Here is a 53,646-nt window from a genome sequence, read left to right as displayed (position 1 = left end):
ATCGAACGCTTTTTCGGACGCATGAAGCAGTATCGCCGCTTGGCCACCCGCTACGAGAAGACCATCGTTTCCTTCCTCGCGTTCTGGCATATCGGAGCAGCACTTGATTGGCTTAGATGAATAACTCATTTCTTAATGTCCTCACGCCCTAGCCCCCTCTCCAAAAAAGAGGGGGAACTAGTTTCTAGTCTTTTCCTCTAGCAATTGGCTTTTTAGAACTAGTGCTAGTCCCCCCTCTTTTTTGGAGAGGGGGTTAGGGGGTTAGGTACCGCAGCCAGGCACGAATCCATAAATAATAACCTGACTACTAATAATTTATTCATCCGTAAGGCAGCCGGTGCTGGCGCTGCCCACGGTGCGGATGTACTTGCGCAGCACCCCACGCGGGGCGTTGGGCGCGGGCGGCTGCCACCGGGCGCGGCGGGCTTGCAGCACGGCGGCTTCCACTCGCAGCTCGATGGTGTTGGCGCGGGCATCGAGCGCAATCCAGTCGCCGTTTTCAACCAGGGCAATGGGGCCGCCGTCGTACGCCTCGGGGCACACGTGCCCGACCACGAAGCCGTGGGTGCCGCCCGAAAACCGGCCGTCGGTAATCAGGGCTACTTTATCGCCCAGGCCCGCGCCCATGATGGCGGAGGTGGGCTTGAGCATTTCGGGCATGCCCGGCCCGCCCTTGGGCCCCACGTAGCGGATGACGACGACGTGACCGGCCGCCACCAGGCCCCGCGCCAGGCCGTCGTTCACTGCCTCCTCCGAATCGAACACGATGGCCGGGCCGGCAAACTGCTCGCCTTCCTTGCCCGAAATCTTAGCCACCGCGCCCTCCGGGGCCAGGTTGCCGTAAAGAATCTGGATGTGGCCGTCGGCTTTCAGCGGCTGGGAAAAGGGGCGCAGCAAGTCCTGCCCGGCGCCCAGAGGCCGGATTTGGGCTAGGTTTTGGGCCAGCGTCTGGCCGGTCACGGTGAGCGTGTCGCCGGTAATTAGTCCTTCTTCGAGCAGGGTTTTGAGCATGGCGGGCACGCCGCCCAGAGCCGAGAGGTCTTCCATGAGGTAGCGGCCGCTGGGCTTCAAATCAGCCAGCACCGGCACCCGGTTGCTCACGGCTTGGAAATCGGCCAGCGTGAGCGCCACACCAGCGGCGTTGGCAATGGCGATGAGGTGAATGACGGCGTTGGTGGAGCCGCCGAGTACGGTGGTTACCACGAGGGCATTCTCGAAGGCTTCGCGGGTGAGAATGTCGCGGGGCTTGATGTCGCGCTCCAGCAGCAGGCGCAGGTAGTGGCCGGTGTCGAGGCACTCCTGGGTTTTGGCCGCGCTCACGGCCGTGGCCGAGGCCGAAAACGGCACCGACATGCCCAGCGTCTCAATGGCCGCCGCCATCGTGTTGGCCGTGTACATGCCCCCGCAGGCCCCCGGCCCCGGACAGGCGTTGCGGATAATGCCCCGGTAGTCCTCGTCCGAAAGCTGCCCTTGCAGTTTCTGCCCGTACGCCTCAAAACACGACACAATATTGAGCGACTGCCCTTTGTAACTGCCGCCCTTGATAGTGCCGCCGTACACCAGCAGGCCCGGGCGGTTGAGGCGGGCCAGGGCCATGAGGGCGCCGGGCATGTTCTTGTCGCAGCCCACCACGCAGGCCAGGGCGTCGTAGTTGTGGGCCCCGGCCATCGCCTCAATGGAGTCGGCAATGATTTCGCGCGACACCAGCGAGTAGCGCATCCCCGGCGTGCCGTTAGTGATGCCGTCGCTCACGCCGATGGTGTTGAAGCGCAGGCCCACCAGCCCCTGGGCGGCCAGGCCGCGCTTCACCTCCTGGGCCAGGCCGTCGAGGTGCATGTTGCAGGTGTTGCCCTCAAACCCCGTGGAGCACACGCCCACGAACGGCTTACGCAAGTCGTCCTCCGCCAGCCCCGCCCCGATGAGCATGGCTTGCGCGGCCGGCAAGCTGTCGTCCTGGGTGTAAATGCGGCTGAATTTGTTGAGAATCATGAGGGTTTGTTGGCAACCGTTTTGGATAGCACTTATGCACATTTGTTTCTCGCAGAGGTTCGCAGAGGTGAAACGCGGAGGTCCGCAGAGGTCCGGCAGCAAAATCTGCGAACCTCCGCGTTTTACCTCTGCGGACCTCTGCGAGAAAATTCGTTAGGAATTCAGTTGCCTAAGTCCTTTTTAAAGAGATTATTTACAGCAAATTCTAAGACGCCTCCGCCGCCGCTGTTTCGCCCAGCACCAGCGCCGTGTAGCGCGCGGCCAGCTGCGCGCCCAGCGTGTGCTCGAACGGCGTAGCGAATACCACGTCGTCGACCGAGGCCACGCCCACGACTTCAGCGGCGGTGCCAGTCATGAAGGCGCCGGTGGCACCACGCAGCTCGTCGGGCCGGAAAAACCGCTCGGTGACGGTGATTCCCGCGCTCCGGGCCAGGTCGATGACCGTGTTGCGGGTAATGCCGCGCAGGATGCTGCCGCCGGGCGCGGTGAAAAGCGCCCCGTCTTTCTCCACGAAAAAATTGGCGCCGGGCCCTTCGGCCACGTAGCCGTTCATATCCAGCAGCAGGGCTTCGTCGAAACCGCGGCCTTTGGCTTCGGAGCTGGCAATGATGGAGTTGGCGTAGTGACCCGATACTTTGGCTTCGATAGGCACGGCCTTGGGGTTGGGCCGCTCGTAGGGCGAAACCGTGAGGCGCAGGCTCTGGCTGCCCAGGTATTTGCCCCAGTGCCAGGCGGCCAGCATCAGGTTGCTGGCCGGGGGCGCAGTCAGGGTCATGTGCGGGGTGGCGGCAAACACCAGCGGCCGCAGGTAGGCATCGGTCAGGTTGTTTTTGGCCAGCAACTGGTAGCTGATTTCGGTCAGCTCCTCCACCGAATAAGTGAGCGGCAGGCCAATGGACTGGCAGGAGTAATGCAGCCGCTCGTAGTGCTCGCGGGCCTTGAAAATGCGGGTACCCTGCGCCGTATTGTAGGCCCGAATGCCTTCAAAAACGGCGTAGCCGTAGTGCAGCGACTGGGCGTAGACGCCGCAGGTGGCCTGCGCGGCGGGCACGAATTCGCCATCGAGATAAACAAGGGTATTGTCGTCGAAATACATGAAAGCAGGAAGGATGTGACGAAGGTTCGGTCAACAAAAAGCCTTTCCGAGCGCGGGGCTGAGAAAGGCTTTTTGCTTGCAGGCAAGAAGGAGCTTTCAGCCCGACGGCTGGTTAATGACGAGGACGACGGGCTGAAAGAAGAAGCTCATGAGCATAAAAAATGGGCGCTAACCGGAACGAGGCGCGGGGTTCGTGCTTAGCTTGCGCCGCGCGGGCCGCCACCGCCGCCACTCCAAAAAGGAAATTTGTAACCTGGGCCGTAAGCATTTGCCGCCGGCTACTGAATGCAATTTTAGCGGACGTATTTGCTCACGAAGAATTTATTTCCAGAGGGCTTACTATTTCCAAGCAAGATTTTTTTGCTCGTAACAAACTCATTATAAGTGGTTAGTGTAATTACATATTACGATGCCCAACGAAAGCAGTGACCCGGTTTTTCAATTGATTAAGTCGCTCACGCGCTCTGAAAAGCGCCACTTCCGGCTGTTTGCCAACCGGCAGGGCTCCACCGATGGCCTGAAGTTTCTGCAGCTCTTCGATGCCCTCGACGCGGCTCCGCACTACGACGACGAACGGGTACTGGCCCAGGCACCGGCCCTCAAAAAGGTGCAGCTCGCCAACCTCAAGGCCAACCTCTACCGGCAGCTGCTGGCCAGCCTGCGCATGTACCACGCCGGCCAGAACCTCGACATTCAGCTCCGCGAACAGCTCGACTATGCCCGCGTGCTCTACAACCGCGGCCTCTACCAGCAGAGCCTGCGCATGCTCGAACGCCTGAAAATATCCGCCCAGCAGGCCGGTATGGCCCACATTGCCCTGCAAGCCCTCGATTTTGAGAAGCTCATCGAAGCCCAGTATATCACGCGCAGCCTACAGGGCCGGGCCGAACAGCTGGCGGCCGAGGCCCTGGCGCTGGTGGACCACGTGGGCCAGCAGCACCGCCTATCAAGCCTGGCGCTGCGCATGTACGGCTTCTACCTGCAAATCGGGCACGCCCGCCACCAGCAGGATTACGAGCAGCTCACCACGTTTTTCCGCGGTGCCCTGCAGGGCGTGGACATGACGAACCCGGACTTTTTTGAGGAGCTGTACTACTACCAGGCCCACGTGTGGTACCACACCATCACGCAGAATTTTGCGGCCTGCTACCGCTACGCCCACAAGTGGGTGACGTTGTTTGCCCGCTACCCGGCCATGCGCGAGCAGCAAACCATGCTCTACCTCAAGGGCCTGCACAACCTACTGGTATCGGCTTACAACATGCTGTACTACAGCAAATTCAACGAAGTCCTGGCCACGCTCGAAGCCTTCGCGGCCGACCCGGAGCGGCGCTCCAGCCCCAACATTGAGGTGCTGCTGTTCCTCTACATCTACACCAACCGCATCAACGCTTACTTCATGCGGGGCGAGTTCAGCGCGGGCCTGGGCATTGTGCCGCCGCTGCTGGCCCGCCTCGCCGAGTTTCAGCCCCAGCTCGACCCGCACCGCCTCATGGTGTTCTACTATAAGATTGCCAGCCTGTACTTCGGCAGCGGCGATTTTGGCAAGGCCATCGAATACCTCACCAAAATTATTCAGTTCCGCGACAGCGCCTTGCGCGAGGACATCCAGTGCTTTGCCCGCATTCTGAACCTGATTGCGCACTACGAAGCCGGCCGCGACGAGAGCCTGGACTACCAAATCAAATCCGTGTACCGGTTTTTGGGCAAGATGAACGACCAGCAGCAAATGCAGGTGGCCATTTTCCGGTTCCTGCGCACCGTGGGCGACCTGAATCCGCAGGAGCTGAAAAACGCCTTTGCGGCGCTCAAAAACCAGCTCACCGCCATCGCGACCAATCCGTTCGAGCGGCGCCCATTCATGTATCTGGACATTATTTCCTGGCTGGAAAGCAAGATTGAAAACCGGCCGGTGCAGGAAATCATGCAACGCAAGTTTACGCTGCTGAAGTAACTGCTGTTACGCACCTCAGACGCTAACCTTACCCCCTAGCCCCCTCTCCCGTGGAGAGGAGGAACTAGCTCTAGGCATAAAAGAATAGTCTACTAGATTTTAAATCTAAAAACTAGTTCCCCCTCCCCTGGGGCTTCGCGCATAAAGCGAACCGGGGGTTAGGGGGTGAGGTTGGCGTCTGAGCTGCGTAACAGCAGCGAAGTAAAGGGCTGGAGTCGTCTTCATAGCCCGTTAGGTCATGCTCCGCTGCGCGCTGCGCGACCTAATGGGGCGCGTCACTGGTTTTGAATTCGTACATTATTTCTATACAAATTACTATCTATCAATATTTTACAAATCTATAAAATGAACTAGAAATAGTAAAGCAGCGGATAATACTATGCAGCTAAGCCGCACCGGGACGGTACTTGTAATAAATGTGCGCAACGGGCTGATTTCACCCTGCTGCTCCCTGACGGTCCCTCTGCTATGACTTTCAACGCCCCGAAACCCTTTCCCGACAATGCCCAGGACCTGTACCGGCCCGAATTTGAGCACGATGCCTGCGGGACTGGTTTCATCACCTACCTCAACGGCCGCAAGTCGCACCAGATAATTGCGGATGCGCTGACCATGCTCGAAAACATGGAGCACCGCGGCGCCTGCGGCTGCGACGCCGAGTCCGGCGACGGCGCCGGCCTGCTGCTGCAAGTGCCGCACTGGTTTCTGCTGGAGCAGTGTACGGCCCTCAACATCCGCCTGCCCGAACCCGGCTGCTACGGCGTGGGCATGGTGCAGATGCCCCGCGACGAGACGGCCCGCGCCGCCTGTCACGCCGCCATCAGCGCCGCCGCCACCCGCCTCGGGATGCCGGTGCTGGGCTACCGGCCGGTGCCGGTGAACCCGGCCGGGATTGGGCCAACGGCCCTGGCAGCAGCGCCGGTGATGGAGCAGGTGTTTGTGGCCCGGCCGGCCGGCATCAGCAACGCCGACGACTTTGAGCGGAAGCTGTTCGTGCTGCGGCGGCTCATTCAGAAGATGATGACGGAGTCGGCCGGCGAGGAATCAGAAGCTTTTTACTTTTCGTCTCTCTCCTGCAAAGTCATTGTTTATAAAGGGATGCTGACCACCTATCAGGTGCGCAGCTACTACCCTGATTTGAGTGACGAGCGGATGACGTCGGCGTTTGGCATGGTGCATTCGCGCTTTTCGACCAATACGTTTCCGAGCTGGAAGCTAGCCCAGCCGTTTCGGCTGCTGGCCCACAACGGCGAAATCAACACGCTGCGCGGCAACCTGAACTGGTTCTACGCCGGCCTGCGCAACTACGTATCGCCGTACTTCTCGTCAGAGGAAATGGATATGCTGCTGCCCGTGATTGACGCCGGGCAGTCGGATTCGGCCTGCCTCGACAACATTGTCGAAATCCTGCTGCATTCGGGCCGCTCGCTGCCGCACGTGATGATGATGCTGGTGCCCGAAGCCTGGGACGGCAACACTCAAATGGACCCGCTCAAAAAGGCGTTCTACGAGTTCCACGCCACCTTTATGGAGCCTTGGGACGGCCCGGCCGCGCTCATCTTCACCGATGGCCGGCAGATTGGCGCCATGCTCGACCGCAACGGCCTGCGCCCGCTGCGCTACGTCGAAACCACCGACGGCCGCGTGCTGGTTGCCTCCGAAGCCGGCGTACTTGAAATCGACCAGGCCACGGTGGTGCAGAAGGGCCGCCTGCAGCCCGGCAAAATGCTGCTGGTCGATACCGTAGCCGGCCGCATTATTACTGATGATGAGCTGAAGGCCGAGGCCGCCGGCCGGCAGCCCTACGGCGCGTGGCTGAACGAATACCAGATTCGGCTGGAAGAGCTGCCGGAGCCGCGCCTGGCCTTCACCGATTTGGCCGCCGACTCGGTGTTCAAGTACCACCAGGTATTCGGCTACACCCGCGAAGACATCGACGCCATCCTCACGCCGATGGCGCTGGAGGGCAAGGAGCCTATCGGCTCGATGGGCGTGGACGTGCCGCTGGCCGTGCTTTCGGACCAGCCGCAGCACCTGAGCAGCTACTTCAAGCAGTTTTTCGCGCAGGTCACCAACCCGCCCATCGACCCCATTCGGGAGCGGCTGGTGATGAGCCTGGCCACGTTTATCGGCAACAACGGCAACATCCTCGACGAGGATAAGATGCACTGCCACTGCGTGGCGCTGCGCCAGCCCATCCTCACCAACCACGAGCTGGAAAAGCTGCGCAGCATCGACACGGGCATGTTCAATGCCAAGACGCTGCAAACGTATTTCAAGGCCGACGGCAAGCCCGGCTCCCTGGGCAATGGCCTCGCCCGCCTCTGCCGCTACGCCGAGGACGCGGTGAACGACGGCTTTGAAGTCCTGATTTTGTCGGACCGGGGCGTCGACTCCGAGCACACGCCGATACCGTCGCTGCTGGCCGTGTCGGCCGTGCATCACCACCTGATTAAGCTGGGTTTCCGGGGCTCGGTGGGCCTCGTGGTAGAAGCCGGCGACGTGTGGGAAGTCCACCATTTTGCCTGTTTGCTGGCCTTTGGCGCCACGGCAATCAACCCGTACCTGGCGCTTTCGACCATCAGCACCATGCACGCGGCGGGGCAGTTTGCCACGGCCCATGATGCCGCCCGGCTGGCCTACAACTACATCAAAGCAGTGTGCGACGGCCTGCTGAAGATTTTCTCGAAGATGGGAATTTCGACCCTGCAGAGCTACCACGGCGCCCAGGTGTTTGAGATTGTCGGTATCAATCAGGAAGTGGTGGATGCGTATTTCTGCGGCGCCGTGACCCGCATCGGCGGGTTGGGCCTCGATGAAATTGCCCGTGAGACGCTTTACAAGCACTTGCAGGGCTTCAAAACCAGTACGCCCGAAGAGCAGAACCTGCTGCCCGAAGGCGGCGTGTATGCCTGGCGCCGGCGCGGAGAGGTGCATACATTCAACCCCGAAACGGTTCATCTGCTGCAACTCGCGACGCGCACCAACAACTACGCGACCTACCAGCGCTACGCGGCGCTGATTAACGAGCAGCCGGAGCGGCACTTCACCCTGCGCGGCCTGCTGGACTTTGCCCACCACCGCGAGGCCATTGCCCTGGATGAGGTGGAGCCCGCCGAAAACATTATGAAGCGCTTCGCCACCGGCGCCATGTCGTTCGGCTCGATTTCGCACGAGGCGCACAGCACGCTGGCCATTGCCATGAACCGCATCGGCGGCAAAAGCAACACCGGCGAGGGCGGTGAAGACCCGATGCGCTACGAGCGGATGGCCAACGGCGACTCCATGCGCTCAGCCATCAAGCAGGTGGCGTCGGCCCGCTTCGGCGTGACCGCGCATTATCTGACCAATGCCGACGAGCTGCAAATCAAGATGGCCCAGGGTGCCAAACCCGGCGAGGGTGGCCAGCTGCCCGGTCACAAAGTGGACGAGTGGATTGCCAGGGTGCGCAACGCCACGCCCGGCGTGGGTCTGATTTCGCCGCCGCCGCACCACGACATCTACTCCATCGAAGATTTAGCGCAGCTGATTTTCGACCTGAAAAACGCCAACCGCGCCGCCCGCATCAACGTGAAGCTGGTGAGCAAGGCGGGGGTGGGCACCATCGCGGCGGGCGTCGCCAAGGCCCACGCCGACGTGATTCTGATTGCCGGCTACGACGGCGGCACGGGCGCTTCGCCCATCTCGTCTATCAAGCACGCCGGTTTGCCCTGGGAGCTGGGCCTGGCCGAAGCCCACCAGACGCTGGTGCGCAACCAGCTCCGCAGCCGCGTGGTGCTGCAAGCCGACGGGCAGCTCAAAACCGGGCGCGACCTGGCCGTGGCCGCCCTGCTGGGGGCCGAGGAATGGGGCGTGGCCACGGCCGCGCTGGTGGCCGGCGGCTGCATCATGATGCGCAAGTGCCACCTCAACACCTGCCCCGTGGGCGTAGCCACGCAGGACCCGGACCTGCGCAAGCTCTTCACCGGACAGCCGGAGCACATCGTCAACCTGTTCCGCTTTCTGGCCGAGGAGCTGCGCGAAATCATGGCCGAGCTGGGCTTCCGCACCATCCGGGAGATGGTGGGCCGCGTCGAGTTCCTGAAAGTAAAGGAGGGCCTCACGCACTGGAAGGCGCGGCATCTGGACCTGTCGGGCATCCTGCACCCGGCCGCCAACAGCTCCGGCGGCACCCTGTATCAGAGCGAGGCGCAGGACCACGGCCTGGACAAGATTCTGGACTGGCAGCTGCTGGAGCACGCGCAGCCGGCCATCAACGAGCGGATTCCGGTCTTTGCCTCCTTCGACGTTCATAACACCGACCGGACCATCGGCACGCTGCTCTCGAATGAGATTGCCAAGCGCTACCACGCCGCCGGCCTGCCCGAAAACACGATTAACTACCGTTTCAAGGGCTCGGCGGGGCAGAGCTTCGGGGCATTCAGCGTCAAAGGGCTGTCCTTCACGCTAGAAGGCGAGGCCAACGACTACGTGGGCAAAGGGCTGTCGGGGGCGCAGCTGGCCATCTTCCCGGCGGCAAACGCCAGCTTTGTCCCGGAGCAGAACATCATCATCGGCAACGTGGCGCTGTACGGGGCCACCTCCGGCGAGCTGTTCGTGCGCGGACAGGCCGGCGAGCGGTTTGCGGTGCGCAACTCCGGCGCCACAGCGGTAGTCGAAGGCGTGGGCGACCACGGCTGCGAGTACATGACCGGCGGCCGCGCCCTGATTCTGGGCAAAACCGGCCGCAACTTCGCGGCCGGCATGAGCGGCGGCATCGCCTGGGTCTACGACCCCGATGGCACCTTCCCCGACAACTGCAACCCCGAAATGGTGGAGCTCGACCCGCTCGACGCGGGGGACGAGGACCACATTCAGGTGCTGCTGCGCAAGCACGTGCAGCTCACCGGCAGTCAGGTAGCCCGGTTCCTGCTCAGCAACTGGGCCGAGGAAGCCAGCCGCTTTGTCAAGGTGTTCCCGAGTGAGTATAAGAAGGTGCTCCAAGCCGCGCAGTATGAGGTGGCGCGGTAGTAACTGCTTAGTCAAACAGTCAAAAAGGCGGTCATGCTGAGCGAAGTCGAAGCATCTCTACCGCAGCAGTAATTCAATCGTTGATTTCCGTTGATTACTTACGTGGTAGAGATGCTTCAACTTCGCTCAGCATGACGACCTGAGATTATCATATCTAAATAAAATGGGCAAAGTCACGGGTTTCAAGGAATTTGCGCGGGAGCTGCCCGCCAAGGTAGCGCCGCAGGAGCGGCTGACGCACAGCCGCGAGTTTGTGGGCGCGTACAGCGAGCCGCAGCTCCATCAGCAGGCGGCTCGCTGCATGAATTGCGGGATTCCGTTCTGCCATTCGGGCTGCCCGCTGGGCAACATTATCCCCGAATTTAACGACGCGGTGTATGAGCGCGACTGGGAGGAAGCCTACCGCATCCTGTCCTCCACCAACAATTTCCCGGAGTTTACGGGCCGCATCTGCCCGGCGCCCTGCGAGTCAGCCTGCGTGCTGGGCATCAACAGCTCGGCGGTGGCCATTGAGGAAATCGAGAAGCACATCATCGAAACCGCCTTTGCCAAGGGCCTGGTGAAGCCCGGCGCCCCGCTCCTGAAATCGGGCAAGACGGTGGCCGTGGTGGGCTCCGGCCCGGCCGGCCTGGCTGCCGCCGCGCAGCTGGCCAGGGCGGGCCACTCGGTCACGGTGTTTGAGCGGCACGACCGCCCCGGCGGCCTGCTGCGCTACGGCATCCCCGATTTCAAGCTCGACAAATGGGTAATTGACCGCCGCATTCAGGTGATGGAAGCCGACGGCATCGTATTTCGCTGCGGCATCGAAATTGGCCGCGACGTGTCGGGCGAAGAGCTGACCAGCACCTTCGATGCCGTGGTGCTGGCCGGCGGCGCCAGCATCCCGCGCAACCTCGCCATTCCGGGCCGCGACCTGCCGGGCATTCACTTCGCCATGGACTTCCTGACCCAGCAAAACCGCCGGGTGAGCGAGCTGGAGTTCGCCGACGAGCCGATTGTGGTCGCTGGTCAGGAAGTAGTCGTCATCGGCGGGGGCGACACGGGCTCCGACTGCGTGGGCACCTCCAACCGGCAAGGCGCGGCCTCGGTCACGCAGTTTGAGCTGCTGGCCCAGCCGCCTAAGGAGCGCACCGAGCACATGCCGTGGCCGAATTATCCGATGGTGCTCAAAGTCACGTCTTCGCACGAGGAAGGCTGCCAGCGCTACTGGGGCGTGAACACGAAGGCGTTTCTGGCCGACGAAAACGGTCAGCTCCGCGCCCTGCTCATCCACGATGTGACCTGGGAAACCGACGTGCTGGGCCGCCCCATGCGCTTCGAGGCCGTGCCCGATTCGGAGCGCGAAATCCCCTGCCAGCGGGTGCTGCTGGCAATGGGCTTCACCGGCCCCCGCACCACCGGCCTGCTCACGGAGCTGGGCGTGGAGCTGGACGAACGCGGCAACGTGCGGGCCACCGAAAAAGCCTACCGCACCAGCCGCCCCAACGTGTTCGTGGCCGGCGACATGCGCCGGGGCCAGTCGCTGGTGGTGTGGGCCATCTCGGAGGGCCGCGAAGCGGCCCGGCAGGTCGATATTTTTCTGACTGGCAAAACGTCGCTGCCAAGCAAGAATGCGGTGGGAATGTTTGGGTGAAAGCTGAATGCTGCGCGTAGCACGCGACCAGCCAATCTTCAGCAGCTGATTTTACTAGCCCCTGCACTACCCAGTGTCGGGGCTTTTTTTTGCCTGTTTCCGTTTGAAATCGCCTTTCCGATTTGCCCAAGCCCTGCTCCTGCCTCCGCGCTTCGGCAGCCACTCGTCCAGCCCAACCATCCACCCGATGAATCACCCCAACCTACTGCCAAAGCCGCGGCTACCAGCAAGTCCCTTTTGGTAGCGAGCAGTCCTACGACGTGCCGACTTCTGTAGCCTATTGCCTTGGCTTGCCAGGCATTTATGCTATATTAGAAAAGCGGTTCGATTCGGAAAAATTCAATTCGCTTAAAGCCCTTACGCTTACCACACACGCATAGTAAACACCAATAATATCTTTCTATACGTTTTAAAAGCATTTTTTCCAGCAAACGATTGCGGCAATTCCAGCACAACATTATACGCTACACACGCAACAAAACGGAATAGTTATAAAAATTAATATTCGTCGTTTGTTCTGGTTCGCAAGCGACTGGCGTAACGAAGTCAGCTTTTTTTAAGTCGTCAGTTCACTTTTTTCTTCGACGGCAAAGTCTTTTCTCTTCCACCTTTCCCACCCCTCGCTACGCATGATTTTAAACCCTTACTATTCGAATAGTTGCCGCAAGGCCGGCCGGTGGCTACTGCTGCTTTTGCTAGCCAGCCTCGGCAGCCGCGCGGCTTCGGCCCAGCAATCCCTGGTTTGGGAAGAGAACTTCAACGCCCCCACCATTAACCCCGATGCCTGGACGTTCGACTTTGGCGATGGCTGCGAGCGCGCGCTGTGTGGCTGGGGCAACCAGGAGCTCGAATATTATACTAGTCGGCCCGAAAACGCTCGTATCGACAACGGCAGCCTGCGCATTGAGGCCCGGCGCGAGGCCTTTCAGGGCAAGGAATTTACCTCGGCCCGCCTGAAAACCCTTGGCCGGATGCATTTTAAGTACGGCACGCTGGAGGCCCGCATTAAAGTGAGCAACCTGCAGAACGGGCTGTGGCCCGCCTTCTGGATGCTGGGCGCGAGCGGCCAATGGCCCGCCAGCGGCGAAATCGACATCATGGAGATGGGCAGCGCGGCCTCCTACCCCAGCAATGTGAACAGCTGGGCCGGGGCGGCCCTGCACTGGCAGAACCAGGGCAAGCACGACTTTGTGAGCCAGCTCTACCAAGGCAGCACCCCGCTCACCGATGCCTACCACCTGTACAAGTTGGAATGGACGGCGACCGAAATCAAGGTATTCATTGATAACGTGCAGTATTTCAGCCAGAACATCACCGCCCCCGACATGGAAGAATTCCACCGGCCGCAGTTTGTGCTGCTGAACCTGGCCGTGGGTGGCGTGTACACGGGCAAGATGAGCCCCGGCGACATCACGGCTCCCCTACCGTCGGCCATGCTGGTGGACTACGTGCGCCTGTACCAAAGCCCCGGCGACGAGCTGTACATTGGGAAGGAGCAGGCGTTTGCCGGCGAATTCGGTGTGCTCTCGGACCGCCCCGCCATCACCAACAAGCTGACCTTCGATGGCAACGATGCCAACCTCTACTACTGGAACAACCTCACCAATATCACCACGCCTGCCCCGGTGCCCTTTGAGGGCGCCAACGTGCTGGCGGTGCACGCCAACGCGGGCGACTGGTTTGGCATGGGCGTGGACAACACGGTGAAAAACCTGGGCAACTTTGCCGCCAGCGGCGCGCTGAAATTTCAGTTTAAGACGACCTACGCCGGCCAGTTTAAGGTGGGTGTGAAAAGCGGGCACGGCGAAAGCTGGGTGAACTTTCCAGCGGGCTCGACGCAGTTCGGGCTGGTGCGCGACGGCAGCTGGCACGAAGTCACGATTCCGCTCAGCACCTTCAACCAGCCCAACCAGGGCATGAACATCGACCTGCTGGCCATGAACGGGCTGTTTATGTTTGCCGGCGACCCGGCTACTGGCCCGGCTGATTTCTACTTCGACGACGTGCGCTACACTGGTGGCGTGGCGGCCAACCCGCCCCCCACCGTGAGCCTGACGGCCCCGGCCGCTAATGCCATCATTGTCCTGCCCGCCAGCGTGGGCTTAGCCGCCACGGCAGCCGATGCCAACGGCACCATCACCAAAGTGGAGTTCTTCCAGGGCAGCACCAAGCTGGGCGAAGACCTCACCGCGCCCTATGCCTACACCTGGGCTAATGCCCCGGCCGGCGTGTACGCCCTCACCGCCAAAGCCACCGACGATGAAGGCACCAGCACCACTTCCAGCCCCGTAACGGTATTCGTGACGGCGGCCGGCAACACCGCCCCCACCGTGAGCCTGACCGCGCCCACGGCCAATGCCAGCTTCCTCACGCCCGCCAGCATCACCCTCAGCGCCAATGCCACCGATGCCGGCGGCATTTATAAGGTGGAATTTTTCCAGGGCAGCACCAAGCTGGGCGAAGACCTCACCGCGCCCTACAGCTACACCTGGACCGGCGCGCCGGTGGGCAGCTACGCCCTCACGGCCCGCGCCACCGATACCGGCGGCCTGACAACTACTTCGGCCGCCGTGAGCATCACGGTAGCCGACCCCATTGTGCCCGTCGTAAGCATCACGGCTCCCGTGAGCGGCACCAGCCTGACGGCGCCGGCCAGCGTGAGCATTACCGCCACGGCCACCGATGCCAACAGCGCCATCGCCAAGGTGGAGTTCTTCCAAGGGACTACTAAGCTGGGCGAAGACCTAACCGCCCCCTACTCCTACGACTGGACCAACGTAGGCCCCGGCGCCTACTCGCTCACGGCCAAGGCCACGGCCGCCGACGGCTACGCCACTACTTCGGCGGCCGTGGCGCTGGACGTGCGCGCCGTTCCCTGCGTGAACACGGCCGCCAACGGTGAGTTTCGCTACGAAGTGTACACCAGCGGTGGCGACGTGACCTACACCTTTCGCCCGCTGGGCGCCACCGCCGGCGGCAACCTGGCCATCATATTCATTCGCGAAGGCAGTATCGGGGCCTACCCTGGCTACACAATGGTGAAGAATGCCGCCGGCGACTTCACCTTCACCAAGGCCATTGCCACCGGCGTGGTTACCAGCTTTTATTTCACCTACCAGTTTGGCGCAGGCGGGCCCGAACACAACACGGTGAACAACCCCGACAGCTACACCGTGGGCACGGTGTGCAGCGGCGGCGGCCCCAACAACAGCCCCCCCACCGTGAGCCTCACTTCGCCCTCGGCCACCTCAACGTTCACCGCACCGGCCACCATCAACATTGCTGCCGCCGCCGCCGATGCCGACGGCACCGTCACCAAAGTGGAGTTCTACCAGGGCAGCACCAAGCTGGGCGAAGACCTGACCGCGCCCTACGCCTACGCCTGGACGGGCGTGGCCACCGGCACCTACCTGCTCACGGCCGTGGCCACCGACAACAGCGGCACCACCACTACCTCGGCTCCCGTCACGGTGCAGGTGCGCAGCACCGACGGCTCGTGCGCCGTTACGCCCGACTACAGCTACCGCGCCGAAACCGTCGGCCCCAACGTGACCTACACCTTCCACCCGCTGGGCGCCACGGCCGGCGGCAACCTGGCCATCATCTACATCCGCGAAGGCAACAACGGTGCTTACCCCGGCTACAACATGGTGAAGAATGCCGCCGGCGACTTCACCTTCACCAAGGCCATTGCCACTGGCGTCGTCACGAGCGTGTACTTCACCTATCAGGTGGGGCCCAACGGCCCGGAGAATAACACGGCGGCCACTCCGCACACCTACATTGTGGGCACCAGCTGCAGCGCCATAGTCACTGCCACCACGGCCCCGGCCGCCGGCACCAGCTGCACGCTCTCTCCCAACCCGCTGGGCCAGGGCGCGGCCAGCCTGACCTTCCGCCTGCCACAGGCCAGCCCCTACACCGTGGCCCTCTACGACCTGAAAGGGGCCCGCCTCGCCACCCTGGGCAACGGCCTTGCCGCCAGCGGCCAGCAAGTTTCGCTGCTGATACCGGCCGAAGCGCTGGCCAACGGTATCTACCTGGTGAAAGTGAGCACTGGAAATACCGTAATAACCAAGCGTCTGGTCATCAGCCGCTAGGGTTTCTCTAGTCGCTATAACCAATAAGCCCCGGCCGATTCTTCGGCTGGGGCTTATTGGTTTTTGGTGTCCGGCGATATGCGCCGGGGCCAGCTCGGAAGGGCGGGAGGCGGCGCGGGGTGGGTTTGTTACTGATGGAGAAGACGGTGCTGACGAGCGAGAATGCAGTGGGGAGAGTTGGGGTGAGGGGGTTAAGAGGAAGCTCCGGAAACTGTAGCTTCCGGGGCTTTCTGGTCGGCTACATATAAAGGAGTTTAAAACGGAAAACACCGCTGCTTTTATAGCATATTAGTGTTTGCCGGAGATTTTTCAAATCCTCTACAATTTCTCCTTTGCTCAAGTATCCGTAGTCAGGAGGATAAGCGAAAAGTGGCTGATTTATCAACTCTTGAAGCTGACCCACCATTTCCGCCTCGTCTTCGGCAGTGGTTATCTGCAGAAATGATTCAAGGCGCTTATTCTGGTTAGGGTTATGCAGAACCTGCTTATGATAATCAGGAAATGTCTCAATTTTAGTCAGAAACGCATCGATTAACGCTATGGTTTTGTCGGTATCGTGCCAGATAATTGATGTCTCTACTTTCGGATGCTCACCTTCTTCCAATTCAGCAACAAAGTCATCATACTCCTCGTCTTCCTCAAAACTTATTTCTTGAAATGCAGACAAATCAATCTGCAATATTCTGCTGACTTGCTCCACCTCAGCGACTTCGCCATATCCACCTACCTGTTCGAAAAAGAAGGAAAGACCATCGGGGAAGCTGTCTTCACAGGCGATTTCGTGTTCCGGTACGATGTAATAATCCATTCCCATAGTGGCAGTCGTATGGTGTGAGTTGTTGTAACCTCAAACATAGGAAACAGCGCCAATTTATTTCAAATATAGTTAGCGTCGATACCGGCGTAAATTTAGTCCTACGTGCATAGCGCTGGTATTGACAACTGTACCTTCGAACTACCCGCGTTTGGTATATCCCCTAGCCCAACGGCACTCTTTGTAATAAGGAGAAGCCCGGCTGCCTAGGAACAGTCGGACTTCAAGAAGCATGGGGGTTATGAAGTAAGCCTTTACTTCTTGGCAAAGATGGCGAAAGAAGCACTTGCCCCTAAAGTAGCAAAAGATGGCCGACAACTCATCCGGCCGACAATTTCTCCTCAATACGCCCGGTTCGCGCCCGCCACGGTGTAGAGCGGGTCGTCTTCGATATTCACCTCGACCAGCGCGCCGGCGTTGCCGAGCAGCTTGCGGCAGTCGGGGCTGAGGTGGCGCAGATGCAGGGTTTTGCCGGCGCGCTGGTAGCGGTCGGTGAGCTTGTGCAGGGCGTCGAGGGCCGACATATCGGCCACCCGGCTTTCGCGGAAGTCGATGATGACTTCGGCCGGGTCGCGGGCCACGTCGAACTTCTCGCCGAACGCCTGCACCGAGCCGAAAAAGAGCGGGCCATGGATTTCGTAGTGCTTCACGCCGGCCGCATCCACGTGGTGGCGGGCGCGAATACGCTTGGCGTTTTCCCAGGCAAAGGCCAGCGCCGACACCACCACGCCCAGCAGCACGGCCAGCGCCAGGTTCTGCGAAATGGCCGTGACGAGGGTTACGAGCAGCATCACCAGCACGTCGGTGCGGGGCATGCGGCGCAGAATGCGCAGGCTGGCCCACTCAAAAGTGCCGATAACGACCATGAACATCACGCCCACCAGCGCGGCCAGCGGCAGCCGCTCAATCACGGGCGCGCCTACCACCACGAACAAGGCCAGCGCGCCCGCCGCCACTACGCCCGAGAGCCGCCCGCGTCCCCGCGATTCGAGGTTCACCATTGTTTGGCCAATCATGGCGCAGCCGCCCATGCCGCCGGTCAGGCCCGAGGCCACGTTGGCCAGGCCCTGGGCCACGCAGTCCTGGTTGCCCCGGCCGCGGGTGTCGGTCATTTCGTCCACCACCGTGAGGGTGAGCAGGCTTTCGGTGAGGCCCACCAGCGCCATAATGAAGGCGTAGGGCAGCACCAGCGCGAAGGTGGCCCAGCTGAGCGGCACCTGCGGCAGGTGCAGCGTGGGCAGCCCGCCCGCGATGGAGGCAATGTCGCCCACGGCCTTGGTCTGGAGCCCGCCAAAAATCACCAGCCCCGACACCGTCACGATGGCTACCAGCGAGGCCGGCACCGCCTTGGTAAGCTTCGGCAGGAAGTACACAATGGCCATCGTGAGGGCCACCAGCCCGGCCATCAGCAGCAGCGGGGTGCCCGTGAGCCACTGCTCCGCCCCGGCCGCGTCGCGCACCTTGAATTGCTCCAGCTGCGCCATGAAGATAATGACAGCCAGGCCATTGACGAAGCCATACACCACCGGCTGCGGCACCAGCCGAATAAATTTGCCCAGCTTCAGCAGCCCGATACCAATCTGAATGACGCCCATAAGCACCACGGCCAGGAACAGGTACTCGACGCCGTGCTGCGCCACCAGGCTCACAATAACTACCGCCACCGAGCCCGCCGCACCCGAAATCATACCCGGCCGACCACCAAATACACTCGTAATCAAACAAATAACAAACGCCGACCCGATGCCCACCAGCGGACTTATGTGGGCCAGCAGCGCGAAGGCCACCACTTCGGGCACCAGTGCCAGCGCCGTGGTCAGCCCAGCCAGAATTTCGTTTTTAGCGTTGGATTTGTATTGGGAAAAATAAGCAGATAATGAAGACATAAATAGCGGGGAGAAAGGCACCAGAAATGCCGCACACTTCCGTCCGGAGGCGGCGGCATCAGAGCTTCAGACCAGTTTTTAGGATAAGCTGCGCTGGAAAACAAACGGCAGACCAAACGACACAGGCAGCCGCAAAGGTACGCCCGCTCCTACCCGATGGCCCGCTGCACCCAGGGCTTGAGGCCGGGCACCCGCGCCAGACGCACGGCCGCGTTCACGAGCCACGCCTTGTTGCTAAGGAAACGCATGAGGCGGTAGCTTTTGGCCAGCTTCCGGCCGATTTTGTGGGCTACCTGCGCATCGTATTCCCGCATGAATTCGGCGCTGAAATCCTGCTTTTCGAAACAGGCCGCCGCCTGGGCTCCGGCCAGAATGCCGCTCTGAATGGCCGTGTCGATGCCGTGGCCCTGTAAGGGGTCGATGAGCGACGCCGCGTCGCCGCAGAGCATGAACCGCGCGCCGCTGATGCTGCGCTCCCGCCCGCCGCCCAGCGGCAGCCCGAACCCCACAATCGGCCCCAGCAAGCGGGCCTGGGCGAAGCGGCCGGCCAGCTCGGGGTGCGTGGCCAGCACCCGCGTGAGGGTTTCCTTGAGGTCGACTTTGTGGGCGGCTACGATTTCGGCCAGCATGCCCAGGCCCACGTTGTAGCGGCCCCCGCCCACCGGAAACAGCCACACGTAGCCGGCCAGGTAGTCGCTGCTGAGGAAAAACTCGGTGGTGCCGCTGCTGGCCCCGGCCACGTTTTCGTAGTAGGCCCGCACCCCGGCGCAGTAGTGGGCGCGGTCGAGCGGGGCGGGCAATAGCTTACGGCCCACCACGGAGTTGGCCCCGTCGCAGCCAATGACGAGCCGGGCAGTGATTTCGCGGCCGTCGGTGGTGGTCAGGCGCGCGTGGTCGGGTTCAATCACCAGGCTTTTGAGGCGGGTGTTTTCGATGATTTCGGTGGTCGAATGCTGGCGCACCAAATCCAGCAGGGCGGCATCGAACGTTTCGCGGGGGCTGTTGAAGCTGGGCAGCTTCCATTGCAGCGTGAGGCTGGTGCCGCTGGGCGCCACCAGCCGGGAATCGCGCACGTCGTCGCGCGGCTCAAGCGGCCAAAGCGCCTCCACAAAAGCGGGGTCGAGCTGGCGCAGGGCTTTGAAGGCCTGGCCGGGAATGGCATCGCCGCACACTTTGTCGCGGGGAAACTGCGCTTTATCGAGCAGGGTCACGCGCAGGCCGCTCTGGCGCAGGGCCAGCGCGCACGCCGTGCCCGCCGGGCCCGCGCCCACAATGGCCACGTCAAAATCGAATGCGGAAGAGGGCAGCACGGCCCCAAAGGTAGCGGGCGAGCAGGGCCGGCCGAAAATTTCGTTTTTTTTGGCGGAAGCCATGTAGTAGCGCCCGGTTTTGCCGTATGAGGAAAAGACGGCTCTTGCCGCCGCCCCATTTTTTGCTTTGTGCCCTTGAATTCCATTCCCGCCTCCCTGATTCCGGCCGACGACGCCGCCCGCCTGCAAGCCCTGGCCCGCTACCAACTACTGGACGCGAGCAGCGAAAAAGTACTGGACGAAGTGGTGGCCGCCACCGCCCGCCTCTTCGGCGTGTCGAACGCCATGCTTTCCGTCATCGAGAAAGACCAGGTGCTGGTGAAAGCGCCCTACAACCTGCCCGTGGCCATTGAGCGGATTCCGCGCCAGCAAAGCCTGTGCTCAGCCACCATTTTGCAGGACGAAACGGCCGTGTTTGAGGACTTGGACCAGGCCAGCCCATCCAGTGTCGATATTTCGCTGTTGCAGCAGCTGGGCCTGCACTTCTACGCCGGCCACAACCTGCGCACCCCCGACGGCTACAACATCGGCTCGCTGTGCATCTACGACGGGCCGCCCCGGCAGTTCAACCCGGCCGAGCGCGCCGTGCTGGCCACCCTGGCCGGCCTAATGATGCGCCTGCTGGAGCTGCGCCGCACCTTGGGTGCCCACGCCGAAACCTCCGCCGTGCTCTGGGCGCCCGTGTACCAGGTGCTGGGCGCGCAGCTGGTCCGCCTCACCGCGCTGGCCGAGCGCACCACGCCGGTTGCCGGCCCCGCGCACCTCACCGATGCCGTGGCGCAGGAGGCCCGCAGCATCGTTACGGTTATCGACCAGTATGTGGATGCCGCCCTGCGGCGGGTGTAGCAGCCGGCGGCTCACCGGGCGGCGGCGTACTTTTGCCACGTTTCCGTGTTAGTAGCATTATGGTTGAAGAGAAAAAGGTGAAAACGCTGGCCCTGCTGGGTTCCACGGGCTCCATTGGCACGCAGGCGCTGGATGTGCTGCGGCAGCAGCCGGGCCGGTTCCGGGTGGCCGTGCTCAGTGCCCAGCGGCAGTGGGAGCTGCTGGCCCAACAGGCGCGGGAATTCCGGCCCGCCGTAGTGGTCATTGGCGATGAGAGTTTTTACCAGCCCCTCAAAGCGGCACTGGCCGGCCAGCCCGAAACAGCAGTACTGGCCGGCGCCGCCGCCCTGGCGGAAGCAGTGACGCGGCCCGAAATCGACATTGTACTTACCGCGCTGGTGGGCTACGCCGGGCTGCTGCCCACGGTGGCCGCCATCCGGGCCGGCAAAGACATTGCCCTCGCCAACAAGGAAACCCTGGTGGTGGCCGGCGAGCTGATAACCAGCCTGGTGAAGCAGCACGGCGTGCGCCTGCTGCCCGTCGATTCCGAGCACTCGGCCATTTTCCAGTGCCTGGTGGGCGAAGAGCAGAACCCCATCGAGAAAATCATCCTCACGGCCTCCGGTGGGCCGTTTCGCGGCCGCTCTGCCCAGCAAATGGAGGCCGTAACCAAGGCGCAGGCCCTCAAGCACCCGAACTGGGACATGGGCGCCAAAATCACCATCGACTCGGCTTCACTGATGAACAAGGGCCTAGAGGTGATTGAGGCCAAATGGCTGTTCGGGCTTAATAACGAGCAGATTGACGTAGTGGTGCACCCGCAAAGCATCGTGCATTCGCTGGTGCAGTTCCAGGATGGCTCGTTGAAAGCCCAGCTGGGCTTGCCCGACATGAAGCTGCCCATTCAGTACGCCCTAGGCTACCCGCAACGGCTGGCCAACACGTTCCCGCGCTTCTCCTTCCTCGATTACCCTACCCTCACTTTCGAGGCGCCCGACCGGGACGCTTTCCCGAACCTGGAGCTGGCGTTTGGGGCCATGCGCCGGGGCGGCAACGCGCCCTGCGTGCTCAATGCCGCCAACGAGGTGGCCGTGGCCGCGTTTCTGCGCGAGGCCGTGGGCTTCCGGCAGATGTCGGACGTGGTGGCCGAGTGCCTGGCACGGGTTTCGTACCTTGCCGAACCGTTGCTGGCCGACCTCGTGGCCACCGATGCGGAAACGCGCCGGGTAGCTGAAACGCTACTGTAATATTAAATGTCTCTAACCAGACGCCGTTATGCAGCGCGCCGCGAAGTATAACATTCTGTTAAAAAACCTTCCTTTACTAGTTCTCCACCTTGGAAATTCTCACCATGATTGGCCAGCTCCTGCTGGCACTCTCGCTACTTGTTGGCTTGCACGAATTCGGCCATTTCGCCTTCGCCAAGCTCTTTAAAATTCGGGTCGATAAGTTTTACATCTTCTTCGACTTTCTGTTTCCGATGCCGAACGTGGCGAATTTCGCCCTCGTCAAAAAGAAGATTGGGGAGACGGAATACGGCATTGGCTGGTTCCCGCTCGGCGGCTACGTGCAGATTCACGGCATGATTGACGAGACGCAGGACGCGGCCTCGCTCGCAGCCGAACCCCAGCCCGACGAGTTTCGGGGCAAGCCCGCCTGGCAGCGCCTGCTGGTGATGCTCGGCGGTATTATCATGAACGTCATCACCGGCATCGTGATTTTCGCGGCTATGACGTTCCATTACGGCGACGTGTTTTTGCCGGCTTCGGAGGCGCGCTACGGCATTCTGCCCAACGGCCTGGGCCGCGAAATCGGCTTCCAGACCGGCGATAAGATTGTAAAAATCAACGGCCGGCCCTTCACCGAGTTCGACGACGTGTACAAGCCCGACGTGATTATGGGCACCAACTCGTTCTACACCGTGGAGCGTGGCGGGCAGCTGGTGGACATTAACATCCCTAAAGACTTTCTCGACAAATTTGCCAAGCAAAGCGCTGACAGCCTGCTGGTACGTCCCCGCGAAACCTTCGCCGTGGAGCGCGTAGTAGCCGGCGGGGCCGCCGCCAAAGGCGGCCTGAAAGCCGGCGACAAAATCACCACCGTGGGCGGGCGGCCCGTGCAGTTCTTCGATGAATTGCAGGCGGCGCTGTTGGCCAACAAGGGCAAAACCGCCCCGGTAATCGTGGAGCGCGACGGCCAAACCTTGACGCTGCCCATAGCAGTGAGCGAGTCGGGCCGCATCGGCTTCGAGCGCAAATCGACGCTGACCCTGGGCACGCGCAGCTACTCGTTGGCCGAGTCCATTCCGCAGGGCGTGAACAAGGCATTCGGGGTAATTGGCCTGCAGGCCCGCGCATTTGCCAAAATGGGCCGGGGCGAAATTTCGGCCTCCGAAAGCCTGGGCGGCCCCGTCGAAATTGCCCAGCAGTTTGGTGGTACCTGGGACTGGCAGCACTTTTGGGGCCTGGCCGCCGGCCTGAGCATGGTGCTCGCCTTCATGAACCTGCTGCCCATTCCGGCCCTCGATGGCGGCCACGTAGTGTTCCTGCTCTACGAAATGATTGCGCGCCGCAAGCCGTCCGATAGAATTATGGAAGGTGCCCAGCGCGTTGGCACGTTTCTCATCCTATCCTTAATGGCTTACGTTCTGGTTTTCAAGCAGATAATGAAACTGTTTTAGAATACTGACCTTACGCAGAGAGGCTGGCGCGCGTCTCTGACGCGCTGCCGATTGGTTCCGAGCCTCTGGCTCGAATCGGTAGGTCGTCCACAACGCCATTGCACGTACGAGCCAGAGGCTCGGAGCCAGTGGGCAGCGCGTCAGAGACGCGCGCCAACCTGTTGATGCGTAACGTCAGTTAGAATAGTGGTTAGTGATTAATTCCGCTTCTATTTGAGCGCAATTAACCACTAACCGTTTATCACTAATTACTTACCACTAACAAAATGCGGTTTTTCCTGGCTGTTTTGGTGTCCTTGACTCTTCTAGCTACTTCGGTGGCCGGGGCGCTGCACGCCTACCATTCCAGCCTGATGGAGCTGCGCTACAACGCCAGCAAAAAGCAGCTGGAAGTCTCAGTAAAGGTATTTACTGACGATTTTGAGAAGGCGCTTTCGCGGGGCCAGGCCACTTCGGTGAGCTTGAGCGAGGCCGGTCCGCGCCCGCTGGCCCTCACCACGGCCTATTTGCAGCGCACCCTCAAATTCAGCACTGCTGCCGGCGCTCCGCTCCCGTTGCAGGTGCTGGGGCTGCAGGAGGAAAAGGACGGCTACTGGCTCTATTGCAAAGTGCCCCTGCCCGGCCCGATGCCTGGCGTGCAGCTACGCCAGGCCATGCTGCTCGACGTATTCGGCGACCAGATGAATATCGTGAACATCGAAGCCGGCGAGAAAAAGCAAAGCGCCCTTTTCCGCGACGGCCACGAGCAGGAACTGCTGAGTTTTTAGTTGCTGGTTGTCGGTTGTTAGTCAGCATCTTGTCTAACAACCAGCAACCACCAAATCAGCAACTAAGAAGCCACGGCTCCGCGCAGGAACTGGCAGAGCGGCACCATGGCCCGGAATACTTCCAGCACATGCGACCGGAAATCGGCGTGACTCAACACGTCCACGTCCGGCATTTGGTGGGTGGCGATGAAGCCTTTGTGCTTGAGTAGCTCGATTTCGGGGTGGTCGATGGGGTAGGCAGCGGGCGCCCTTTTGAGCTTGTCGCCGCCCAGGCCGCCGAAGTAGCGCTGGAAATCGGGGGCGGCGAGCAGGGTTTTGAGCTCGTCAGCATTGTAGTCGATTTCCTGCCGAATGGCAGCCAGCTGGGTTTTATCGGGCTGGTAGAGGCCGCCGGCAATCATAGTGTTACCATTGGGCCCCAGCTGGAGGTAGTAGCCGGGGGCATCGATTTCCTTGCCCGCCCCGGCCGTGAAGTAGGCCGAGAAATGCGTCTTGTACGGGTCCTTGTTTTTGCTAAAGCGCACGTCGCGGTAGATGCGAAAAATGCTGGTGCGCCCATCGGGCCCGGCCAAAATAGGGTCCAGCTTAGCCAGCTCTCGGGCCCAGAATTCGGCGTCCTCAATGAATTGGGCGCGCAGCTGGTCGTAAGTGGCTTTACGCTCCTGAAACCAGGGCCGTTCGTTGTGTTTGGCCAGGTCCGAGAGGAAGATAAATAGCGGTTTGAGCTGCATAAGACTGATTTCAAAAGAAAAAAACACCCCTCCTCCGTGAGGAAGGGGTATTCGAGCCAACGGCTTGAACGGGATAGTTGACGGGCGGACGCTACGGGCAGGCACTGAGTGCTGATGCTTAGCCGCTGCAAAAAACCGAACTATTGCTTAAATAGCAGGCGCTGAATTTTGTTCGCTGCCCGTCTTGGCCTTCGGTTCGGCTCAGGCCAGTTCTTTAAAGCTGGCAAACAAAAAATACCAGTGCATAAAATAGAAACACCTGAATGTCGTTGTAGGTCCATTCACCTTTTCTGGCCCGTTACTTATGCTGCCTCGTTTGTCGTGCTGCCTGTTGGTACTCTTGTCCTTCACGCAGCTGCTGGCCCAGTCCTGCACTCCGCCCGTTGAAACCGAAACGAGCGGCGGCAACCTACCGGGCACTAAGGAATCGGCTTTTTGGCAGCAGCAGCTGCGGTTTCCGCGGGTGCGGGTGGCGTATGCGGCCGCGGGGCCGGGCGTGGCCAACCTGCTGCGCACCCATTACCTCGACGCGCGGCGACTGGAAATTATGATGCGCGCCATCAAAACCAACCGGGAGCTGGAAGTGTGGGCCCGCAACCAGAACGGTGGGCCGTTTGAGCTGCTGCAAACTTATCCGCTGGCGGCTACCTCCGGCAAGCTGGGCCCCAAGCGCCGGGCGGGCGACTACCAGGTGCCGGAAGGCTTCTACGAAATCGACCGCTTCAATCCCAAGAGCGACTACCACCTCTCGCTGGGCCTCAACTACCCCAACGCCGCCGACCGCGCGCTGGGCGAGCCGCACCCCGGCGGCGACATTTTCATCCACGGCGGGGAGGTTACCATCGGCTGCCTGCCCATCACCGATGCCGGCATCGAGGAAGTGTACCTGCTGGCCGTGGCGGCGCAGGCAGCGGGGCAGGCGGCTATTCCGGTGCACATTTTCCCGTTTCCCCTCACCGAGCCAGAGCTGGCCAAGCGCCCGGCCAGCCCGCACGCGGCTTTTTGGCGGGGGCTAATGCCGGGCTACGCCTACTTCGAACAGCACCACGACGTGAAGGCGGCGACGCAGCCCGTGGCCAGCGAATAGCGCGCTACCAGCCCCGGTGCCCGGCCCGCCCGTAGCTAACTTGCCGCCGTGCCGCGCTTCGTCCTGCTTTTTCTGGTTTTGATTGCCCTGTTCAACCTGAGCCGGGTACTGCGCGAACCCCTGCCCGATGCCGACCGGGCCATGGATTTCCGCACTTGCTACGTGGGCCAGGCCGTGCTGCGCGCCGGCCAAAACCCCTACCTCGACGCCACCCTGAAGCGCGGCTGGCAGCGCATCGTGCAGCAGGAAAACCTCACCAGCCGCACCCAGCCCGGCCTGCCCAACCTGCCGTTTCTGTATCCGCCGTGGGCCGCGGCGCTGTTTGGCGGCTCCGTGGGGCAACTGCCGTACGCTGTGGCGTGGCCGCTTTGGGGCCTGTTGGCGGTATTTAGCCTGGGGCTGATTGCCCGGCTGTGGCCCCAGGTTTTGCGGACGACCCCAGAAAAAGCGATACCCTGGTGGCATTTCCTGCTGGCCGCGCTAGCCCTGAAAGGCACTGTCCCGGCCCTACTCACGGGGCAACCTACGTTTGCGGCGTTGGCGCTAGGCGTGGGTGCGCTGGCCGTGAGCCGGGGCGCTACCAAGAGCCGTTTGCCGCGTCTTGCCGCCGGAGCTTCGGATTCTATAGCTTCGACCTCCCGGAATTCAGCACTCAAAACGTTCGGATGGCCGGCAATTTTAGCTGGGGTGCTTCTGGGCTTGGCCGCTTTTAAAGTGACGCTACTGCTGCCGTTTGCGGCGTGGTTTCTGTGGAAAAAACAGTGGCTGCCCCTGGCGGTAGCGGGCGGCCTAGTGGCCCTACTTAGCGCAGTGGCGTGGCACTGGGCGGCTTCACCCCTCGATTTGCTGTCCACCTACCAGCAGCTGCTGGGGCAGGTGCGCGCCCAGTCCTTCGACCCCACCGACCCCGATTATCCCCTCACTCAGGGCCTGACGCTACGCGTGGAGCTGGGCAACGTGCTCGAATGGCTGCGGCCAGGTAGCAGCGCCTGGCACTCGGTGCTGCACGGGTTGCTGTGGCTGGGCGCGGGCCTGCGGCTGTGGTGGCTGCGGCGGCGCGGCGCACTGCTCACCGACTGGTACCTGTTTTTGGTACTGAGCACGCTCACGCTCCTTACCACCTACCACTTGTATTACGATGCCGTGCTGCTGCTGCCGCTGCTGGCCTTTGCCCCCACCATTTCCAAGCAGCAGCAAGGGTTACTATTGGCGTTGCTGCTGCCCTTGCTGCTGCCCCTCAATGGCTTGGCTTTGGCACTGGGCAATCCGGCAGAGTTACATTTCGTGTATTTCCTGATGCCGCTGGCGCTGCTGGGCATTCTGGGGTTGCTGCTGGCCCGGCCGGTACGGGCCATAGCTGAGTAAGTTAGTTGGTCACGGTTGGGATTAGCTGGCCCGCGCCTGCCGGGTGCGAATACGACTCGGCACGGTTTTTTCGTTTGGCCGGCTTACACGCTGCTATTATCTCTTATGAAACGCCTCTTTCTCGCTTTTCTTCCCTTCTTGCTCGCTTTCACAGCCCGTGCCCAGCGGCCTACCGACATCTGGTATTTTGGCCAGCAGGCCGGCCTGAGCTTCGCGGAGGGCAACGCGCCCAAGCCGCTCAACGATGGCAAAATGACCACCTACGAGGGTTGCGCCGTAGCCACCACGGCCAAAGGCGAGCTGCTGTTTTACACCAACGGCGAAACCGTGTGGAACCGCAAGCACCAGCCCATGCCCAACGGCCACAGGCTGATGGGCAGCGGCAGCAGCACCCAATCGGCCCTCATCGTGCCCGACCCCGGCTCGGGCAACATCTTCTACATCTTCACGGTGGCGCCGCAGGGCACGCCCAACGGCCTGCGCTATTCCATCGTGGACATGACCCGCGACGAGGGCTTCGGCGACCTGCCCCGTCTGAACCTGCTGCTCATTCAGCCCGTGGCCGAAAAGCTGGCCGCCGTGCGCCACACCAACGGCCGCGACACCTGGATAGTAGCGCACCGCTGGAACTCCAACGCCTTCGTGAGCTACCTCGTGACGCCCGATGGCGTGAGCGCGAAGCCTCTGCTCAGTAATGTGGGCAGCATGAATGCCGGGCCCGGCCGCAACGCCATCGGCGCCCTAAAGTTCTCGCCTGACGGCCGCCACCTGGCCGCCGCCCTCTGGCGCGAAACCAACAAGTTCGAGGTCTATGATTTTGACCGCACCACCGGCAAGGTGAGCAACCCGAGCAGCTTCGGGCCCTACGCAGAGGCGTACGGCGTGGAATTTTCGCCCGATGGCAGCAAGCTCTACGGCACCTGCAACGGCGTGGGCGGGGGCCAGACCGAAATCTGGCAGTTCGACCTCAAAACCAAGGACAAAATGCTGGTCGGCAAGTCGGCCAACCGCAAAATTGGCGCCCTCCAGCGCGGGCCCGACGGCCGCATTTACGTGGCCCGCGAAGACAACCCCAACCTGGGCGTTATCCAGAACCCCAACGCGCCAGGCAAAGACTGCCAGTACGTGGACGAAGGATTGAAACTAGGCGGCCGGCGCAGCAAACTGGGCCTGCCCGCCTTTGTAGTCATCCCGTAAGCGACCGGCATGGGCAGGTTGCAAACCATTACTTGCAGCGACTTTTCGTGTAAGTATTTTCACCGCAGAAGGCGCAGAAAGATTCGCAGAAAGACCGCAGAGGCTGTTCTTCTGCGGTCTTTCTGCGAATCTTTCTGCGCCTTCTGCGGTAAAAAACACCGGCTTGGGATTAGAGTTAGGTGACCGGCTATTCCTTTTTGCCAATATTGAAGCGCAGGAAGCCCAGCGCCAGCGAGTAGTGCGGCGAGTTCTGGGTGAAGTATCCGGTAACGTCGCGCGAGCTAACTCCGGCTTCCCAGATGGGCGTAACCAGCGTGATGCCCAGCGGCAGGTTGGCCCCGTAGCCCGCGCCGCCGCTCAGGCCGCTGCTCAGCCGTAACCAGCGCACGGGCTTGTAATCGACGCCCAGGCCCACGAAAGGGGACGTAAGGTTGCCGGAAACCTTATTCAGGGGCGCGGTAAAATCAATTCCGGCCTCAAACAAGCTGCTGATTCGTGCGCCCACGCCCAGGCGCAGCTTGCCCGGCAAATTGGCCTTGCGCTGCTGCTGCCCGTCGTAATCGAACAGGTTGGTTTCGTTGGTATCGAACTGGTCCACCACTTCCTTCAGCACGTCGTAGCTGTTGATACCGGTAGCAGTGGTGGCCCGCAGCTCCTGGTCGGAGGCCGTCACCACGTTGCCCTTCCAGGTCATGGAACCCAGGTCGGTGAGGGACACGCCGAGGCGCACGAATTTGCCCACTTCGGCCGCCAGGCCCAGGTCGTAGCCGTGGCCGCGGCCCACCGGATTCAGCCCCGAGCCGGTTTCGTAGTTGAAGTTGGGGCTACCGGCAAGGTTGCCGTAGTTGACGCCAAAAAGGGGCGAAAGCGCCGAGTACGCGTCCAGTTTCCCGTCCTCGGCCCGAATATCGGCAATGCCGATGCCCTGAATGTAGCGGTAGCCCGCCCCGGCCGTAAGCTTCAGCAAGGGCTTGTCGATAATCAGCATGCCGTAGGAAATGTTGTACTCGCTGGTCCAGGCCAGCTGAATGGCAGTGCCGTCCAGAAACTCGGACAGCAGCGGCGGCGGCAGCGTAGCCGTGCCCGTGGTGGGGTAATACTGCTGGATGCTGGCGGCATTCTTGCCGTTCACAATCACATCGGCCGCGTTGCGGTTCAGGCCCAGGTGGGCACTCATGCGCTGGCGGTTGCTGAACGCCAGTCCGCCCAAGCCGTAGGGCAGAGAAACGGAAACGCCCAGCGTGGTGGCGTCGAGGTTGAGGTTGAAGGCATTTTCGCCCGAAAAGGCATCCACTAATTCTGCTCTTTCGGCCGGCCCCACGGATTGCGTGCGCTCGAAAATGATGCGCTCGAACAAGGTTTTGCTCAGCGAACGCGACCCCACACCCAGGCCCAACTCGCCGATGGTGAAGGAAACGGTGGACTCGCCCGTGCGGCCCAGGTTAGCCGGGTTCACCCCAATGGCCTGGTAGCCCGTTGCGAAGGTGTTGATAACGCCGCCCCGGCCGGTGGCCGAGAAGTTGCCAAGCTCGGTTTGGGCGCGCACGGCGGCGGGCAGGGCCAGCAAGGCAGCCAGCGGCAAGAGGCGAAGTGGTTTCATGGGGCGCGGGAAATGGGGGTACGCTTTGGCCGGGCCTTTCTGCCGGTTGGCTGTCCGAATTGAAGGCGTAAAATAAGCTACTGCCGCGTAATTCGGTTCTTAGCGCGTTGCTTTGCCGACCCGTCCTCGCCCTTCGCCCCTGCCCATGCCTCCCAAACGACTTTCCGCCGCCGAGTACACTGCCGGCATTCTGGCCGGCAACCGCACGGTGCTGGGCCGCGCCATCACGCTGGTTGAAAGCACCCTGCCGGCAGACCAGGCCCTGGCGCAGCAGGTGCTGCAAGCGGCGCTGCCGCACACCGGCCGCAGCCTGCGGGTGGGCATCACGGGCGTGCCGGGCGTGGGCAAAAGCACGTTTATTGAAGCGCTGGGCCGGTATTTGGTCGAGACGCGGGGTCACAAGCTGGCCGTATTGGCCGTGGACCCCAGCAGCCAGCGCGGCGGCGGCAGCATTCTGGGCGACAAAACCCGGATGCCCTGGCTCTCGGCGCACGCGGCGGCGTTTATCCGCCCCTCCCCCGCTGGCGGCAGCCTGGGCGGCGTGGCGCGCGCCACCCGCGAAGCTCTGCTCCTGTGCGAAGCGGCGGGCCACGACGTTATTTTCGTGGAAACCGTGGGCGTGGGCCAGTCCGAAACTACGGTGCACGGCATGGTCGATTTTTTCCTGCTGCTGCTGCTGGCCGGGGCCGGCGACGAATTGCAGGGCCTCAAGCGCGGCATCATGGAAATGGCCGACGCCCTGTGCATCACCAAAGCCGACCACGGCAACGAGCAGGCCGCCCGCCGCGCCCGCCTCGACTATCAGAACGCGCTGCACCTGTTCCCCGCCGCGCCCTCGGGCCAGGTGCAGCCGGTACTGCTCAGCTCCGCGCTGGGCGGCACCGGCCTGGCCGACGTGTGGACCGTGATTGAAGACTACGCCACCGCAACGCGGGAAAACGGCTATTTCCAGCAGCGGCGGCAGCAGCAGCAACTGCAGTGGCTGCACCAAAGTATCGTGCAGGAGCTGGAAACCCGGTTTTACGCTGATGCAGCCGTGCGCCACCGCCTGCCCGCAGTGCAGCAGGCCGTAGCCGCCGGCCAACTCACGCCCTTCGCGGCGGCCACGGAACTGCTGGGGTTGCCGGGCGGGCTCACAGAAAAACGCTAAGCGGCTTGGTCTTATAACCAGCTAAAAACCCCGGAAGAGACATCAGTTGCAGTTGATTTTCTATTACAAAGGGGTATTAAATTTCACGCAAATCACACCGAAAACCTTTTACTGAAAGCATCTGAATAATATTCTATTTTGCATTCACCGTTGAGCATATTTTTTAATTCCTTGGCTAGTTTCAATCCTTCATCATCAAGCCGATGCAAGTATTTTTCTGAACTAATGTTGTCATAAATCTTCTGAGACTTTTTATAGTTACTCAGCCAGGAAGTGAACCGGCTCAGAAAATCTTCATTCAAATTCAGCGTATTTAATTCAATATACACTCCCAAAAACTGGTCGCGTAGGCCTGTTGAGTGAATAAAACCATCAACGGTGAGGTAGCGGCTTTTCATAGATACAAATTATTTACAAGGGTTGAATCCCTTGACTTAGACTTATACTTCCGTCAGGGAGCTTGATTATTTTCGTTAGCAGCAACATTTCAATCTTTGGAGCGCAAGCTATCTACATTCCCCTTTGCACTTTATTAAAAATTTACTTTCAGAACAATGATTTCATTATTTCCAATGCCCACTTCTACTTTCTCGCGTTTTCCCCAACTGGCGCTGCTCGGCCTATTATCATTCACTAGCCTCACGGCCCGCGCCCAAAACGAAACCGGGCGCCGCTGGCAGCACCTGGATTTGCAAGCCGACGGCGTGCCCGGCATCAGCGCCGACCGCGCGTACCGGGAGCTGCTGGCCAACCGCAAGCCCACGCCCGTGCTGGTGGCCGTGCTCGATTCGGGCATCGATTCTACCCACCAGGATTTGAAAGCCGTGCTGTGGCGCAAGCCCAGCGAAATAGCCGGCAATGGCGTGGACGACGACCAGAACGGCTACGTGGACGACGTGCGCGGCTGGAACTTTCTGGGCGGCAAAGACGGGCAAAATATTGCCGTGGAAACCCTGGAGCAAACCCGCATCTACGGCCAATACAAGGCGCAGTTTGAAGGTAAAAAGCGCAAGTCGCTGTCAGTGGCCGACCAGGCTAAATTCGATGTGTACGCGCTGGCCAAAGCCTCGTACCTGAAAGATGTGGCCGCCGAAAACAAGCAGCTTTTGATGCTGAACGAAGCTTTCACCAGCAATACGGCCACCTTCGAGCGAATGAAGCAGGCACTGAATACCCCCCGCCTCGACACGGCCCTGCTGCGGCAGGCGGCTCGCTCCCGGCCCGATGTGTCCGGCGCCGGCTCGTTGTACGCCTTCCTGAGCCGCAACCACTTTGCCAGCACCGACGAGTCGCTGAAAAGCCTCACCGAAGCCATTACGCACTCCCGCGACCGGGTAGAAAAAAGCCTGAACCCCGCCTACAACCCGCGCCCGATTGTGGGCGACGACGTGGCCAACCTCGCCGAAACCGGCTACGGCAACCCCGACTCGCAGGGGCCCGACGCCACCCACGGCACGCACTGCGCGGGCATTATCGCGGGTGTGCGCGGCAACCAGCTCGGCGCCGACGGCGTGGCCGACGCGGTACGAATCATGAGCGTGCGCTCGACGCCCAGCGGCGACGAGCGCGACAAGGACGTGGCCAACGCCATCCGGTATGCCGTGGACAACGGCGCCCAGATTATCAGCATGAGCTTCGGCAAAGACTACTCGCCAGATAAGGCCGCGGTAGACGCCGCTATGCGCTACGCCGACCAGAAAGGCGTGCTGCTGGTGCACGCCGCCGGCAACAGCGGCAACGACAACGACGCCGGCCTGAATTATCCGTCGGCCCGCTACCTCAACGGCCAGGACATTGCCAACCAGATTACGGTGGGCGCCAGCAGCCGCCTCAACACCCCGGAGCTGGCGGCCAGGTTCTCGAACTATGGCAAGCAAACCGTGGACGTGTTCGCGCCCGGCGTCGACATTTATTCCTCTACCCCCGCTAATACTTACGCTACTTTCAGCGGTACCAGCATGGCTGCGCCCGTGGTGGCGGGCGTGGCGGCGGTGCTGAAATCGTACTTTCCCCAGCTCACGGCGTTGCAGCTCAAGCAGATTATTCTGCAATCGGCGGTGCCGTACCACACCAAGGTGAACAAGCCCGGCACCAAAAAGCTGGTAGACTTTGCCACCCTTTCCAAAAGCGGCGGCATCGTGAACCTCTACGAAGCCGTGAAACTGGCCGACCAGCAAACGGCAGCCGTGAAGTAGCGCACGCTACAGCAAGCAACCTCGAACTGCGGCCAGATTCTACCCCCGGCGCGGCCGCAGGCTCAGGTAATCAAGATAATAGAGCACTTTCATCGACACCGAGTTATTGTGCGGGGTGTTGATGGTGCTGGTGAAATTGTCGAAATACTGTGGCGTGGCCTGGTCGGCAAACAGCTCTCTGGTGCTGGCGTTTTTCCACACGATGCTGATTTGGGAGCCCGGCGCGAACCACCACGAGTACACGGCGTCCACGTTGAAGGCGTTGTAGGTGTTGTCGCGGTTGCGCTGGTAGGCCGCGGCGGTTTCCACGCCGTCGGGGCGCAGGCGGCTGAAGTCGCGGTAGTGCACGTTGCTCACGTAGTGCCGCGTGCGGATGTTGAACGACATGCGGTTGGTGAAGGTGTAAGTAACCGTGGCCGTGTTAGTGACGGTGGCTACGCTGCGGCGCCCCAGCAGCACGTCGCCACTCCGGCCGCCGAAGTCGGTGAGCAGGGCCGCGTCCTCGGCAATACCAGCGTTAAGGCCGCCGGCGTAGCCAATCTGGTTGCGAATCAGCTCGTAGCTGGTTGCGTACACGAAGCTGAGGTGGTCGTTGGCCCGGTAGCGCGGGCTCAGGCTTAGAAACAGCGTATTGCGGTTGGTACGGGTGCCATCGGCCGCGAAAAGCCGGGCGGCGTACCGTACGTCGTAGGCAAATTTGCGGCGGTAGTCCGAAGACAAGAAGCCGTTGATGCGGGCATTGGCAGGCTTGCGCACGTAGTAGCGGCCCAGCGGCGCGCGGCGCGGGTCGAAATAGTCGCGGGCCAGCGGCAGCGCCTGCAGGTCGAGGCCAGCGGTGAGGAAGTTTTTGGTGAAGGTGGTGTTGCCGCCCAAATACAGGCCCGCTTCCTGGTAGAGCGTGGGCTTTTGCAGCAGCGAGTAGCTGATGCTACCGTAGGTGCGCAGGTTGTTCACCTTCCAGAATGGCTTGTAAATGTTGTAGTTGACGTTGAAGGACTGTGAAATCTCGTTATTACTGAACAGGATACCCAAGTCATTAGGGTTGTAGGTACTCGACTCAATGCCGTGGTCGACGCTCCAGGTGAAATTGCCGCTGATTTTGCCAAAGTTGAGGTAGTATTTGTACCCGTTCTGGTCCTCTACTTCGCTCTCCCGGTTAAAGGCCTTGCCGCGCCGGTGCGAGTAGATGAGCTGCCCGTCAATGGCATACGCATTGGCCTTGTTGGCGAAGCGAAACAGGCCGCCGGTCACATTGGCGTCGTAGGTGCGGCCGGCGCGCGTCACGTTGGTGTTGATGAGACTCACGAAAGAGTTGTTCTTCAGGCTTTGGTCGAGCACCGCAATGCTATAGTTGCTGAACGGCTGGGTGAGTACCTCGCGTTGGGCGCCGGTGGTGCTGTCCTGCACCGTGGCGTACACGTCGTTGCTCAGGGCGTTGAAAATGCCCACGCCCAGGCCCTTGCTGGTGCGCCCCGACACCTTGGTGGCGTTGAGCAGGCGCGTCACGCCGGGGTTTTCCACCACGAACTCGCCGCCGCGCCGGCTGCCATCGCCCGCCCGCTCGCCGGCCCGTAGCTGGCCGCTCACCTGCCCGAAGCCGATGGGCGTGGCCCCCACCCGCCGCGAATAAAACAGCCCGCCTTTGTTGAACAGCTCCGTGCCTTCGGTGAAAAACTGCCGATTTTCGGCGAACTGCACTTCGAAGGGCGAGAGGTTGAGCACTTGATTGTCGCTCTGCACCTGCCCAAAATCGGGCACGAGCGTGGCATCGAGCGTGAAGCTTTCGTTGATGCCCCACTTCACGTCGGCCCCGCCGTTGAAGCTGGTACTAGTGTTTTTCTTGCCCTGCTCGTTGAAGGGGTAGTGGTCGACGTAGGTCGAAACGTAGGGCGTGAGCGAGAGGCGCAGCGGTGGCTTGAGGTCGCGCAGGCCCGTGAGCTCGCCCCACTGGTTCACGAAGCCCGACACCTGGGGCTTGACTTCGTTCCAGAAAAAAACCTGTCGCGTGCTACGCCGCTGCCGGCCAAAATTCAGCCCCCACACCTGCTCCTCGGCCTTGCTGAAGCGAATGGCCGAAAAGGGAATCCGCATTTCGGCCACCCAGTCGGTGCCCTGCAAAGTAGTGCGCGAGTCCCACACGGCGTTCCAGTTGCCGTCTTCGCCGGTGGCGGGCGAGTTGCGCAGGTCTACCTGCACGCCGCCGGGCGTGAGCAGGAACTCATAGCCGTTGAGGTGGTCGTTATACGTGTCGATGAACACGCCAAACCAGTCGGAATTGCCAATATTGTCGCGGGCCGTGAGCTCGCGCAGAATGGAATCCTGCGACACATCGTGCATAATGGCGCCCACGTAAATCGCGGCGTCATCGTAGAGAATGCGTACTTCGGTGGGGTATTTTTCGGGGCGGCCCGGCGTGGGTTCCAGCTCGGTAAACTGCGAGGCGATGGGCGCCGTCTGCCACACGGCCTCGTCGAGCAAGCCGTCCAGCTTGAGGGGCGTGCTGATGCGCACGGCTTTGAGCTGGCGTTTGGGCGCCGGCCGGGCGGCCTCGGCAGTAGCCGAAACGGGCGGTGGCACCTGCTGGCCATGGGCGCTGCCCGCAAACATCCCCAACCAACATATCAATAAAAAATAACGCATATCCTTACTTCCGAACACCTAAATCTGGGTAGGCCCATAGATGACGCAAAGGTCCGAAAGTTGCGTGTTCCCGCCTAATTTATCTAGCCAACCTGCCAGAAACTGCCCCGTTTGCATAATCACCCGCAGCGTTTTTTTGATAGCCTGAGTGCGCGGCCATTCAGAAATTATGGACCGGAGCTGTACCACCAGTCAGCCAGATAATTCCCCAAAGCCAGCGGCGGGAGACGGGGCAGACCCGTCGACGGGCGGCGGCGCCAGCGACGCCCCTGCTCAAATTACCCGCACCTTTGTGGGCCTATGCCCGATGCTACTTCCCGCTACGCCCGCGCCCTGGCCTGGCTCGACCACGTTTTTATCCAGCCGCTCTACACCGCCCGGGTGCGGCGCCTCATCCTGCAAAGCTTCCCCTTCTGGATTGCCTCCCTGCTGACCGGGCTCATGGCCGTGGGCTACGAAAAGGTGTTTGTCTGGGCCGAGGCCGTGAGCTTCGACTGGCTGCGCCGCGAGCCGCTGCTGGCTTTTGGGCTCACGCCGCTGGCCTTCCTGGTGTCGTGGGCGCTGGTGAAACGGCTTGCCCCGGCGGCGCGGGGCAGCGGCATCCCGCAGGTCATGGCCGGCATCCAGCTTTCGACGCCCGCCCAGCACCGGCACACGGCCTACCTGCTCAGTTTGCGGGTGGCGGTGGTGAAGGTGCTGAGTAGCGTGGTGCTGCTGCTGGGCGGCGGCGTTATCGGGCGCGAAGGACCCACGATTCAGGTGGCAGCGGCCATTTTCCGGGCCATCAACCGCCTGCAGCCGGCGGGCTGGCCGCAGCTCTCGCGCCAGATTGCGCTGGTTACGGGCGGAGCCGCCGGCCTGGCGGCGGCCTTCAACACCCCGCTTGGCGGCATCGTGTTCGTGGTCGAGGAACTGACTCAGATTCACCTCTCGCGCTTTCGCATGGCCGTGTTCAGCGCCGTAATTATTGCCGGCCTCACGGCCCAGCAGTTTTTGGGTCCTTATCTGTACCTGGGCTTTCCCAAAATCACTTCGCCGGCCGGCTGGTATCAGGTACTGGTGATGGCCACGGCCGTGGCCTGCGGGCTGGCGGGCGCGTATTTTGCCAAAACCCTGCTTTGGCTCAACGTTCAGCGGCAGCGTTTCACGACCACGCTGGCGCAGGCCGGCTGGGTGGTGGGCTGTGGCCTGCTGCTGGCCGGCCTCGCCTACGCCGTGGGCCCCGACGGCGTGGGCACGGGCAAGCCCATCATCAACCGGCTGCTGTTTCAAAACGATGGTGCCACGCCCGGCTACCTGTTTCCGGTGCGTTTCGCGGGCATGGCCCTGAGCTACAGCAGCGGCGGCGCGGGCGGCGTGTTTGCTACCTCACTCAGCGCGGGCGCGCTGCTCGGCGATGGGGTGGCCCGGCTGGCGCATGTAGCCGTGGCCGACCGCAACCTGCTGATTCTGGTGAGCATGGTGGGCTTTCTCACCGGCGTAGTACGCTCGCCTTTCACGGCCGCCATTCTGGTGCTGGAAATGACGGACCGGCATTCGGCCATCTTCCAGCTGCTGATTGGCGCCATGCTGGCCCAGGCCGTGGCCGCGCTCGTCGACCCGCACTCCCTGTACGAGCACCTGCGCCAGGGCTTCATCCGCGAAACGCTGCACCAAAACGCCGAGCCGACGCCGTTGCCGGCCGGAACCCCACCACCGCAATAGTGGTGATGATGGCCCGGCCGGCGTATTTGGCAGCACCTTACTCGTCGGAAGAATACGACAGGGTATGCACCTGGCCGGGGCCGTCGTGGCCCACCAGCTTGCGGTATTTGGCCGCCAGAGCCTCCGACTGCCGCTTGCCGTTCACGGTCAGTCCCGCGTCGTTGAGTTGAAGCTGAAAGCTTTTGTCGGTTGGGCCAATCAGCCCGTCTTTGCGCAGCTCGTCACGCAATGCTTTGGTGTCCGCTTTCGGCGCCTGCGGGGGCCGGGGCGGGGCGGGCGCCTGGAAAGCCGGCGGGGCGGGCGGGGCAACCGGGCCACGGGGCGGGCGCGGCGGCCGAGGCACGTCGTTGCCGCTTTGGAACACATTGGTATTGGACGTCCTGTTCATGGTCATCTCCCACGAGCCGGTGGCGCTCATTTTGCGTCCAGTGGTGCTTTCGTACAGCTTCAGATAGCTTCGAAAAACGGCGGGGGGCTGGGTTTTACCGTTCACTACCATGCTGCTGGCGTTTAATTTGACCTGGTAGTTACGCCGGTCCTTCACCAACCCATCCTTCACCAGCTGCGCCACGAGAGCTTCGTTTTGCTTGCGCTCCCGCTCGGCTCGCTCTTGGTCACGACTGGCGCGCTCCTGGTCACGACTGGCGCGCTCCTGGTCACGGCTGGCGCGCTCCTGGTCACGGCTGGCGCGCTCCTGGTCACGGCTAGCTCGCTCCTGGTCTTGCTTGGCGCGCTCCTGGTCACGGCTGGCGCGCTCCTGGTCGCGGCTGGCTTGGGCGGCCTGTTGCTGGTCCTGGTTTTGGCCGGGGCGTGTTTCCTGCAGGTCTTGTCCTTCCTGCTGCGATTCGCGAATGTGCTCCTGTAGCGCTACTTGTTGGTCACGCAACTCCTGCTCACGGTCGCGCAGCACCGGTTGGCGCTCGCTCAATTCTTCAATGGCACGCTGGCCAGCCTGAAGGTTTTTCACGGCGCTAGCTTCGCGCAGGGCATTTTCGACCGGGCGCGAGGCCTGCTGCTGGCCATCGAGGGGGCCGCTCAGGCTTTGGTTGAGGCTGCCCGGTGTAAATAGTCGAAAATTGCTGTCCGACTGGCTTAGCTGCCCAGCATTCGGCAGCCCATCGCGGTAGAACGCGCCCCGCTCCGACAGACCCGGCGCTAGCACCTGGTATTCCGAGGGCCTGGCGGCCCGGCTCCCAAACGGCGCACTATCGCCATTGTCCCGAAAAACAGCGCTATTCCCTTCCGGTGAGCCGTACGGCTCCGTCTGAATCTTCTCAAAGTCTGGATTTTTAGCGCTGCCGTTTCCGGGCAAAGCATGTGTTGTACCAGCCTGCCAATCGAAGCCCACTAGCTTAGCTGGCTCCGTAAGCGGACCGGCAATGACCACGCTGCTGCCCAGCAGGCCCAGGCCACCCAGCACCAGGGCCCCGGCCAGCAAGCCTTCGGCCAGGGTGGGAGCCGCAGGGCGGCGCTGCACCAGGCGGCGCACCCGGCTCAGCAAGGCTCCGCGGCCGCTCATGGCGGCCAGGGCCAGCCGCGGGTTGGCGGGTACCACGGCGCTTTGGCTCCATTCGGCCAGGTCAGTCAGGGCGCAGGCTAGTCGCAGCGCATTGCCCCCGCACAGGACGGTAGCGGCGTCATCGCAGCAATTTTCGCGCTCGGCCCGCACGCAGCCGGCCACAAACCACACGGCCGGATGGTAGAAGAACAGCACTTCAGCCACGGTTTGCAACAGGTTCACCAGGTAGTCGCGGCGCATGACGTGGGCAATTTCGTGGGCCAGAATGGCTTCCAGACTTGCCGGCGATAAGCCCGCCACCATGCCCAGCGGCAGCAAAATCACGGGCCGCAAATGCCCTACTACCAACGGCACGCGCACCAGCGCCGATTCCAGCAGGGCCACCGGCCGCCGCACCCCGGCGCGCCCGGCCAAAGCCATGAGCCGGGCCTGCCACACGGCCCCTAAGGGGCGCACGCGGCTATGCCGCAGCCGCCGCACGTAGAGCAGGCCGCCCATCATGCGCAGGCTCATGGCCAGCAGCCCCAGCAGCCAAGCCACCACAAACAGCGGCAGATTATTATCGAAGTAGCGCAGCCCCGCCGTCAGCCAGGCCGCTTTGTAACCAGGGCGTTTAGTCGTTTCCTTTTCGGCCATTTCCCGCAATTCTGGCCGGGAGCCCTCAGCCAGAATTGCACTGTTGACGCTGCTGGCAAGCGGCATTATCCCCGCAGCTGCAGCCAGGGGGGCCGGGCGGGCATTCACCGGTTGGGAAACAACGGGCCCATTCGCAACCAAGACATCAGGCAAAACACCGTGCTGCCCGCCCGAATTGAAATACACCCCAAAAGTGATGCCCGCCAGTATCACCACTGCGACCAGCGCCCCCACCGAGGCCAGGTAGCGCACCTCGGCGCGCTGCCGGCGCAACAGCAGCAGCGCGCCCGCCAGCACGCCCGCCACCAAAACGCCCTGCCACAGCGAGTGCAGCAGCGTCCAACCCAAAGCCCGTGTCAGCGCGGGCGAAACGAAATTATCAAGCGCGGTCATCGTCGTCGGAATTAGAGGTGGAATTTTGGATTTCAATGTCGTTGAGCAAACGCCGGATTTGCGCCAGCTCATCGGCGGAAGTCGAGCGGCTGCCCAGGGCCTGCATCACCAGCTTCATGGCCGAGCCGCCGAAGGTGGCGGCCACGAACTTATCGAGCAGCAGGCCCTGGGTTTCCTGCTCGCGCACCGCCGCCCGGTACACGTGGCTGCGGTCGGCAGCGTCGCGCCGCACCAGGGCCTTCTCCAGCATCAATTGCAGGATTTTGAGGGTGGTGGTGTAGCCGACCTCGGCTTGCCGCCGCTGGCTCAGGCTGTCGTTGATGGCCCGCACGGTGGCCGGCCCGTGCTGCCAGAGCACGTGTAGGATTTCCAGTTCGGCATCCGTAGGTTTGGGGGGAGTTGCTTGGCTCATGCTGATAAAACCCGAGGTCACTACGAATCATTTCGTAGAATGAGACAAAGATGATACGAAATGATTCGTAGTTGCAAGAAATATCTACGATACAATTCGTACTATTGTGCAAAACTCTTTATTTCAGCGCATTAATTATTCGGGTTAAAATTTATTCGTGCGAAAGCCCTCTCCTCTTGTACCGGAACCTGACCCATTAGCGCGATTTCGCCACGCTTTTTTCGGGCCTTACGACCACTACATGGGCTGGCACGATGGCTACGCTGCTGACTTAAAAGTGCTCGACCAGCTGGCACCGCAGCACCGCCTCCTGGCCGAAGCCGAGCTTTGCCAGGCCCTGCGCAGCCAGACCGCCGACCCCCGGGCCGTGCTGGGGCTAGGGCACCTGCGCAGCCGCGCTAGCCTGCCAATACTCCACGACAACCTGCTCCGCTTCGGCATCTACGCCCTGGGCGCAATCGCCAGCATCGACCCGGCGGCCCTGGCTACCGACCGAGTATTAGCACTTTTATCCGACAACCAGCTCTCCGAGGACCAGCTCTACCGTTTGGCCATTGGCTTAGGTGTCTATTTCACGCTCGCCCAACTCGACCCGCGGGTGCCGGCCCAATTGCTGGAATTAATGGCCCACGAACAGTATTTGGTGCGCTACCATGCCCTGGACGCCCTTCGCCGACTTCATCATTTGCCCGACCCTGCGGCTGGCAACGGGGCCACCATCACGCGGGCCGACATCTACCGCGACACCATATTTGGCTGCATCAGCACCAACGGGCGGGCCACCGATTTTCGGCGGGCACAGAACCTACTCCGTGCTCAAATCCAGGCAGCGCCTTCTGCCTGATAAGTTCTCAGCCGGCGGCCGGCTTGCGCTTCCGCACCAGCGTTACCCTGGCCCGGTGGCAGATGCCGCCCAGCGGCGGGTTGAACTTGCTCACGCTCACCTGCACTTTGCGCACGTGGGGCAGCTCGTCCATAATCCGGTCGAGCACGCGGTGGGCAACGTGCTCCAGCAGCCGGGCGGGGGCCCGCATTTCTTCGGCCACCAGTCGGTACAGCACTTCGTAATTCACGGTTTCGTGCAGCTTATCCGACTCGCCGGCGGCCAGCAGATTGGTGGTGATGTAGAGGTCCACTCCGTATTTGTTGCCGATTTTCTGCTCCTCGTCGTAATAGCCGTGGAAAGCAAAAAACTCCAGTCCTTCGAGTGCGATTTGGCCCATGCTGCGGTGGGGAGATAATGAGGTGGTGAAATAGTGAGGCGCGTGCTACGCAGTTACTCAACTAGTAGACGGAGCCCATTGAGGCCTCACTATCCATCGGCCGGAGTTTCCAAAGCACCACCCGCTAACAGCTGAAACCAGACTATTCCGCGACTACGCAGCAAAAGTCGACCACAAAAAAAGAAGACCTGCCATCACGACAGGTCTTTCCCCAAATTCAATTGCAAAATCCAGAAAATTCGGGGTCTAGATTTCGTCAAAAAATGACTTTTCCGTCACTGCGGCTGCCACAGGCGCCGCTGCTTCTTTCACAACGGGTTTCTCGGCAGTAGCGGCTTTCTCCATGCCGGGGTGCATGGGGGCCGGCGGATTAATCTCGGGCCGGTCGGGGCCGATGGGGCGAATTTCGGGCTCGGTAGGGTCTACCTGGGGGGCGCCGGGATGCGGCACCTGCGCGGGCACGGGCGGGTCGATGTGCGGCGCGGGCGAAATACCGGGGTTTTCGGCGGGCGCGGTGGGCCGCTCAATGTCGGGGGTTGGCGTGGTGTAGGGGTCGGGCTGCTGGCCGGGCTTGGGATTGTAACCGGTGGTGGCGGCGGCGCGCTCCAGCTGTTCTTCGGAACGGCTGCGGGCACCCGGCGCGAAAGAAGCGGGCGTGGCGGCCGCAACAGCGGCAGCCGGCAAGGTGGCGGAGGAGGAAGTAACCTGCATGGTGGGAGTGGGCTCAGGAGTGGGTTCGGCGGCCGGTTCTTTCGGGCGCTCTACCTGTACGCGCGCCGCCCGCGAAAGGATGGCTGCCGTGCCGCCTTTGGGCCGGTTGCGGGCCTTTTCCACCTTGTCCAGCGCGTCGGACGCGAGCAGGTGCAGGTCGCGGGCCAGGCTGTCGAGCTGCTGCTCCATCCGCTGGCATTCCTGGCCCAGCCCGGTTACTTCGCGCTGCATTTCCGACACCGTTTTTTCGGCCTGCTGGTAGGCCTCGTCCACCACGGTACGGGCGCGCTGGCGGGCCTCGGTCAGCAGCTGCTCGGCCTGAAACTGGGCTTCGCGGATGCTCAAATCGGCTTCGCGCTGGGCTTGCTCGGTGATGTTGTTGCTGGTGTCTTCGGCCGTTTTCAGGGTGCGGTAGAGGCTGCTTTCCACTTCGCGCATCTTCTGCACGTCCTGCTGGGCGTGTTCCAGCTTGAGGCGCAGCTCGCGGTTTTCGTCGCCCAGCCGCTCCCACTGCTGCGAAATCGTGTTCAGAAAGGCCTGCACCTCGTCTTTATCAACCCCCCGGAAGGATTTTTCAAAGGTTTTCTGGCGGATATCGAGGGCAGTTATTTTCATGTTAGCGGTTAGCCTTTAGCGGTTAGCTATTAGCTTTTTCAGGTTGATTTAGTAAGACGCTAATTCCAGAAAGGAGCTACCAGCTGCTAGCTGTCAGCTCCCACAGCCCATACGGCCAGGCTGCGGTCGTCGCTACACGAAACTAGCCGGTTTTCGGTGCCCGGCCAAACCACCCGATTCACGGAAGTGCCGTGCCCGGCCGCCCGCGCCCGGTCCAGCACGCGCAGCAGGGTCATGGTAGCCGCATCCCAAAGCTTGATGCTCTTATCGAGGCTGCACGAGGCCAGGTAACGCCCGTCCGGACTAAACACCAGGTGGTTGATGGTGTACATGTGGGCCGGCACGGTGGCAGCCAGCGCGTAGCCCGCGGCCACGTTCCAGCTCCGGATTTGGGCGTCGCGCCCAGCCGTGAAGAGGTGCGTGCCGTCGGGTGAATAGGCCACCGAAAAAACCGAATTAGTGCTTTCGCCCAGCGTAAACCTGGTTTCCAGCGAGTCCAGGTCCAGAATGTAGGTGCGCGTATCGGAGCTGCCCACGGCCAGCTCGCCGCGGCCTTCGTGCAGGGCCAGGCTGCGCAGGCTTTTGTCGGTGAGGCGGAGGAGCTTTTCCAGTTTAAATGCCGGGATGCTCAGCACGGCCAGGGTGCCGTCGCCCAGCCCCACGTACAGGCGCTGCCGGCTTTCGGAAAACACCATTTCGAAAATGGCCACCGGCGGCAGCGCCGTGGCCTGCACCAGCTGGCGCCGCTCCAGGTCGAGGGCCTGAATTCCTTGAAAATTATGCCCCAGAACCAGTAAATTCAGCGCCGGCAGGTGCCGCAGGGCATACACCGAGTTTTCGACACGGGCCAGCAGCTCGCCGTCGCGGGCAGGGTCGGCGGCGTCCCAGCCCACCACCATGCCATCGGCGCTACCCGAGTAAATGTTGCCCGCCGAGCCGCCCGTCAGGGCATACACCGCGTCGCGGTGGCCAGCCAACGTGGCGATTTTAGTGACGGGTGGGCGAAAAATATCGGACATACAAGCGCCGCAAAGGTAGCTTCGCGGTTGGTTGCTGACGGCTATTTGCCGGTTTTCAGCTGAATGCGGCTGCCCAACCTCTACGCCTGCCGCCTCCCTACTCCTCCCGCCATGCCGCTTCATACCCTCCAGCGCCTCTCCCCTACCGCCGTGCTGGGCCTGTGGCACCTCACCGAAACTCCGGCCGAGTTGTGGGCCGCGTTGCCCCAGGCCGCCATATACCAAACCCTGATGCCCGCCGCCGCCGATGCCGGGCGCCAGGCGCAATGGCTGGCGGGGCGGGCGTTGGCCCACCGGCTGCTACCAGAACTGATAAACCAGCCCCCCGGTGGCGCAGTGGTGCGGAACGACGAGACCGGCCGCCCGTGGCTATCAGGCCTTGACGCCGAGCCCCCGGTGCTGTCGCTGTCGCACTCCGGCGCGTGGGTGGCGGCGGTGGTGGCCCAGAGTGGCCGGGCCGGCATCGACGTGGAAATGATTCGCGACAAGGCCCAGCGGCTGGCCCCCCGGTTTCTGAGCGCGGCGGAATACGCCGAGGCCGGGCTGGCGGCCCAGGCCGCGCCCGCCCACGCCAATGCGCACTACACCCGCCTTTGGAGCGCCAAAGAGACCCTCTACAAGCTAGCTGCGCAGCGCGGCATTATTTTTAGGGAACAACTCCTGCTCAGTTCTTTCGTTGCGGAAGAATCCGGCGAAATCCCGGCTACGTTGGTACGGAACGGTACCCAGACGCGGCACTGCATTTGCTATTACCAACCCGCGCCCGGCTACGTACTCACCTATTGCCACGAACCCAACCCGTAGCCGACAGCGCCGTCTTCTCCTTATGTCATACCTTTCCGCCATGTCCTTTCGCCGAATCTCTATCCTCGCTGCCTTAACCCTGCTGGCCGGCACGCTGGCCATCGGAACAGCCCGCGCCCAAAGCAATACCGTGGCTGACTTCACTCTGAAAACTGCCGCCAACGCCAGTGTTTCCCTTAAAAACTTCGCGGGCAACAAAGCCGTGGTCGTGGTTTTCGTGAACCCGGCCTGCGCCTTTTCCCGCCTCTATCAGGACCGGCTGGCCGCCCTGAGCAGCGCCTACCGCAGCAAGGGCGTGGAGTTTCTCTTCATCAACGTGCCCATCAACCTCGACCCGGCCGGCAATGCCGCCCCTGGCGAAGTGACCCTGCCCACCCTCACCGATGCCAGCCAGCAAGTGAGCGCCCTGCTGGGCGTGAGTAAAACCGCCGAAGCCGTGGTATTGCAGCCCAGCGCGGGCGGTTTCGCCATTCGCTACCGTGGCGCCATCGACGACAACCCCCAGATGGCCGGCAGCGTGCAGCAAGCCTACCTCAAGCAGGTGCTCGATAACGTGCTGGCCGGCCGTGCCGCCGGTGTGGCCGACAAACGAGCCGCCGGCTGCCTGATTAAGCGGTAAAACCGCTCATCGTGGGCTAGCACAACGACTGGCCTTTTCTGAGCCCGCCCGCCGCCAACTCGCTCACTGCCAAGAATTTTACCCACGCCAAGCCCCGCAAAACCAGCCGCAAGCAGGAGTAGACGACGAATTGGTCAAGGAATAGCGTCTCATGCGGAAGTATCTCGGAGCGTCGGAAAAGGTACAGGATGGTGTTCATCTGCCGTATCAGAGCCAAAAATGGGCTGGCAAAGGCCCTTTCGCTAACTGCTGACTCTAACTACGAAACAGGTAAAACTTGAACTACCGTTTTGAGGACCGAAATTACTACACTGTCCAGGCGCTATCTTACTCGATGATTTTTTCTATTACGCCACACGTCGGTGCGCGTGAATTACAGTTCGGCATGAACCGGACGGCCATACGCGCGCACTTGGCCGAAACGCCCGAAAGATTTTTTCGGGGCGAGGCAGAGGACACCGATTTCTACGCATTCTTGGGCTTGTTTGCGCTTTACAACGCAGCAGAAACGTGCGTCGCGCTGGAATTCACTCGCCCGGCCCGCGTGCTCATTGGGGAAGTTTCGTTGCTGTCTTTATCGAAAAAGAAGGCGTTGGCACTCTTCGAGGCCGACCCAGCTTTGGAGCACGACGGGGCCGGCTACACCTGTTACCAGCAGGGCATCGGGGCCTATTACGAGGCATCGCAGCGTGCCGGAAGCGTCATTGCTTTTTCACCTGACTGTTACAGTTCATAATCTGCGGGTTGTTTGTCCTGCTCCTTCTTGGACACCCACAAACAGAATTTTGACTGCAGTCGGGCAATGCATCTCCACCCTTCCTTGTGTGGGAATTGTCCATTTACATAATTGGTCTTATCCGACAACTCTTGAAATAAGTGCGAGTTTCGGCCTCCTTCCGGAGCACGGCCGGTGTGGTACTTTGGCGGGGGCTAAACTCCATTTGGGGAGTTTACGAAACTCATCTACTTGGCGCGTTTCGTAAACTTTGAATCGTAGACGAGTTTTTTAAACTCGAACTGCCGTGCAGGGGCTTAATGGCACCTGATGCCGTGCAGCTGCGAGGTGTTCACCGAAAGGAGCCGTTAATCAAACCGGCCCCATAACAACAGCAGACTACTCCGGCGAATAATAGTACCCGATTTCTTCGGTGATGGAGTCGAAGTCGCTGGCGAGCACGAAATTCCAGCCCAGCTCCACGGCGTGGCCGACGGCGCTCAGATGCGCGCACGCCGCGTGGTTGGCCGGTTCCGCGTCCTGGCACTCACTCAAGTGCTGCCAAAGCCCGCAGAGCAGCGTCGAAACAGCGTAGGCCAGGGTTCGGTCCAGCGGGATAGCGACTTTATCGGCCCAACTCCGCTGGGAAGGAACCGGGCCGTTGAGGTGGCGATTGATGGCCTCGTAGCAGGCCACCACGTCGGCCAGCTGCTGGGCCACGGCGGGGCCGGGCTGGGGCTCCTGGGCCAGGGCCTGCAGTAAGCCGTCGGCTGCTGGCACGCCCGTACTGGGCAGATTCGCGTGGTTCAACAGGCGCTGGATGGCCTCGGGGTACTCCATGGGAGGAAAGTAGGCAACGAACAGAGAAAGCCTGGCTCATGGCGCCAATAGCCGCACGGGGCTCCCATTTGAAACCGGTTCACTGAAACGGTACTACGTTGAACACGGCCCGTTCAAAAACAGGAGCGTTCTAAAGTGCCGGCTGGTGCATTACACTATTCAGGGGCAGGACCATCGAAAAGGTCGTGCCTTGGCCTTCCTGGCTCTCCACGGTGAGCGTCCCGCCGTGGCCCTGCGCGATGATGTCGTAACTGAGCGAAAGCCCCAGGCCGGTGCCCTCGCCCGGGGGCTTCGTGGTGAAAAAAGGCTGAAAGATTTTGGCCTGCACATCCGGCGGCATACCCGTGCCATTGTCCTGCACCCGAATTTGAATATGGTCGCCCTGCCGGTGGGTGCTCACTTGTACAGTAGGCTGATAGCCTATCCCATCTAGCTGCTGCCGGTGCTTCACGGCATAGAAGGCATTGCCCAACAGGTTCAACAGCACCCGGCCTAGGTCGGCGCCCACGGCGCTCACCGGGGGCAGCGCCACGTCAAAGGCGGTTTTCAGCTCACAGGTGAAGCTGTTGTCCTTGGCGCGCAGGCCCTGATAGGCTAGGCGCAGGTACTCCTCGCTCAGCGCATTCACATCCACTGGCGCCCGCTTGCCGGTGCTCTGGCGGCTGTGCTCCAGCATGCCGCGCACGATGCTGGCCGCCCGCTGCCCGTGCTCGTGAATCTTGCCCAGGTTCTGGCGTAAGTCGCCGACGAGTTCCGCTTCTAACTCGGCGTCGCGCTCGGGGCGCTGCTGCGCGTCGACCAGTTCATCCAGCAGTTCGGTGCTGACTTCGGAGAAGTTATTGACGAAGTTGAGCGGGTTCTGCATCTCGTGGGCAATGCCCGCCGTCAGTTCGCCCAGGCTCGCCAGCTTTTCTTTTTGGATAAGCTGGCTTTGGGTGTCCCGTAACCGTTGAACCGTTTGGCCCAAGGCCTCGAATGACTCCGCATTCTCCAGGGCAATGGCCGTATAGATGGCAATGGTGCGGAGCATAAACAGGTGATAGTCTGAGTAGGCATTCTGGTCAAAACTTTGCACTGTAATCACACCCAGAATCTTCTCCTTCACCAGCAGGGGCAGGTAGATCAGCGAGACCGCCTGCCGACCCTCATGGGGGGTAGGCACCTGTTGAATGAAGGCCTGGTACTCCTGGTGGAGGTGCCCCAAAATAATCTCCCGGCGTTCGCTGAAACACAGGACGGCAAAGCGATTGGCATCGGTGAGGGCGTTGGCATAAAAAGGCAGTACCTGCCCCAGCTCGTAGGTAGCCGGAAAGTCGATGCGCTGGCGGGCGGGGTTGTAAATACCAATGCCAAACACGGCCGCGTCCATCAGCGTATTGACATTGCTGTAGACGGTGCCGATGATGTTCTCTACTGAGAGCGAGGCGGTGATCTTGCGGCCAATCTGGCCCAGTTGCTCCACGTTGGTGTAGGCTTGCTGGAGACTTTCTTTTTGCACCAACAGCTCGGCGGCTTTCTGGTCAATCTCCTGTTTCTGCTCCTGAAGCAGTCCGTTGGCCCGCTGCTTCTGGCGGTTGTTGCGGTAGAGCAGAAAGGCCACTAGTAGCAGGGTGAAGAGCCCGCCCAACAGCAGGTTAAACTTCAGCGTGGTTCGGGCCTGCTGCCGGGCCTCTTCAAGCTCCTGCTGGCGCTGGGTTTCGGCGAAGCTGAGCCGCTGGAACTGTTTTTGTTTTTCCTGGCCGAAGAGGGTATCTTTGGCCATCAGGGCCTCGCGCTGGTAGGCAAAGGCGCTGTCTAGCTGGCGGGTGGCGGCATACTGGCGGGTGAGAAACAGGCTGGCCTTCATCACCCGTTCGACAAAGCCGGCCTTTCGGGCGATGGCCAGCGAGCGGTGGGCGTAGTAGCGGCTCGAATCAGGTGTGCCCTGTTGCTCAAACAGGGTAGCCATGCCCAGATACACTTCGCACAACCCCTCGTCTTGTTCCTGTTCAATGAGCGGGGGTAGACTCAAGCGGAAATAGCGCAAGGCCGCCTGCGGCTTCCCGGCTTTGGCATTGATGTTACCCAGGTTACCTAACGCATATCCCAAGAATACTTGATTCCCTGCCTTGCTGGCCAGTGCATAGGTCATGTTGGTGTAAAAGAGGGCCGAATCGAGCCTGTTTATCTTTTCGTACGTATCGCCCAGGTTTAGTGTAGTAGTCAGAATTAGCTGCTGATTAGAAATGGCTTTGGCAAGGCTGAGTGCTTTCAGGAGATAGTCGATTGCCTGTCGCTGATTACCCTGGACAGCATAATCAGCGCCAATATTCGTAAACAGCCGCGCAATCTGTAGCCGGTCTCCGGCAGCTTCGGCTTTTTTGAGGGCCAGCAGGTGGAGTTGCAGGGCTTTGGGGTAGTTACCCATCAGGCGTGTTGCATTGCCAAGCAGACCGGTGCTGCGAATCTGCCCCGTTACAAAGACAGTTTTATTGGCCAGGGTCAGGGCCTGCTGCGCTAGCCGCATAGCGGTATCCGGCTTGGAATAAATATATATCCCGGATAATCTCACCAGCAAATTCACCCGGCTGGTGTCAGGCTGATGGGTGGCGAGTGCCTGTTTGAGGCTGTCGGTCAGAGTGGTTTGTGCCAGGCAGCAGGCCGGCAGCAGGAGCAGCAATACAAGGGTACGAATGAACCTCATGGGTGATGATGGGTGGGTAAATGAATCACAAACTCGGTGCTTTTGCCTGCCGCACTCTCCACAGTGAGTGTACCACCGTGGCCTTTGGTGATAAGGGCATAGCTCAGCGATAAATAGCCAGGTTTAGCCGTCCGACTATTAAACTAGGACATGATTTTAGTGCGGCTAAAATCATGCTTAAGCCACTTGTGAATCAGAAGCATAAGCCGCAGTTGGCATGTCGTTCTCTATCGGGTTGGGGATTACTTATAACCTGACTTGCAGCTTCGTGGGGTCTCCGGAGCCGAAGAACATGGCATCTGAGGTGGTCTAGTTAAGCAGGAGAGAATTGGGTGATGTTGTTAAGTTGTTGTTGGTGAAATTGATAAGGCTTCTGGTAGGCAATGCTGGAGTGGCGACGCTCGTGGTTGTAGTAGTCAAAATAGTAGGCGACGCTGGCCTGCGCGTCGGCCAGGTCGGCAAAGACGGGCCAGTCGCGGGCTTCGAGCTCCTCGGTTTTGAGGCGGGACCACAAGCACAAAAAAATTTCGTCGGTTTTCAGCTTGGGCATTGTCGTAGCACTCACCGCGTCGGCTGTGGGAGAGCTCGGCCTGGGCGGCGTGCAGCAGGGCCTTGTAGGCGTTGCCCACGTACTGCCCGCCCCGGTCGGAGTGGACAATCAGGCCAGGGGCGGGCCGTTGGGCCAGTAGCGCCCGCTGCAAGGCGCTGGTGACCAGGGCTTCGGGCATATCGGCCCGCACCTGCCAGCCCACCACATGCTTGGTGCACAGGTCCTGAAACGCGCACAGGTACGCCCAGGCCCCGCTGGCCAAGGGCAGATACGTGATGTCCGAGACCCAGACCCGGTTGGCCTGGGTGGGCTTGGGCTGGTCCAGCAGCAAGTTGGGGGCGCAGCGCCGCCCGTGGGTCGAATCGGTGGTGCGCGGGACGAAGGACTTGGGCTGCAATGCTTGCCGCCCGTGCCGGCGCAGCCCCGTGCGCAAGGCCTGGCGGCCCACCCGGCAGCCCTTTTTCCGCAACTCGACCCGGAGCCGGCGTGTGCCGTAGCGGCGTTTGTGGTGGTCAAAGACGGCCACCATTTCCGTTTCCCATCCCGGTTCGCTCGTTTCCCCGGCCCCGGCCGCTTGCGCTAACCGCCAGGCGTAGCAGCGGCTGGGCACCACGCCCAGTACCTGACACAGCTGCTGGATGGGGTGAGCGGAGCGCTGCTGGTCAATAAATTGCAGCGTACTCACGGGGTCGGGGGATGCGAGAGCCTGCGTTTAAAGCAGGCGCTGGCGATGGCTTTTTTTAAAATCTCCAGTTCTTGCGCCAGCCGTTTATTGGCCGCGCGCAACGCCCGCACTTCGGCGGCCTCGGTCGGGTCGGCGGGAAGGGGCGGCTGGGCCGCTTTCTGCCAGGCGTAAATGCGCTTGGCGTCGATGTTCAGGGCGCGGGCGGCGGCCAGCGTGGAGCGGCTTTCGCTGGCCAGCCGCAGGGCTTCGGCGCGGAAGGCCGCATCATAGCGCGGTCGTTTCGAAGGAGGAGCTTTTTCCATGAGGTTGGGAAGTTAGCACCCAATTCTCTCCTTGTTCACCCGACCACCTCATTGTTGGTCAACCGCAAATCGTTTGGGTGGCGCCTAATGGGTTTCCTTGTAACTGTTGCCGTGGCCCTATTCGGACTGTTCTTGTACGAGGACCTGAAGTGGTGGAGTAGCGTCTTGGTGTTTAGCCCGTTCCTAACCGGGATATACGAGCTATACTTCTTGCCCCGGAAGGCGTCCGTGAGGCAATAGAAGGTTTACGAAAACGGTGATTAAAATAACCTGGCAGCTTTTTTTACATCTTACAAACAGTTATCTGCAACATGTGAAACCAAAAAAACGCCTTCCATAATCATGAAGCGGACCGTGGTATTCGGCTGAACCCAGAGCCACCGAGACACCGATGCTCCAAACCCACGAAACAGCCGCGTTGGGAGGCGTCGGCCGCCGAAATACCGGCACCCGAAATCAGTCGCCGTCAGCAACAAACCAGGAAACAAGGGCAAGACTTCAACTGATATCCAGCAGTTTGTGCTTGATGGCGAACACGGCTAGGCTGGCGGCATTGCTCACGCCGGTTTTTTCGAGCAGGCTGCGGCGGTGCCCCTCCACAGTGCGGAAGCAGATGAACAGCTGGTCGGCAATCCGCGACGAGCTGTGGCCCTGGCAGAGCAGCACCAACACCTCCTTTTCGCGCTCGGTTAGCTGGTTGAGGAGCTGCGGGTCGGCGGTTTTGCGCGGGGCCGGTTTCTGGGCCTCCTGCAGTCCTTGGCGCATCACCTTGGCCACCGTGTCGTCGAAATAATAGCCTTTGCTGTACACTTGGTCGATGGCCTCACCCAGAATGCGCTGGTCAATGTCCTTGGGCAGGTAGCCGTGCACGCCCAGCTTCACCAGGTCGAGGATGAAGTCGTGAGAATAATCCATCGAGAGGATGATAATTTTTATTGCCGGGTGGTGCTCCAGCAGCTCGCGGCTCACTTCCCGCCCGTCCATGTCCTGCATGTGCAGGTCGAGCAGCACCACGTCGGGCCGGGCCTCGGGCAGGGCGGCGAATAATTCCTGGCCGGAGGCGGCTTCCAGCATCACTTCGTAGGTGGCGAAGCGGCGCAGAATGTAGCTCAGGCCCTGACGAAACAGGGTGTGGTCGTCCACAATGGCCAGTCTTACCGGTTGGGGAGGGCTTAGAGCGGTTTCCAATTCAGTGTACAGAATTCTGCATATTTTCACCTGATGAAAGCGTATTCGATTGATTTGCGGGAACGGGTAGCGGCGGCTTGTGCCGCGCCGCAGGCCCGGATTTACCAAGTCGCTGCCCAATTCAGCGTATCCGTTTCGTTTGTGGACAAGCTGTTGCAGCGCCAGCGCCGCACGGGTTCGCTGGCCGCCCTACCCGCACGCGGCGGCCCGGTGCCGCGCCTGGACCCGGCGGGCGAGGCGCTGTTGCGGGCCTGTCTGGTGGCGCAGCCCGACGCGACGCTGGCCGAACTGGGCACCGCCTTGCACGCCGCCGAGGGCCCGGTCCTGAGCCGCACCAGTACGTGGCGGGCGGTGGAGCGCCTGGGCTGGGGGCGTAAAAAAAAAGCATCCACGCCGCCGAGCGCGACACCGAACGGGTCGTAGCGTTGCGCCGCTTGTTTGTGGAAGCTATTCAGGAAGAAGACGTTACTCATTTTGTGTTTGTGGACGAAACGAGCACCAACCTCACGTACTGCCGCCGCTACGGCCGGGCCCCCGCCGGCCGGCGCGTGGACCAGGCGGTGCCCTTGCACAACGGCCCGAACGTGACGCTTATCGCGGCCCTGACCCCGGACGGACTCGGGGCGTTGCTCACCGTCAATGGGGCCGTCAACGGCGACGTGTTCGCGGCCTATTTGGACCAGGTGCTCGGCCCCACGTTGCAGCCGGGCGACGTGGTGGTGCTCGACAACTTGACGGTACACAAAGTCGACGGCCTGGACGAAATTGCCCAAAAATACGGCGCCCGCTTGCGCTACCTGCCGCCTTACTCGCCTGATTTCAACCCCATTGAACTCGCTTTTAGCAAACTCAAGACGTGGCTACGCACCACCAAAGCACGCACCTGCGACCTGCTGGAAGAGGCTATCCAGGCGGCTGCCGAATGGATAAATGAACAGGATGCCAAAAACTGGTTTGACCATTGCGGATATCATGTACACTGATTTGGAAACCGCTCTA

General features: G+C 61.4%; 41 protein-coding genes. 21 read left to right on the top strand and 20 right to left on the bottom strand.

Going from position 1 to position 53,646, the window contains the following annotated elements; all coding sequences use genetic code 11:
- Complete coding sequence (locus tag GM79_RS26585) at nt 1-120, top strand: transposase (protein WP_410471173.1); 120 nt, start codon at nt 1-3, stop codon at nt 118-120.
- A 195-nt stretch (nt 121-315) separates the two neighbouring features.
- Here GM79_RS26585 and ilvD read toward each other — a convergent pair whose 3' ends face one another.
- The gene (ilvD, locus tag GM79_RS18190) at nt 316-1,989 is read right to left on the bottom strand and encodes a dihydroxy-acid dehydratase (RefSeq protein WP_035566824.1); all 1,674 of its coding nucleotides are present in this window, start codon (nt 1,987-1,989) and stop codon (nt 316-318) included.
- A 205-nt stretch (nt 1,990-2,194) separates the two neighbouring features.
- The gene (locus tag GM79_RS18185; RefSeq protein ID WP_035566822.1) at nt 2,195-3,085 is read right to left on the bottom strand and encodes a branched-chain amino acid transaminase; all 891 of its coding nucleotides are present in this window, start codon (nt 3,083-3,085) and stop codon (nt 2,195-2,197) included.
- A 409-nt stretch (nt 3,086-3,494) separates the two neighbouring features.
- On the opposite strand from GM79_RS18185, the gene GM79_RS18180 reads away from it, so the two are divergent.
- From GM79_RS18180 to GM79_RS23325, 4 genes are all read left to right on the top strand, one after another.
- Entirely contained in the window at nt 3,495-5,039 is a 1,545-nt protein-coding gene (locus GM79_RS18180; RefSeq protein WP_035566820.1) for a hypothetical protein, read from the top strand.
- Nucleotides 5,040-5,507: 468 nt separating this feature from the next.
- Entirely contained in the window at nt 5,508-10,049 is a 4,542-nt protein-coding gene (gene gltB, locus GM79_RS18175) for a glutamate synthase large subunit (RefSeq protein ID WP_051719048.1), read from the top strand.
- A 163-nt stretch (nt 10,050-10,212) separates the two neighbouring features.
- A complete protein-coding gene (locus GM79_RS18170) occupies nt 10,213-11,682 on the top strand; it encodes a glutamate synthase subunit beta (RefSeq protein ID WP_035566818.1) in 1,470 nt (489 codons plus the stop codon).
- A gap of 629 nt (nt 11,683-12,311) precedes the next feature.
- Nucleotides 12,312-15,782: an Ig-like domain-containing protein gene (locus GM79_RS23325; protein WP_051719047.1), complete on the top strand. Its 3,471-nt coding sequence runs from the start codon at nt 12,312-12,314 to the stop codon at nt 15,780-15,782.
- Between the two features lie 238 nt (nt 15,783-16,020).
- Here the strand turns inward: GM79_RS23325 and GM79_RS18160 are convergent, their stop codons facing one another.
- The 3 genes from GM79_RS18160 to GM79_RS18150 all read right to left on the bottom strand — a co-directional run bounded on the left by GM79_RS18160 (nt 16,021) and on the right by GM79_RS18150 (nt 19,855).
- Nucleotides 16,021-16,590 carry a hypothetical protein gene (locus GM79_RS18160; protein WP_035566816.1) on the bottom strand — a complete coding sequence of 190 codons (570 nt, stop codon included), beginning with the start codon at nt 16,588-16,590 and terminating at the stop codon, nt 16,021-16,023.
- 347 nt (nt 16,591-16,937) lie between these two features.
- Nucleotides 16,938-18,482: a SulP family inorganic anion transporter gene (locus tag GM79_RS18155; protein WP_035566813.1), complete on the bottom strand. Its 1,545-nt coding sequence runs from the start codon at nt 18,480-18,482 to the stop codon at nt 16,938-16,940.
- 149 nt (nt 18,483-18,631) lie between these two features.
- Entirely contained in the window at nt 18,632-19,855 is a 1,224-nt protein-coding gene (locus tag GM79_RS18150) for an NAD(P)/FAD-dependent oxidoreductase (protein WP_051719046.1), read from the bottom strand.
- 72 nt (nt 19,856-19,927) lie between these two features.
- Here GM79_RS18150 and GM79_RS18145 point away from each other — a divergent pair, with 72 nt between their 5' ends.
- The 4 genes from GM79_RS18145 (at nt 19,928) to GM79_RS18130 (ending at nt 24,064) form a co-directional block, all read left to right on the top strand.
- The gene (locus GM79_RS18145) at nt 19,928-20,638 is read left to right on the top strand and encodes a GAF domain-containing protein (protein WP_035566811.1); all 711 of its coding nucleotides are present in this window, start codon (nt 19,928-19,930) and stop codon (nt 20,636-20,638) included.
- A gap of 59 nt (nt 20,639-20,697) precedes the next feature.
- A complete protein-coding gene (locus GM79_RS18140) occupies nt 20,698-21,864 on the top strand; it encodes a 1-deoxy-D-xylulose-5-phosphate reductoisomerase (RefSeq protein ID WP_035566809.1) in 1,167 nt (388 codons plus the stop codon).
- An 89-nt stretch (nt 21,865-21,953) separates the two neighbouring features.
- Nucleotides 21,954-23,297 carry an RIP metalloprotease RseP gene (rseP, locus tag GM79_RS18135; RefSeq protein WP_035566806.1) on the top strand — a complete coding sequence of 448 codons (1,344 nt, stop codon included), beginning with the start codon at nt 21,954-21,956 and terminating at the stop codon, nt 23,295-23,297.
- Nucleotides 23,298-23,587: 290 nt separating this feature from the next.
- Complete coding sequence (locus GM79_RS18130) at nt 23,588-24,064, top strand: DUF6702 family protein (RefSeq protein ID WP_152560070.1); 477 nt, start codon at nt 23,588-23,590, stop codon at nt 24,062-24,064.
- Between the two features lie 62 nt (nt 24,065-24,126).
- Here the strand turns inward: GM79_RS18130 and GM79_RS18125 are convergent, their stop codons facing one another.
- Complete coding sequence (locus GM79_RS18125; RefSeq protein WP_035566800.1) at nt 24,127-24,795, bottom strand: DUF2461 domain-containing protein; 669 nt, start codon at nt 24,793-24,795, stop codon at nt 24,127-24,129.
- 304 nt (nt 24,796-25,099) lie between these two features.
- Between GM79_RS18125 and GM79_RS18120 the strand changes: the two genes are divergently transcribed.
- The 3 genes from GM79_RS18120 (at nt 25,100) to GM79_RS18110 (ending at nt 28,444) form a co-directional block, all read left to right on the top strand.
- Entirely contained in the window at nt 25,100-25,882 is a 783-nt protein-coding gene (locus GM79_RS18120) for a murein L,D-transpeptidase family protein (RefSeq protein WP_200875626.1), read from the top strand.
- A 48-nt stretch (nt 25,883-25,930) separates the two neighbouring features.
- Complete coding sequence (locus GM79_RS18115; protein WP_035566798.1) at nt 25,931-27,247, top strand: glycosyltransferase family 87 protein; 1,317 nt, start codon at nt 25,931-25,933, stop codon at nt 27,245-27,247.
- A gap of 138 nt (nt 27,248-27,385) precedes the next feature.
- On the top strand, nt 27,386-28,444 hold the full coding sequence (locus GM79_RS18110) for a WD40 repeat domain-containing protein (RefSeq protein WP_235184103.1): 1,059 nt from the start codon (nt 27,386-27,388) through the stop codon (nt 28,442-28,444).
- Between the two features lie 187 nt (nt 28,445-28,631).
- Here GM79_RS18110 and GM79_RS18105 read toward each other — a convergent pair whose 3' ends face one another.
- The gene (locus tag GM79_RS18105; RefSeq protein WP_152560069.1) at nt 28,632-30,044 is read right to left on the bottom strand and encodes a DUF5723 family protein; all 1,413 of its coding nucleotides are present in this window, start codon (nt 30,042-30,044) and stop codon (nt 28,632-28,634) included.
- Between the two features lie 145 nt (nt 30,045-30,189).
- On the opposite strand from GM79_RS18105, the gene meaB reads away from it, so the two are divergent.
- Nucleotides 30,190-31,194, top strand: coding sequence for a methylmalonyl Co-A mutase-associated GTPase MeaB (gene meaB, locus GM79_RS18100; protein WP_035566789.1), 1,005 nt, complete (start codon nt 30,190-30,192; stop codon nt 31,192-31,194).
- A 92-nt stretch (nt 31,195-31,286) separates the two neighbouring features.
- Here meaB and GM79_RS18095 read toward each other — a convergent pair whose 3' ends face one another.
- Nucleotides 31,287-31,592 (bottom strand): hypothetical protein, encoded by a 306-nt coding sequence (locus GM79_RS18095; protein ID WP_035566786.1) that lies wholly within the window; start codon nt 31,590-31,592, stop codon nt 31,287-31,289.
- Between the two features lie 174 nt (nt 31,593-31,766).
- Here GM79_RS18095 and GM79_RS18090 point away from each other — a divergent pair, with 174 nt between their 5' ends.
- Entirely contained in the window at nt 31,767-33,389 is a 1,623-nt protein-coding gene (locus GM79_RS18090; protein WP_035566783.1) for a S8 family serine peptidase, read from the top strand.
- Nucleotides 33,390-33,428: 39 nt separating this feature from the next.
- Here the strand turns inward: GM79_RS18090 and GM79_RS18085 are convergent, their stop codons facing one another.
- A complete protein-coding gene (locus tag GM79_RS18085) occupies nt 33,429-35,996 on the bottom strand; it encodes a DUF5916 domain-containing protein (protein ID WP_051719045.1) in 2,568 nt (855 codons plus the stop codon).
- 333 nt (nt 35,997-36,329) lie between these two features.
- Here GM79_RS18085 and GM79_RS18080 point away from each other — a divergent pair, with 333 nt between their 5' ends.
- Nucleotides 36,330-37,733, top strand: coding sequence for a chloride channel protein (locus tag GM79_RS18080; RefSeq protein WP_035566780.1), 1,404 nt, complete (start codon nt 36,330-36,332; stop codon nt 37,731-37,733).
- A 37-nt stretch (nt 37,734-37,770) separates the two neighbouring features.
- Here the strand turns inward: GM79_RS18080 and GM79_RS25600 are convergent, their stop codons facing one another.
- Both GM79_RS25600 and GM79_RS18070 read right to left on the bottom strand, forming a co-directional pair.
- The gene (locus GM79_RS25600) at nt 37,771-40,281 is read right to left on the bottom strand and encodes a M56 family metallopeptidase (RefSeq protein ID WP_051719044.1); all 2,511 of its coding nucleotides are present in this window, start codon (nt 40,279-40,281) and stop codon (nt 37,771-37,773) included.
- Complete coding sequence (locus tag GM79_RS18070) at nt 40,268-40,693, bottom strand: BlaI/MecI/CopY family transcriptional regulator (RefSeq protein ID WP_035566830.1); 426 nt, start codon at nt 40,691-40,693, stop codon at nt 40,268-40,270. The genes GM79_RS25600 and GM79_RS18070 overlap by 14 nt, the downstream gene beginning before the upstream one ends.
- A gap of 241 nt (nt 40,694-40,934) precedes the next feature.
- Between GM79_RS18070 and GM79_RS18065 the strand changes: the two genes are divergently transcribed.
- Nucleotides 40,935-41,537 (top strand): hypothetical protein, encoded by a 603-nt coding sequence (locus GM79_RS18065; RefSeq protein ID WP_035566777.1) that lies wholly within the window; start codon nt 40,935-40,937, stop codon nt 41,535-41,537.
- Nucleotides 41,538-41,544: 7 nt separating this feature from the next.
- Here the strand turns inward: GM79_RS18065 and folB are convergent, their stop codons facing one another.
- From folB to GM79_RS18050, 3 genes are all read right to left on the bottom strand, one after another.
- Entirely contained in the window at nt 41,545-41,916 is a 372-nt protein-coding gene (gene folB, locus GM79_RS18060) for a dihydroneopterin aldolase (protein ID WP_035566776.1), read from the bottom strand.
- A gap of 246 nt (nt 41,917-42,162) precedes the next feature.
- Nucleotides 42,163-43,242: a DivIVA domain-containing protein gene (locus GM79_RS23315; protein WP_051719043.1), complete on the bottom strand. Its 1,080-nt coding sequence runs from the start codon at nt 43,240-43,242 to the stop codon at nt 42,163-42,165.
- An 86-nt stretch (nt 43,243-43,328) separates the two neighbouring features.
- A complete protein-coding gene (locus tag GM79_RS18050) occupies nt 43,329-44,261 on the bottom strand; it encodes a WD40 repeat domain-containing protein (RefSeq protein WP_035566774.1) in 933 nt (310 codons plus the stop codon).
- A gap of 111 nt (nt 44,262-44,372) precedes the next feature.
- On the opposite strand from GM79_RS18050, the gene GM79_RS18045 reads away from it, so the two are divergent.
- The 3 genes from GM79_RS18045 (at nt 44,373) to GM79_RS18030 (ending at nt 46,420) form a co-directional block, all read left to right on the top strand.
- Nucleotides 44,373-45,065: a 4'-phosphopantetheinyl transferase family protein gene (locus GM79_RS18045; protein WP_161787215.1), complete on the top strand. Its 693-nt coding sequence runs from the start codon at nt 44,373-44,375 to the stop codon at nt 45,063-45,065.
- 40 nt (nt 45,066-45,105) lie between these two features.
- Complete coding sequence (locus GM79_RS18040) at nt 45,106-45,684, top strand: redoxin domain-containing protein (RefSeq protein ID WP_051719042.1); 579 nt, start codon at nt 45,106-45,108, stop codon at nt 45,682-45,684.
- A gap of 334 nt (nt 45,685-46,018) precedes the next feature.
- The gene (locus tag GM79_RS18030; RefSeq protein ID WP_035566762.1) at nt 46,019-46,420 is read left to right on the top strand and encodes a hypothetical protein; all 402 of its coding nucleotides are present in this window, start codon (nt 46,019-46,021) and stop codon (nt 46,418-46,420) included.
- A gap of 378 nt (nt 46,421-46,798) precedes the next feature.
- Here GM79_RS18030 and GM79_RS18025 read toward each other — a convergent pair whose 3' ends face one another.
- The 6 genes from GM79_RS18025 to GM79_RS18005 form a co-directional block, all read right to left on the bottom strand.
- Nucleotides 46,799-47,239 carry a hypothetical protein gene (locus GM79_RS18025; RefSeq protein WP_035566759.1) on the bottom strand — a complete coding sequence of 147 codons (441 nt, stop codon included), beginning with the start codon at nt 47,237-47,239 and terminating at the stop codon, nt 46,799-46,801.
- Between the two features lie 130 nt (nt 47,240-47,369).
- On the bottom strand, nt 47,370-49,922 hold the full coding sequence (locus GM79_RS23310; RefSeq protein ID WP_051719041.1) for an ATP-binding protein: 2,553 nt from the start codon (nt 49,920-49,922) through the stop codon (nt 47,370-47,372).
- Nucleotides 49,923-50,235: 313 nt separating this feature from the next.
- Nucleotides 50,236-50,436 (bottom strand): integrase core domain-containing protein, encoded by a 201-nt coding sequence (locus GM79_RS26580; protein WP_161787214.1) that lies wholly within the window; start codon nt 50,434-50,436, stop codon nt 50,236-50,238.
- A complete protein-coding gene (locus GM79_RS18015) occupies nt 50,339-51,157 on the bottom strand; it encodes an IS3 family transposase (RefSeq protein ID WP_051719040.1) in 819 nt (272 codons plus the stop codon). The genes GM79_RS26580 and GM79_RS18015 overlap by 98 nt, the downstream gene beginning before the upstream one ends.
- Nucleotides 51,154-51,459, bottom strand: coding sequence for a transposase (locus GM79_RS18010; protein ID WP_035566756.1), 306 nt, complete (start codon nt 51,457-51,459; stop codon nt 51,154-51,156). Before GM79_RS18010 ends, GM79_RS18015 begins: the two co-directional genes overlap by 4 nt.
- A gap of 498 nt (nt 51,460-51,957) precedes the next feature.
- Nucleotides 51,958-52,602, bottom strand: coding sequence for a response regulator transcription factor (locus GM79_RS18005; RefSeq protein ID WP_051719039.1), 645 nt, complete (start codon nt 52,600-52,602; stop codon nt 51,958-51,960).
- A 78-nt stretch (nt 52,603-52,680) separates the two neighbouring features.
- On the opposite strand from GM79_RS18005, the gene GM79_RS18000 reads away from it, so the two are divergent.
- Nucleotides 52,681-53,070 carry a hypothetical protein gene (locus tag GM79_RS18000; RefSeq protein ID WP_051718595.1) on the top strand — a complete coding sequence of 130 codons (390 nt, stop codon included), beginning with the start codon at nt 52,681-52,683 and terminating at the stop codon, nt 53,068-53,070.
- A gap of 2 nt (nt 53,071-53,072) precedes the next feature.
- Nucleotides 53,073-53,630 (top strand): IS630 family transposase, encoded by a 558-nt coding sequence (locus GM79_RS17995; RefSeq protein ID WP_051718594.1) that lies wholly within the window; start codon nt 53,073-53,075, stop codon nt 53,628-53,630.
- Nucleotides 53,631-53,646 lie beyond the last annotated feature (16 nt).

The sequence above is a fragment of the Hymenobacter sp. IS2118 genome (assembly GCF_000715495.1).
In the GTDB taxonomy this organism is placed as follows: Bacteria; Bacteroidota; Bacteroidia; order Cytophagales; family Hymenobacteraceae; genus Hymenobacter.
Note: the sequence above shows the minus strand (reverse complement) of the source record. Positions and strands in the feature narration are given on the sequence as shown.

What these genes read in the sequence shown, in the direction of transcription:
- ilvD (WP_035566824.1), bottom strand. Translation starts at nt 1,989, where the DNA reads ATGATTCTCAACAAATTCAGCCGCATTTACACCCAGGACGACAGCTTG.
- GM79_RS18185 (WP_035566822.1), bottom strand. Translation starts at nt 3,085, where the DNA reads ATGTATTTCGACGACAATACCCTTGTTTATCTCGATGGCGAATTCGTG.
- GM79_RS18180 (WP_035566820.1), top strand. Translation starts at nt 3,495, where the DNA reads ATGCCCAACGAAAGCAGTGACCCGGTTTTTCAATTGATTAAGTCGCTC.
- gltB (WP_051719048.1), top strand. Translation starts at nt 5,508, where the DNA reads ATGACTTTCAACGCCCCGAAACCCTTTCCCGACAATGCCCAGGACCTG.
- GM79_RS18170 (WP_035566818.1), top strand. Translation starts at nt 10,213, where the DNA reads ATGGGCAAAGTCACGGGTTTCAAGGAATTTGCGCGGGAGCTGCCCGCC.
- GM79_RS23325 (WP_051719047.1), top strand. Translation starts at nt 12,312, where the DNA reads ATGATTTTAAACCCTTACTATTCGAATAGTTGCCGCAAGGCCGGCCGG.
- GM79_RS18160 (WP_035566816.1), bottom strand. Translation starts at nt 16,590, where the DNA reads ATGGATTATTACATCGTACCGGAACACGAAATCGCCTGTGAAGACAGC.
- GM79_RS18155 (WP_035566813.1), bottom strand. Translation starts at nt 18,482, where the DNA reads ATGTCTTCATTATCTGCTTATTTTTCCCAATACAAATCCAACGCTAAA.
- GM79_RS18150 (WP_051719046.1), bottom strand. Translation starts at nt 19,855, where the DNA reads ATGGCTTCCGCCAAAAAAAACGAAATTTTCGGCCGGCCCTGCTCGCCC.
- GM79_RS18140 (WP_035566809.1), top strand. Translation starts at nt 20,698, where the DNA reads ATGGTTGAAGAGAAAAAGGTGAAAACGCTGGCCCTGCTGGGTTCCACG.
- GM79_RS18125 (WP_035566800.1), bottom strand. Translation starts at nt 24,795, where the DNA reads ATGCAGCTCAAACCGCTATTTATCTTCCTCTCGGACCTGGCCAAACAC.
- GM79_RS18120 (WP_200875626.1), top strand. Translation starts at nt 25,100, where the DNA reads ATGCTGCCTCGTTTGTCGTGCTGCCTGTTGGTACTCTTGTCCTTCACG.
- GM79_RS18105 (WP_152560069.1), bottom strand. Translation starts at nt 30,044, where the DNA reads ATGAAACCACTTCGCCTCTTGCCGCTGGCTGCCTTGCTGGCCCTGCCC.
- meaB (WP_035566789.1), top strand. Translation starts at nt 30,190, where the DNA reads ATGCCTCCCAAACGACTTTCCGCCGCCGAGTACACTGCCGGCATTCTG.
- GM79_RS18095 (WP_035566786.1), bottom strand. Translation starts at nt 31,592, where the DNA reads ATGAAAAGCCGCTACCTCACCGTTGATGGTTTTATTCACTCAACAGGC.
- GM79_RS18090 (WP_035566783.1), top strand. Translation starts at nt 31,767, where the DNA reads ATGCCCACTTCTACTTTCTCGCGTTTTCCCCAACTGGCGCTGCTCGGC.
- GM79_RS18085 (WP_051719045.1), bottom strand. Translation starts at nt 35,996, where the DNA reads ATGTTTGCGGGCAGCGCCCATGGCCAGCAGGTGCCACCGCCCGTTTCG.
- GM79_RS18080 (WP_035566780.1), top strand. Translation starts at nt 36,330, where the DNA reads ATGCCCGATGCTACTTCCCGCTACGCCCGCGCCCTGGCCTGGCTCGAC.
- GM79_RS25600 (WP_051719044.1), bottom strand. Translation starts at nt 40,281, where the DNA reads ATGACCGCGCTTGATAATTTCGTTTCGCCCGCGCTGACACGGGCTTTG.
- GM79_RS18070 (WP_035566830.1), bottom strand. Translation starts at nt 40,693, where the DNA reads ATGAGCCAAGCAACTCCCCCCAAACCTACGGATGCCGAACTGGAAATC.
- GM79_RS18065 (WP_035566777.1), top strand. Translation starts at nt 40,935, where the DNA reads ATGGGCTGGCACGATGGCTACGCTGCTGACTTAAAAGTGCTCGACCAG.
- folB (WP_035566776.1), bottom strand. Translation starts at nt 41,916, where the DNA reads ATGGGCCAAATCGCACTCGAAGGACTGGAGTTTTTTGCTTTCCACGGC.
- GM79_RS23315 (WP_051719043.1), bottom strand. Translation starts at nt 43,242, where the DNA reads ATGAAAATAACTGCCCTCGATATCCGCCAGAAAACCTTTGAAAAATCC.
- GM79_RS18050 (WP_035566774.1), bottom strand. Translation starts at nt 44,261, where the DNA reads ATGTCCGATATTTTTCGCCCACCCGTCACTAAAATCGCCACGTTGGCT.
- GM79_RS18045 (WP_161787215.1), top strand. Translation starts at nt 44,373, where the DNA reads ATGCCGCTTCATACCCTCCAGCGCCTCTCCCCTACCGCCGTGCTGGGC.
- GM79_RS18040 (WP_051719042.1), top strand. Translation starts at nt 45,106, where the DNA reads ATGTCCTTTCGCCGAATCTCTATCCTCGCTGCCTTAACCCTGCTGGCC.
- GM79_RS18030 (WP_035566762.1), top strand. Translation starts at nt 46,019, where the DNA reads ATGATTTTTTCTATTACGCCACACGTCGGTGCGCGTGAATTACAGTTC.
- GM79_RS18025 (WP_035566759.1), bottom strand. Translation starts at nt 47,239, where the DNA reads ATGGAGTACCCCGAGGCCATCCAGCGCCTGTTGAACCACGCGAATCTG.
- GM79_RS23310 (WP_051719041.1), bottom strand. Translation starts at nt 49,922, where the DNA reads ATGAGGTTCATTCGTACCCTTGTATTGCTGCTCCTGCTGCCGGCCTGC.
- GM79_RS18010 (WP_035566756.1), bottom strand. Translation starts at nt 51,459, where the DNA reads ATGGAAAAAGCTCCTCCTTCGAAACGACCGCGCTATGATGCGGCCTTC.
- GM79_RS18000 (WP_051718595.1), top strand. Translation starts at nt 52,681, where the DNA reads ATGAAAGCGTATTCGATTGATTTGCGGGAACGGGTAGCGGCGGCTTGT.